At 60.6% G+C, this 54,640-nt stretch carries 58 protein-coding genes, 4 tRNA genes and 1 pseudogene (1 of these 63 cut by a window edge); 36 read left to right on the top strand and 27 right to left on the bottom strand.

What is annotated here, in order from left to right:
* Positions 1-246: the 3' portion of an ATP-dependent DNA helicase gene (locus IV091_RS06910; RefSeq protein WP_293466864.1), read on the top strand. Its footprint begins 2,055 nt before the window's first position; the window shows 246 of its 2,301 coding nt (coding positions 2,056-2,301); its start codon lies beyond the left edge, outside the window; it ends in the stop codon at positions 244-246.
* A 33-nt stretch (positions 247-279) separates the two neighbouring features.
* On the opposite strand, the gene IV091_RS06905 is transcribed toward IV091_RS06910, so the two are convergent.
* Positions 280-453: a hypothetical protein gene (locus tag IV091_RS06905; protein ID WP_293466861.1), complete on the bottom strand. Its 174-nt coding sequence runs from the start codon at positions 451-453 to the stop codon at positions 280-282.
* A gap of 236 nt (positions 454-689) precedes the next feature.
* On the opposite strand from IV091_RS06905, the gene IV091_RS06900 reads away from it, so the two are divergent.
* Positions 690-1,316, top strand: a complete 627-nt coding sequence (locus IV091_RS06900; protein ID WP_293466858.1) for a DUF502 domain-containing protein — start codon at positions 690-692, stop codon at positions 1,314-1,316.
* Between the two features lie 164 nt (positions 1,317-1,480).
* Here the strand turns inward: IV091_RS06900 and infA are convergent, their stop codons facing one another.
* Positions 1,481-1,738, bottom strand: a complete 258-nt coding sequence (infA, locus tag IV091_RS06895; protein WP_293466855.1) for a translation initiation factor IF-1 — start codon at positions 1,736-1,738, stop codon at positions 1,481-1,483.
* A 79-nt stretch (positions 1,739-1,817) separates the two neighbouring features.
* A complete protein-coding gene (locus IV091_RS06890; RefSeq protein ID WP_293466852.1) occupies positions 1,818-2,057 on the bottom strand; it encodes a hypothetical protein in 240 nt (79 codons plus the stop codon).
* 635 nt (positions 2,058-2,692) lie between these two features.
* On the opposite strand from IV091_RS06890, the gene IV091_RS06885 reads away from it, so the two are divergent.
* The 7 genes from IV091_RS06885 (at position 2,693) to IV091_RS06855 (ending at position 7,455) form a co-directional block, all read left to right on the top strand.
* Positions 2,693-2,995, top strand: coding sequence for an urease subunit gamma (locus tag IV091_RS06885; RefSeq protein WP_293466849.1), 303 nt, complete (start codon positions 2,693-2,695; stop codon positions 2,993-2,995).
* 223 nt (positions 2,996-3,218) lie between these two features.
* A complete protein-coding gene (locus IV091_RS06880; RefSeq protein WP_293466846.1) occupies positions 3,219-3,524 on the top strand; it encodes an urease subunit beta in 306 nt (101 codons plus the stop codon).
* Complete coding sequence (gene ureC / locus IV091_RS06875; RefSeq protein ID WP_293466843.1) at positions 3,524-5,287, top strand: urease subunit alpha; 1,764 nt, start codon at positions 3,524-3,526, stop codon at positions 5,285-5,287. Before IV091_RS06880 ends, ureC begins: the two co-directional genes overlap by 1 nt.
* Before the next feature lie 7 nt (positions 5,288-5,294).
* Positions 5,295-5,915, top strand: coding sequence for an urease accessory protein UreE (gene ureE, locus IV091_RS06870; RefSeq protein WP_293466840.1), 621 nt, complete (start codon positions 5,295-5,297; stop codon positions 5,913-5,915).
* Complete coding sequence (locus IV091_RS06865) at positions 5,912-6,610, top strand: urease accessory UreF family protein (RefSeq protein WP_293466837.1); 699 nt, start codon at positions 5,912-5,914, stop codon at positions 6,608-6,610. The genes ureE and IV091_RS06865 overlap by 4 nt, the downstream gene beginning before the upstream one ends.
* A 37-nt stretch (positions 6,611-6,647) precedes the next feature.
* Positions 6,648-7,304, top strand: a complete 657-nt coding sequence (gene ureG / locus IV091_RS06860) for an urease accessory protein UreG (RefSeq protein WP_293466834.1) — start codon at positions 6,648-6,650, stop codon at positions 7,302-7,304.
* 61 nt (positions 7,305-7,365) lie between these two features.
* A tRNA-Ser gene (locus IV091_RS06855) sits at positions 7,366-7,455 on the top strand.
* A gap of 141 nt (positions 7,456-7,596) precedes the next feature.
* On the opposite strand, the gene IV091_RS06850 is transcribed toward IV091_RS06855, so the two are convergent.
* Both IV091_RS06850 and IV091_RS06845 read right to left on the bottom strand, forming a co-directional pair.
* Entirely contained in the window at positions 7,597-8,937 is a 1,341-nt protein-coding gene (locus IV091_RS06850) for a sigma-54 dependent transcriptional regulator (protein WP_293466832.1), read from the bottom strand.
* Positions 8,938-8,946: 9 nt separating this feature from the next.
* Positions 8,947-10,248, bottom strand: coding sequence for an acetate kinase (locus IV091_RS06845; protein WP_293466829.1), 1,302 nt, complete (start codon positions 10,246-10,248; stop codon positions 8,947-8,949).
* 609 nt (positions 10,249-10,857) lie between these two features.
* On the opposite strand from IV091_RS06845, the gene IV091_RS06840 reads away from it, so the two are divergent.
* The 4 genes from IV091_RS06840 to IV091_RS06825 all read left to right on the top strand — a co-directional run bounded on the left by IV091_RS06840 (position 10,858) and on the right by IV091_RS06825 (position 13,722).
* Positions 10,858-12,009: a hypothetical protein gene (locus IV091_RS06840; RefSeq protein WP_293466826.1), complete on the top strand. Its 1,152-nt coding sequence runs from the start codon at positions 10,858-10,860 to the stop codon at positions 12,007-12,009.
* Positions 12,010-12,091: 82 nt separating this feature from the next.
* On the top strand, positions 12,092-12,469 hold the full coding sequence (locus IV091_RS06835; protein WP_293466823.1) for a hypothetical protein: 378 nt from the start codon (positions 12,092-12,094) through the stop codon (positions 12,467-12,469).
* Positions 12,470-12,541: 72 nt separating this feature from the next.
* On the top strand, positions 12,542-13,174 hold the full coding sequence (locus IV091_RS06830; RefSeq protein ID WP_293466884.1) for a C39 family peptidase: 633 nt from the start codon (positions 12,542-12,544) through the stop codon (positions 13,172-13,174).
* Positions 13,174-13,722, top strand: coding sequence for a hypothetical protein (locus tag IV091_RS06825; RefSeq protein WP_293466820.1), 549 nt, complete (start codon positions 13,174-13,176; stop codon positions 13,720-13,722). Before IV091_RS06830 ends, IV091_RS06825 begins: the two co-directional genes overlap by 1 nt.
* A 21-nt stretch (positions 13,723-13,743) precedes the next feature.
* Here the strand turns inward: IV091_RS06825 and IV091_RS06820 are convergent, their stop codons facing one another.
* The 6 genes and pseudogenes from IV091_RS06820 to IV091_RS06795 all read right to left on the bottom strand — a co-directional run bounded on the left by IV091_RS06820 (position 13,744) and on the right by IV091_RS06795 (position 17,898).
* Positions 13,744-13,968, bottom strand: coding sequence for a hypothetical protein (locus IV091_RS06820; protein ID WP_293466817.1), 225 nt, complete (start codon positions 13,966-13,968; stop codon positions 13,744-13,746).
* 16 nt (positions 13,969-13,984) lie between these two features.
* Positions 13,985-15,175: a radical SAM family heme chaperone HemW gene (hemW, locus tag IV091_RS06815; RefSeq protein ID WP_293466814.1), complete on the bottom strand. Its 1,191-nt coding sequence runs from the start codon at positions 15,173-15,175 to the stop codon at positions 13,985-13,987.
* 3 nt (positions 15,176-15,178) lie between these two features.
* A complete protein-coding gene (locus IV091_RS06810; protein ID WP_293466811.1) occupies positions 15,179-15,802 on the bottom strand; it encodes a non-canonical purine NTP pyrophosphatase in 624 nt (207 codons plus the stop codon).
* 42 nt (positions 15,803-15,844) lie between these two features.
* Positions 15,845-15,955: pseudogene (rph, locus tag IV091_RS06805) on the bottom strand (ribonuclease PH); the annotation flags it as partial.
* Between the two features lie 33 nt (positions 15,956-15,988).
* The gene (locus tag IV091_RS06800; RefSeq protein WP_293466808.1) at positions 15,989-16,891 is read right to left on the bottom strand and encodes a protein phosphatase 2C domain-containing protein; all 903 of its coding nucleotides are present in this window, start codon (positions 16,889-16,891) and stop codon (positions 15,989-15,991) included.
* Entirely contained in the window at positions 16,888-17,898 is a 1,011-nt protein-coding gene (locus IV091_RS06795; RefSeq protein ID WP_293466805.1) for a serine/threonine-protein kinase, read from the bottom strand. Before IV091_RS06795 ends, IV091_RS06800 begins: the two co-directional genes overlap by 4 nt.
* A gap of 68 nt (positions 17,899-17,966) precedes the next feature.
* Here IV091_RS06795 and IV091_RS06790 point away from each other — a divergent pair, with 68 nt between their 5' ends.
* The 4 genes from IV091_RS06790 (at position 17,967) to IV091_RS06775 (ending at position 22,140) form a co-directional block, all read left to right on the top strand.
* Positions 17,967-18,884, top strand: coding sequence for a YicC/YloC family endoribonuclease (locus IV091_RS06790; protein ID WP_293466802.1), 918 nt, complete (start codon positions 17,967-17,969; stop codon positions 18,882-18,884).
* 45 nt (positions 18,885-18,929) lie between these two features.
* Positions 18,930-19,550 (top strand): guanylate kinase, encoded by a 621-nt coding sequence (gene gmk, locus IV091_RS06785; protein ID WP_293466799.1) that lies wholly within the window; start codon positions 18,930-18,932, stop codon positions 19,548-19,550.
* Between the two features lie 28 nt (positions 19,551-19,578).
* Entirely contained in the window at positions 19,579-19,782 is a 204-nt protein-coding gene (gene rpoZ, locus IV091_RS06780) for a DNA-directed RNA polymerase subunit omega (RefSeq protein ID WP_091999183.1), read from the top strand.
* A gap of 111 nt (positions 19,783-19,893) precedes the next feature.
* Entirely contained in the window at positions 19,894-22,140 is a 2,247-nt protein-coding gene (locus tag IV091_RS06775; RefSeq protein WP_293466787.1) for a bifunctional (p)ppGpp synthetase/guanosine-3',5'-bis(diphosphate) 3'-pyrophosphohydrolase, read from the top strand.
* Positions 22,141-22,234: 94 nt separating this feature from the next.
* Here the strand turns inward: IV091_RS06775 and greB are convergent, their stop codons facing one another.
* Entirely contained in the window at positions 22,235-22,807 is a 573-nt protein-coding gene (gene greB, locus IV091_RS06770) for a transcription elongation factor GreB (protein ID WP_293466785.1), read from the bottom strand.
* Positions 22,808-22,909: 102 nt separating this feature from the next.
* Positions 22,910-22,986: transfer RNA gene (locus IV091_RS06765), tRNA-Arg, on the bottom strand.
* Between the two features lie 152 nt (positions 22,987-23,138).
* Here IV091_RS06765 and IV091_RS06760 point away from each other — a divergent pair.
* Positions 23,139-24,497: an MBL fold metallo-hydrolase gene (locus IV091_RS06760; RefSeq protein ID WP_293466783.1), complete on the top strand. Its 1,359-nt coding sequence runs from the start codon at positions 23,139-23,141 to the stop codon at positions 24,495-24,497.
* Here the strand turns inward: IV091_RS06760 and IV091_RS06755 are convergent.
* Complete coding sequence (locus IV091_RS06755; protein WP_293466781.1) at positions 24,470-24,967, bottom strand: universal stress protein; 498 nt, start codon at positions 24,965-24,967, stop codon at positions 24,470-24,472. The two genes, IV091_RS06760 and IV091_RS06755, sit on opposite strands and share 28 nt — an antisense overlap.
* Before the next feature lie 448 nt (positions 24,968-25,415).
* On the opposite strand from IV091_RS06755, the gene IV091_RS06750 reads away from it, so the two are divergent.
* Positions 25,416-25,910, top strand: a complete 495-nt coding sequence (locus IV091_RS06750; RefSeq protein ID WP_293466778.1) for a phasin family protein — start codon at positions 25,416-25,418, stop codon at positions 25,908-25,910.
* Positions 25,911-26,089: 179 nt separating this feature from the next.
* Here the strand turns inward: IV091_RS06750 and IV091_RS06745 are convergent, their stop codons facing one another.
* Complete coding sequence (locus tag IV091_RS06745; protein ID WP_293466775.1) at positions 26,090-27,844, bottom strand: alpha/beta fold hydrolase; 1,755 nt, start codon at positions 27,842-27,844, stop codon at positions 26,090-26,092.
* A gap of 136 nt (positions 27,845-27,980) precedes the next feature.
* On the opposite strand from IV091_RS06745, the gene IV091_RS06740 reads away from it, so the two are divergent.
* The 6 genes from IV091_RS06740 (at position 27,981) to IV091_RS06715 (ending at position 34,612) form a co-directional block, all read left to right on the top strand.
* On the top strand, positions 27,981-28,982 hold the full coding sequence (locus IV091_RS06740) for a zinc-dependent alcohol dehydrogenase family protein (protein WP_366806981.1): 1,002 nt from the start codon (positions 27,981-27,983) through the stop codon (positions 28,980-28,982).
* 172 nt (positions 28,983-29,154) lie between these two features.
* Positions 29,155-29,808: a BON domain-containing protein gene (locus tag IV091_RS06735; RefSeq protein ID WP_293466769.1), complete on the top strand. Its 654-nt coding sequence runs from the start codon at positions 29,155-29,157 to the stop codon at positions 29,806-29,808.
* Positions 29,809-29,861: 53 nt separating this feature from the next.
* The gene (locus IV091_RS06730; RefSeq protein ID WP_293466766.1) at positions 29,862-30,290 is read left to right on the top strand and encodes an Hsp20/alpha crystallin family protein; all 429 of its coding nucleotides are present in this window, start codon (positions 29,862-29,864) and stop codon (positions 30,288-30,290) included.
* A gap of 19 nt (positions 30,291-30,309) precedes the next feature.
* Positions 30,310-31,041 carry an ABC transporter ATP-binding protein gene (locus tag IV091_RS06725; protein WP_293466763.1) on the top strand — a complete coding sequence of 244 codons (732 nt, stop codon included), beginning with the start codon at positions 30,310-30,312 and terminating at the stop codon, positions 31,039-31,041.
* 4 nt (positions 31,042-31,045) lie between these two features.
* Entirely contained in the window at positions 31,046-33,412 is a 2,367-nt protein-coding gene (locus IV091_RS06720) for an ABC transporter permease (protein WP_293466761.1), read from the top strand.
* Positions 33,413-33,415: 3 nt separating this feature from the next.
* Positions 33,416-34,612: an HlyD family efflux transporter periplasmic adaptor subunit gene (locus IV091_RS06715; protein ID WP_293466758.1), complete on the top strand. Its 1,197-nt coding sequence runs from the start codon at positions 33,416-33,418 to the stop codon at positions 34,610-34,612.
* Between the two features lie 22 nt (positions 34,613-34,634).
* On the opposite strand, the gene IV091_RS06710 is transcribed toward IV091_RS06715, so the two are convergent.
* The 7 genes from IV091_RS06710 to IV091_RS06680 all read right to left on the bottom strand — a co-directional run bounded on the left by IV091_RS06710 (position 34,635) and on the right by IV091_RS06680 (position 40,016).
* A complete protein-coding gene (locus IV091_RS06710) occupies positions 34,635-34,997 on the bottom strand; it encodes a chaperone modulator CbpM (protein ID WP_293466755.1) in 363 nt (120 codons plus the stop codon).
* 81 nt (positions 34,998-35,078) lie between these two features.
* A complete protein-coding gene (locus IV091_RS06705) occupies positions 35,079-35,858 on the bottom strand; it encodes a helix-turn-helix domain-containing protein (protein WP_293466752.1) in 780 nt (259 codons plus the stop codon).
* 28 nt (positions 35,859-35,886) lie between these two features.
* Positions 35,887-36,276: a response regulator gene (locus tag IV091_RS06700; protein WP_293466750.1), complete on the bottom strand. Its 390-nt coding sequence runs from the start codon at positions 36,274-36,276 to the stop codon at positions 35,887-35,889.
* A 254-nt stretch (positions 36,277-36,530) separates the two neighbouring features.
* The gene (locus IV091_RS06695; protein ID WP_293466749.1) at positions 36,531-37,373 is read right to left on the bottom strand and encodes a universal stress protein; all 843 of its coding nucleotides are present in this window, start codon (positions 37,371-37,373) and stop codon (positions 36,531-36,533) included.
* Positions 37,374-37,476: 103 nt separating this feature from the next.
* Complete coding sequence (locus IV091_RS06690; RefSeq protein WP_293466747.1) at positions 37,477-38,121, bottom strand: response regulator transcription factor; 645 nt, start codon at positions 38,119-38,121, stop codon at positions 37,477-37,479.
* Positions 38,121-38,870 carry a sensor histidine kinase gene (locus IV091_RS06685; protein WP_293466745.1) on the bottom strand — a complete coding sequence of 250 codons (750 nt, stop codon included), beginning with the start codon at positions 38,868-38,870 and terminating at the stop codon, positions 38,121-38,123. The genes IV091_RS06690 and IV091_RS06685 overlap by 1 nt, the downstream gene beginning before the upstream one ends.
* A 633-nt stretch (positions 38,871-39,503) precedes the next feature.
* On the bottom strand, positions 39,504-40,016 hold the full coding sequence (locus tag IV091_RS06680; protein ID WP_293466743.1) for a hypothetical protein: 513 nt from the start codon (positions 40,014-40,016) through the stop codon (positions 39,504-39,506).
* 198 nt (positions 40,017-40,214) lie between these two features.
* Between IV091_RS06680 and IV091_RS06675 the strand changes: the two genes are divergently transcribed.
* From IV091_RS06675 to IV091_RS06665, 3 genes are all read left to right on the top strand, one after another.
* A complete protein-coding gene (locus IV091_RS06675; protein ID WP_293466741.1) occupies positions 40,215-40,685 on the top strand; it encodes a universal stress protein in 471 nt (156 codons plus the stop codon).
* Positions 40,686-40,926: 241 nt separating this feature from the next.
* Positions 40,927-41,280: a DUF883 family protein gene (locus IV091_RS06670; RefSeq protein ID WP_293466738.1), complete on the top strand. Its 354-nt coding sequence runs from the start codon at positions 40,927-40,929 to the stop codon at positions 41,278-41,280.
* Positions 41,281-41,337: 57 nt separating this feature from the next.
* Positions 41,338-41,781: a universal stress protein gene (locus IV091_RS06665; RefSeq protein WP_293466736.1), complete on the top strand. Its 444-nt coding sequence runs from the start codon at positions 41,338-41,340 to the stop codon at positions 41,779-41,781.
* Between the two features lie 15 nt (positions 41,782-41,796).
* Here IV091_RS06665 and IV091_RS06660 read toward each other — a convergent pair.
* Positions 41,797-41,873 (bottom strand) — tRNA-Ile (locus tag IV091_RS06660).
* Positions 41,874-41,898: 25 nt separating this feature from the next.
* Positions 41,899-42,918, bottom strand: a complete 1,020-nt coding sequence (gene hrcA / locus IV091_RS06655) for a heat-inducible transcriptional repressor HrcA (RefSeq protein WP_293466733.1) — start codon at positions 42,916-42,918, stop codon at positions 41,899-41,901.
* A gap of 49 nt (positions 42,919-42,967) precedes the next feature.
* Between hrcA and IV091_RS06650 the strand changes: the two genes are divergently transcribed.
* The 3 genes from IV091_RS06650 to rapZ are packed head-to-tail and all read left to right on the top strand — an operon-like array spanning position 42,968 to position 46,394.
* Positions 42,968-43,843 (top strand): NAD kinase, encoded by an 876-nt coding sequence (locus tag IV091_RS06650; RefSeq protein ID WP_293466730.1) that lies wholly within the window; start codon positions 42,968-42,970, stop codon positions 43,841-43,843.
* Between the two features lie 32 nt (positions 43,844-43,875).
* Entirely contained in the window at positions 43,876-45,519 is a 1,644-nt protein-coding gene (recN, locus tag IV091_RS06645; protein ID WP_293466727.1) for a DNA repair protein RecN, read from the top strand.
* The gene (rapZ, locus tag IV091_RS06640) at positions 45,519-46,394 is read left to right on the top strand and encodes an RNase adapter RapZ (RefSeq protein WP_293466725.1); all 876 of its coding nucleotides are present in this window, start codon (positions 45,519-45,521) and stop codon (positions 46,392-46,394) included. Before recN ends, rapZ begins: the two co-directional genes overlap by 1 nt.
* Before the next feature lie 42 nt (positions 46,395-46,436).
* Here rapZ and mutY read toward each other — a convergent pair whose 3' ends face one another.
* The 3 genes from mutY to mutM all read right to left on the bottom strand — a co-directional run bounded on the left by mutY (position 46,437) and on the right by mutM (position 50,475).
* Positions 46,437-47,519, bottom strand: a complete 1,083-nt coding sequence (gene mutY / locus IV091_RS06635) for an A/G-specific adenine glycosylase (protein ID WP_293466881.1) — start codon at positions 47,517-47,519, stop codon at positions 46,437-46,439.
* 80 nt (positions 47,520-47,599) lie between these two features.
* Complete coding sequence (locus IV091_RS06630) at positions 47,600-49,579, bottom strand: dynamin family protein (RefSeq protein ID WP_293466879.1); 1,980 nt, start codon at positions 49,577-49,579, stop codon at positions 47,600-47,602.
* Between the two features lie 80 nt (positions 49,580-49,659).
* Positions 49,660-50,475 (bottom strand): bifunctional DNA-formamidopyrimidine glycosylase/DNA-(apurinic or apyrimidinic site) lyase, encoded by an 816-nt coding sequence (mutM, locus tag IV091_RS06625; protein WP_293466723.1) that lies wholly within the window; start codon positions 50,473-50,475, stop codon positions 49,660-49,662.
* Positions 50,476-50,584: 109 nt separating this feature from the next.
* Here mutM and IV091_RS06620 point away from each other — a divergent pair, with 109 nt between their 5' ends.
* The 5 genes from IV091_RS06620 to prs form a co-directional block, all read left to right on the top strand.
* A complete protein-coding gene (locus IV091_RS06620) occupies positions 50,585-52,360 on the top strand; it encodes a tetratricopeptide repeat protein (protein WP_293466720.1) in 1,776 nt (591 codons plus the stop codon).
* Between the two features lie 141 nt (positions 52,361-52,501).
* The gene (locus IV091_RS06615) at positions 52,502-52,888 is read left to right on the top strand and encodes a lipoprotein insertase outer membrane protein LolB (protein WP_293466718.1); all 387 of its coding nucleotides are present in this window, start codon (positions 52,502-52,504) and stop codon (positions 52,886-52,888) included.
* A 48-nt stretch (positions 52,889-52,936) separates the two neighbouring features.
* Positions 52,937-53,791, top strand: a complete 855-nt coding sequence (gene ispE, locus IV091_RS06610; protein WP_293466877.1) for a 4-(cytidine 5'-diphospho)-2-C-methyl-D-erythritol kinase — start codon at positions 52,937-52,939, stop codon at positions 53,789-53,791.
* 122 nt (positions 53,792-53,913) lie between these two features.
* Positions 53,914-53,990: transfer RNA gene (locus IV091_RS06605), tRNA-Gln, on the top strand.
* Between the two features lie 187 nt (positions 53,991-54,177).
* The coding region (prs, locus tag IV091_RS06600; RefSeq protein WP_293466716.1) for a ribose-phosphate diphosphokinase at positions 54,178-54,640 on the top strand (463 nt) is incomplete at its 3' end.

Genomic DNA, 54,640 nt, shown 5'->3' with positions numbered 1-54,640 from the left:
CCGGTGAACGAGCAGATCAGGGCGCGCATGGGCACCCACTTTGGCGCCGCCCGCAGCTACGACTACACCTACCTCTACCCCGGCCTGCAAAAAGTGGTGCAGGCCGCCGGGCGGGTGATTCGCACCGGCTCAGACCGCGGCGTGGTGGTGCTGATCGATGACCGCTTCACCCGGCCCGGGGTGCGCAGCCTGCTGCCCGCCTGGTGGCGGGTGTCGCAGCTGCGGGTGCAGCATGCCAGTGCATAAAAATGCCTGGAGCCCCATACCGAACACCAAAGGCTATTCGTTGGGGTTGTTGCCCTTGAGGCCGTGGCGCTCCTTGATGGCCAGCTGAAGCCGCTCCAGCGCGTCAATGAGCTGATCGATCCTTGGGTAATCCTTGACCGCCTGCGCCTGCAAGGCTTGCAGTTGCGCACGCAACCGCTGGTAGTCGGATTCAAGATCAGTGTTCATACCGGCAGACTCCTTTTCATGTGGCAGTGCACGCATGGCAAGCTGCCATCCGCCTTGAGCGTCGCGCCAGCGGCGTCATCAGTGCACAAGGCCATTTCCAATTTGCATGTAGGACAAAGCCGGAAAACCCGATAGATCAGGGAAACTTTGCTAAATGAAATGGTTATATTGGGGCTTGTATCGGGCGACGGCATTGTGCGCCACCGCCTGAAAAACCAACCAAGACAACCCCCCACATGAAAAGCCTTTCCAAGTATTTTTTCCGCGGCCTCATCACCATCTTGCCGGTGGCCTTGACGCTGTACCTGCTTTTCATGTTTCTGGCCTGGACAGAAGCTGCCGCGCTGTGGGTGCTGGACCCCCTGATCGGCGGCATCTATGTGCCGGGCATGGGCCTGGTGTTTGGGGTACTGATCATTCTCGCGATTGGTTTTCTGCTGTCCAAGCCCGGCGTTAAAAAACTGCTGTCTTTTGCCGAGCTTCCGTTTACCTACCTGCCGGTGGTCAAGAGCATTTACTCGTCACTCAAGAGTTTTGCCGACTACTTCTCGCCCGCCGCCAACCAGGGCAAGCAAAGTGTGGTGATCTTGCGCATGCCAGGCCATGGCCTGGAAATCGTCGGGCTCATCACGCGCCGCAGCTTTGCCGATTTACCGCAGGGCTTTTTGCCGGGCGAGCGCGTGGCGGTGTATTTGCCCATGGGCTACATGATTGGCGGCTACACGGTGTTTGTGCCCGCCGACTGGGTGCAGGCGATTGACATGTCGGTGGAGGAAGCCATGCGCTCCTCGCTGATTGCCTGGATGGCGCGCCCGCCGGCCAGCGCGGCGGATGCCGACAATGCAGGCGCTGACAGGGGCTGAAACAGGGGGAAAAGCGAACTGACCGGGGCTGCGGCGGTGGCAGACCCCGAAAGAGCCCTTTTTACAAGGCAGGCATGCGCTGCTGCGTGCTGCACGTTGCGAGCCGCCATGCAGCAGCTCCCGGCGCTGGGTTCCGGCTTGAATTCAGCAAAAAAAGACTGGGCTTAGCGCGACTGGCGCGGTGCAGGGCCTGGGCCGCGGCCGGCAATGTGGCGAAACGTGATGCGGCCTTTGGTCAGGTCGTAGGGCGACAACTCCAGCGACACCTGGTCGCCAGCCAGAATGCGGATGTGGTTTTTGCGCATTTTTCCGGAGGTGTAGGCGATCAGTTTGTGGCCGTTGTCCAGCGTCACGCGAAAGCGTGAATCGGGCAGAACTTCGTCGACCAGTCCGTGCATTTCAATCAGTTCTTCTTTGGCCATGATGCAAACTCCGTGAGAATTAAAAAAGTTGAATTTTGTCTGTCCTGGCTGGCCTCAGCGAGGCCAGCCGACTGGTTTGTCAGGCGCAAGCGGGGCATGCGCGTTCGTGGATCCAGCCCAGTGCATGTTCCGTTGCGTAATGCACGGCGGCGGCTGCGCTGTCAAAAATTTCGCTGAAGCGTAACACGCGGTCATGCGTGCCGCTGCCGCGACCGGAGCGAATGGAAACGGAAGCCGCGTAGCGGCCTTCGCCCTGCTGCTTGGCAAGCGGCGAGACAAGGTACTTGCCGACCGCAATTTTGGAGTAATCAGTATTCATAAAAGCCTGCGCCAGGTATTTTTCCCGGCTTGATAGAGAGAAGTAAGCGGCTTGCGAGCAAGCCAACGGTATTCGGTTTCCGCCCGCCAGGCCCTTGAAGGGGATGTGCGGGTTGAGCCATGCGTGGGCACCGTTGGAGAAAGTGCTCGACAGGAAAAAATAGAACAGTGCTGAGAGGGTTCAGGGCGGTTTGGGCACTGAAAACACTGTCAAAGCTCCGTGAATTCGGGCTCTGGGAAGCGCTGCATTTGAGAAGGAAGCCAAAATTGGAAAGCTTCAAAATAAAAGGCTGATGCGCTACCGAACCCGCTATTATAGCCGCGCTGAAAAAATTGCGTCTACCTTGCCCGTTCTTTAGCACGCGAGCGCCGGATGCGGTGCCTCGCCATGCCTTCACCGCTGCACCAAAAAAGTGCCACCTAAATTCGCCGGCTACGCCCTTCTCACCGCCGTAGTGCACCACGCCCAAAAAACGCCCGTAACGCACGGCCAGACGCGGGCAAAGGGCACCACCGTGCATCACCAGCCGCGTGGCGCCCACGGTTTCAAGAATCCGGAACCGGGCCCGCCAAACGCTTATGGGAGCTTTTGGCACCGTTCTTGCAAACCTGACGACACGCCCCAGAAGGAGCCCCATGGAACTGACGCCCCGAGAAAAAGACAAACTGCTGATTTTTACCGCCTCGCTGCTGGCCGAGCGGCGCCGCGCGCGCGGCCTCAAGCTCAACTACCCCGAAGCTGTGGCGCTGATCAGCGCCGCCGTCATGGAGGGCGCGCGCGACGGCAAAACAGTGGCGCAACTCATGAGCGAAGGCCGCACCATCCTGGCCCGGGCCGATGTGATGGACGGCATCGCCGAGCTGATCCCCGACATCCAGGTCGAGGCCACCTTTCCCGACGGCACCAAGCTGGTCACGGTGCACCAGCCCATCGTCTGATGCCGCTGCCTGCCTCCCCTGTTGAAACCTGAAAGCCCCGGAGAAATCATGAAATCAATAGCTACAACCCTAATGGCTACGGCGGCTGGAGCCTCTTTTGCCCATGAAGGACACGGATTTTCAGGCACCCACTGGCATGCCTCTGACGTATGGGGCTTTGTGGTCTTGGGCGGCGCCTTGGCGGTGGTGATCTGGCTGTCACGCGGCGGCAAGTGAGGCGGCCATGATTCCCGGCGAACTGTTCACCGACGGCCCCGAGCATCTCCTCAACACAGGCCGGCGCACGCTGACACTCGTGGTGCAAAACACCGCAGACCGGCCGATCCAGGTCGGGTCGCACTACCACTTTGCAGAAACCAACGGCGCGCTGGGTTTTGACCGCGATGCGGCGCGCGGCATGCGGCTGAACATTGCCTCCGGCACGGCCGTGCGCTTCGAGCCCGGCCAGCAGCGCACGGTGGAGTTGGTGGACTTTGCGGGTGCGCGACAAATCTACGGCTTTCGCGGCCTCATTCAGGGAGCGCTTTAATGGCAACGATTGGCAGACGTGCCTACGCAGAAATGTTTGGCCCCACGGTGGGCGACCGGCTGCGGCTGGCCGACACTGACCTGATGATCGAGGTGGAGGCCGACTACACGCTGCGCGCCGGCAGCTACGGCGAAGAAGTCAAGTTCGGCGGCGGAAAAACCATTCGTGACGGCATGGCCCAGTCGCAAACAACCAATGCCGAAGGCGCGATGGACACGGTGATGACGAACGCGCTCATCCTCGACCACTGGGGCATCGTCAAGGCCGACATTGGCCTCAAGGGCGGGCGCGTCAAAGCCATCGGCAAGGCCGGCAACCCCGACGTGCAGCCGGGCGTGGACATCATCATCGGCCCCGGCACAGAGATCATCAGCTGCGAAGGCATGTTAGTTACCGCTGGCGGCATCGACTCGCACATCCACTTCATCTGCCCGCAGCAAATTGAGGAAGCATTGACCAGCGGCGTCACCACCATGCTGGGCGGCGGCACCGGCCCGGCCACCGGCACCTTTGCCACCACCTGCACGCCGGGGCCGTGGAACATAGAGCGCATGCTGCAGGCGGCCGATGCCTTCCCGATGAACCTGGGCTTTCTGGGCAAGGGCAATGCCAGCCTGCCCGACGCGCTGCACGAGCAGGTCAACGCCGGCGTGATTGGCCTGAAGCTGCATGAAGACTGGGGCACGACGCCGGCGGCCATCAGCAACTGCCTGGATGTGGCCGAAGATGCCGATGTGCAGGTGGCGATTCACAGCGACACGCTCAACGAGTCGGGCTTTGTCGAGAACACGATTGCCGCCACCAAGGGCCGCTCTCTCTGCGCCTTTCACACCGAAGGCGCGGGCGGCGGCCATGCGCCCGACATTTTGCGCGTCGTCGGGGAGGCGAACTTCCTGCCCTCGTCCACCAACCCGACCATGCCCTACACCGTCAACACGCTCGACGAGCATGTCGACATGCTGATGGTCTGCCACCACCTGGACGCGGGCATTGCCGAAGACCTGGCCTTTGCCGAAAGCCGCATCCGCAAGGAAACCATTGCCGCCGAAGACGTGCTGCACGACCTGGGCGCCATCAGCATGATGAGCAGCGACAGCCAGGCCATGGGCCGGGTCGGCGAAGTCATCATCCGCACCTGGCAGAACGCCCACAAGATGAAGCAGCAGCGCGGCCATCTCTTGCCCCCTCCCCCGCTGGGAGAGGGCTGGGGTGGGGGCTCTTCGGTCGAGCAAGATCCCCGCAACGACAATTTCCGCGTCAAGCGCTACATCAGTAAATACACCATCAACCCGGCGATTGCCCACGGCATTTCGCACGAGGTCGGCTCCATCGAAGTCGGCAAGTTCGCCGACCTGGTGGTCTGGAAGCCGGCGTTTTTCGGCATCAAGCCGTCCATCATCCTGAAAGGCGGGTTTATTGCCATGGCCGCCATGGGCGACCCGAACGCCTCGATTCCAACGCCGCAGCCGGTGCATTACCGGCCCATGTTCGGCGCTTTCGGCGGCGCAGTGGCCAAGGGCTCGCTGACCTTTGTCTCGCAGGCCGGGCTGGCCGCCGGCATCAAGGAGCGCTTCGGCCTGGCCAAGACGCTGAGCGCGGTGAAAAACATACGCGGCGTGCGCAAGCAGCACATGGTGCATAACCATTACCTGCCCAAAATGGAAATCGACGCCCAAAGCTACCTGGTCCGCGCCGACGGGCAACTGCTGACCTGCGAGCCGGCGACCAGCCTGCCGATGACGCAGCGCTACTTTTTGTTTTAATCAAGCGATGCTTCAAATTTCCAAACTCATTTCGCAGGGCGCTGGCCTGGCCCCGGTGCTGGTCAAACGCGCGTCCACCCTCGAACTCGACTGGGACGTGCGCCAGAAAAGCCGTTTTGACGCCACCGACTCGCTGGGCCGCCAACTCGGCGTTTTTTTGCCGCGCGGCACGCTGGTGCGCGGCGGCGACGTGCTGGTGGCCGAAGACGGCTCCATGGTCCGCGTGATTGCCGCACCGCAGGCGGTGCTGCGCATCACGGCCTGCACGTCGCACGGCACCGCGTTCGATTTGACCCGCGCCGCCTACCACCTGGGCAACCGCCATGTGCCGATTGAATTGAAACCCGACCACCTGAAGATAGAGCCCGACCATGTGCTGGCCGACATGCTGCGGGCCATGCACCTGACCGTGCAGGAAGCCCTGGAAGCGTTTGAACCCGAGGGCGGCGCGTACAGCGCGGGCGGCCATGGCCACAGCCATACCGACGCCCACGCCCATGCGCCTGCCGCAACGCCCGCGCCCCATGTACACGGACCCGACTGCAACCATGGCCACGACAACGGGAAGACGGACGCCATCAAGCCGGTCGCCATCCAGATCCACCCGCGCAAGCCGCACAGCCATTGACGCAAACGGCCGAAACCCTGCCAGCGGCCAGCCTGCTCCAGCTGATCTGGCTCGCGTCCCCGGCCTTGCCCGTGGGCGGATTTTCTTACTCGGAAGTGCTGGAAGCGGCCGTCGATCGGGCGGGAGTAGCTACGGAAGGCATCGCATCTGACTGGCTGACGGACCAACTCCACCTGACGCTGGCACGCGGCGACCTGGCCGTGATTGCCCAGGCCATTCCGGCCTGGCGCGAATCGGACCTGCCGCGCATCCAGCAACTTAACGACTGGGTGCTGCAGACCCGCGAAACCAGCGAACTCAGGCTGCAGGCCGAACAGATGGGCCGCTCGCTGCTCGACTGGCTGCGCAACCATGATGGCGCCAATGCAGGTCATATTGAAGCCTGTGCCCGCATGCAGCCAACCTATCCGGTGGCGTTTGCGCTGGCGGCGTCGCAGACGGCGGCCGGCGTGCGCGACTGCCTGCTGGCCTATGCCTTTGGCTGGGCCGAGAACATGATGCAGGCCGCGCTCAAGTCGGTTCCGCTAGGGCAGAGCGCCGGCCAGCGCATCCTGGCCCGCCTGAGCCGGTGCATTCCGGCCGCTGTCGAATCTGCCCTGCAACTGCCAGAGGGCGAACGCCAGGCCTTTTCACCGATGCTGGCGATTCTTTCGGCCCAGCATGAAACCCAGTATTCCCGGCTGTTTCGCTCCTGACGAGGCGCCCCGTTTCAACCATCCAAGGTATTTCCCCATGAGCTTGCACCACATCGCCAACCGCACAAAAAAACTGCCGCCCCTTCGCGTGGGCATTGGCGGGCCGGTCGGGTCGGGCAAAACCACCCTGCTGGAAATGCTCTGCAAGGCCATGAAAGACAAATACGACCTGGTGGCCATCACCAACGACATCTACACCAAGGAAGACCAGCGCCTGCTGACCGTGAGCGGCGCGCTGGACGCCGAACGCATCATGGGCGTGGAAACCGGCGGCTGCCCGCACACGGCGATACGCGAAGACGCCTCGATCAACCTGGAGGCCATCGACCGCATGCTGGCCGAGTTTCCGAATGCCGACGTGGTGTTCATCGAGTCGGGCGGCGACAACCTGGCCGCGACCTTCAGCCCCGAACTTAGCGACCTCACCATCTACGTGATCGACGTGGCCGCCGGCGAAAAAATCCCGCGCAAGGGCGGGCCAGGCATCACCAAAAGCGACCTGTTCGTCATCAACAAGACCGATCTGGCACCCTACGTGGGCGCCGACCTGGGCGTGATGGAGGCCGATACCATCCGCATGCGCACCACGGCCAAAGGCCTCAAGCCCTTCGTCATGACCAACCTCAAAACCAGCACCGGACTGGCCGAAGTGGTGGCCTTTATTGAAACAAAAGGCATGCTGCAGCCCGCCTGAGGCCTATTTTTTCAGAGCCAGCCCCAAGCCCGGCCCGCCCTGCGGTTAAACTAGCGGGCTTGGAAGCGTGGCAGAGCGGTTGAATGCAGCAGTCTTGAAAACTGCCGAGGATGTGAGTCCTCCGTGAGTTCGAATCTCACCGCTTCCGCCAATACCGGAAATTCTGATGATTTTCCAGCGTGTTGGACCAACAAGCCCCAATCGGCACGCATCAAAACCCAACGAAGTCGTTGGTTTTATTTCGCCTGAATATAGCGGCCGGTCATGTGCCGGGATCAAACCGGCGACGATGTCACCCAGCGCGCGGCGCGAGGCCGTGTTTGTCCATCAGCCGGTACAGGGTCATGCGCGAGATGCCCAGCTCGCGTGCCGCATGGGTGATGTTGCGGCCAACGCGGCCCAGGGTCAGCGCAATCACATCGCGCTCTGCCAGGGTTCGCGCTTTGTCCAGCTCAAGACCGGCAGGGTTTTCGACGGCCAGCCCCAGATCAGCCGGGGTGATCAGGCGATGGTCGGTCATGACTGCTGCGCGCTGCACGCGGTTGAACAACTCGCGCACGTTGCCCGGCCAGGGGTGGGACATCATGGCGGTCATGGCCTGCCGGCTGAAGCCCTCCACCCGCCGCGGCTGCTGGTCGGCCATGCTAGCGCGTAAAAAATGCTGCGCCAACTCGGGTACGTCGGAAATGCGTTCACGCAGGGACGGCACCACGAGGGGCAATACGTTCAGGCGATAAAACAGGTCTTCCCGAAACCGGCCAGCCGCCGCCGCCGCCGCCAGGTCCATGTGCGAGGCGGCCACCACACGAACATCCATCTGCAGGCTGCGGGTAGAGCCCACGCGATGAATGGTGTGCTCCTGCAGGAAACGCAGCAGATTGGTCTGCAGTTCAAGCGGCAGGTCGGCAATTTCGTCCAGAAAGAGAGTGCCGCCACTGGCTGCCTCAATCAGTCCGAGCTTGCCTGCCGTTGCGCCCGTGAACGAGCCGCGCTCATGGCCAAACAACTCCGACTGAATCAGCGCGGGCGCAATGGCACCGCAATTGACGGCAACAAAAGGGCCGGCGGCGCGCCTGGAGCACTGGTGAATGGCACGGGCGGCCAGCTCTTTGCCGCTGCCGCTCTCCCCGCCAATAAGGACTGGCGCGTCGGTGGCCGCCACCTTGCGTATCTGCTGCTGCAAGCGCACAACCGCTGCACTGTGCCCGACCATGCCCATGCTGCCCTCGGCCTTCAGGTGGCCGTCGCCCTGGCCGCGCAGCAAGGCACGGCGAAAGGCGTGACCGAGCGTGAGGTTGAGTACGCGCCAGTCCACGGGCAGCGTGTGATAGTCAAAAAAGCAGCTCAGGACCAGCTCGCGCAGAACGGGTGACGCGAGCGCCTCGGCAGGAAACACGCCTACCCACTCCATCCGGCTTGACAACCTCAGCCACTCCTCGACCTCGCTGAGTTGTCCGGGCGAAGAATCCGCGAGCAGCAGCACGCCGACCTGCACGTCTTGTTGCGCCTGTATGCGCCGTGCGATGCTCACATCGGTTGCTGACAGTGCCATCCAGCCACTCGCAAAAATATGGTCGGACAACTCTTCAGAACCGGATCCGACGCAGACGGACAGGATTTTTCGCAACGCCATGAAAGCTCTTCAAAAAGAGATCGGAATCCGCAGACCGATCGTCAGGTCGGGCGTGTCCCGCGTGAGGCCCGCGCCCACGGTCACGTTGAAGTTGGTCTTGTCGCTGTAGCGATAGGAATAGCCCAGCAGCAGGCTGGCCAGTTGGGTGCGAACGGAACTCTCCAGCGGCGTGCCGTTGCGGCGCGTGCGGCCGACGGAGTTCAGGTCAACGCCCATGCTGAACGTTGATTTGTCGTTCAGCGCAAGTCCCATGCCGAAATTGATGCCAAAGATGCCGCCGGGCTCGATGGTGCCAATCAATTCCCGCTCACCGCCGCGCACCAGGCGGCTGACGTCGCTGCGCTTGAAGTTGTAGGTGTAGCTGACGCCGCCAAAAAATACGGCGGGGTCTGACGGAAACAGCCAGGTCAGGCCGGGCTGCAACGAGTAAAAGCCGGAACCTGTGGGCAAATCGAGCGGCAGGCCCGTGGTCTCGCTGCCTTCGCAGCGCGTGATGCAGTCTGTCACGACTTCGAACGGATCCTTGCCGGTGCGTGACTTGAAGCGCATGGAACCGATCAGATAGGGCTTGTTCGCGCCGCCGTCATTGAGCTGATAGCGTGCTGCCAGTTCAACGTCGCCCATCGCGCGGCCGCTGCTGTTGAACACACGGTCCGTTGCCGACCCGCCGCCGAGTTCGCGGCTGATCGTCGCGTCGGAGCGGTACACATAGGGCAGCTTGGCTTCCAGTTCCAATCGGTTGCTCAGCCCATAGCGCGTCGTCAAGGCGCCGGTGAAGGTGCTTCGCTTGACCTCGCGCACATCCACCAAGCCGATCAGCAATGCCGGAATAATCGTGTACCCCACCAGCGCCACGCGGTTGCTCGACGAGTAGCTGTATTGCACCGAGGGCTCCAGCGAATACTTGCCTTTGGGCGTGAGGATTCCGGGCTGGTCAAACAAAGGCGCCACCGCCGGCGGCTGGGTGTCCTGGCGGGGTGCAGTGCCGACCCGCACGGGGCGCTGGGATGTATCGGACGCACTGTCCGCGTCCGGCGTCCTGGCGCCTTCAGCCCGACCGGCCACAGCGCGGGGCTCCTGGCCGAGCGCCCGCTGCAGTTCACGGTGGCGCGCCTCCTGGTCTGCCACGGCTTGCCTGAGCGTTTCAATCTGCCGGTTTTGCTCGGTCAACTGCTGCTGCAGCCGCTCGATGCGCACACCGGGATCATCACTTGCCGCCGCTGCGCCCTGCGCATGAGCAGCCGTGGCCGCCATCGCCAGTGAGGTACAAGCCAACAGGCCCAAAGACCGGCTACCGTGATTTTTCTTCATGTAACTCCCCCCATTTTTTTCGCTTGTTGAAAATTCAAACGCTCATTCTGCGAAACGATCAGGGTGGCGCAATTGACAGGCATCAAGTGCCGCCCCTATTTTTCCGATTGAAGCCGGGGCCGCTCAATGACCATGTCACACAACGGATACAGCCCGTGTGCATGAGCTAACCATGCTAAAAATCCCAAGCTATTCGGGGCTCCGCAGGCGATTTCCGGCGGCATGCATCAGACACCCCGACCTGTTCTTGCAGCCAGCACCGTCACATGCGTGAGACGGTCGGCTGGCGACTGGCGTTGCCTGCATCCCAATGGTTGCGCCACACCCTTGCGCGGGCAATTTTCACCGTGCTGCGGCAGGTGGCGCCCCGCATCGCACGGCAGGGCGACCGTCAACCATCTGTGACATTCCGGGCGCCGTCCGTCATCAAAAAATCGCCATCAGTGACTTGCAGCGCCACGCCAATTGCCGTTTTATCCAATGACATCAATGACTTAGCTACTCAAAAAAACAAATTGGCATCGAAGTTGCTGAATTGCCGCCGGGTTGCAGTGACGCAATTCAACGAGGACTGTTTTTCAACCAACTTAAATTCTCTTAGGAGGTTCCATGAAAAAGACACTTCTGGCTTCGGCTGTGGCAGTGGCATTTGGCTTGAGCGGTGTGGCGTTTGCAAATACGACCGACCAGCAAAGCACCATAGGCAACAACGAAAGCACCAGCACGTCGACCGAAAGCAACTCGGACAGCAGCCTGAACAAGCGATCGGGCAACGCCGCTGCCAGCGCCGCACGTTCGGCTGCGCTGAACAACGGGTCTTCCGGCACGTTCAGCAACGCCTTCAACGTGACCACGGCCACGGCCAGCAGCAGCCTGAGTGGAACCGTGAGCAACAACATGGTGCATGGCCTTGGCAATAGCGCCTACAACACCGGCTCTGCCGCGGGCGGTACGGGCAACGGTGGCTATGGCGGCACCGGCAAAGGTGGCGCGAGCATTGGTTCGGGCACCGGTGGCACGGGTGCTGGCGGTGCTGCCGCCGTGGGTGCGGCGGGCGGTAACGCCTCGAACGGCAATGCCACCAACGGCAGTGCCGCCAACGGCAGCGCCACTGCAGGCAGGGGCGCCTATGGTGCTGGCGGCAACGCCAGCGGCGCCAACAGCGGCGGCACGGCGACAGCCGATGGCGGCGCTGGTGGACGTAGCGGCAACGCCAACGCCGGCCCGGCCAGTGGCAGTGCCAACGGCGGCAGTGGCGGCACCCTGGCGGGCACTGGCGGTGAAGGCGGCACAGGCGGCGGTGCCACCAGCGCTGGCGGCGGCACCGGCACGGCCGGTGCGGGCGGTGCAGGCGGTGATGCAGCCAGCAATGGCGGCGCCAGCACCCGCACGGCGGGCTTGGGTGCCGGCGGCGCCGGCGGATCAGCCACCAACGGCAGCGCCAGCAATGGTGGCGCTGCCAACGGCAGCAACACGGCCGGCAACGGCGGTGCAGGCGGCGGTGGCACGGGCGGCACAGGCGGTGCGGGCAACGGCGGCACCAACACGGCTGCGGGCGGCACCGGCGGCGTCGGCCAGGGCGGCAGCGGTGGCGATGGCGGCACCAACCGCGTCAACGCCGGAACCTTCAGCATGGCCAACACCATGACCAGCGTCGGGCAATCTGCGGCCGGCATCATGCTCGCAAGCCAGAACAGCGGCATTTCTTCGCTGGTTCAGCAAAGCGTGAACGTGCAGGCCAACCTGGGAATCGGCCAATAAACCCACCAGCCGGCATCGATCAAGGCCCACAGGCCACGCTCGATGCCGGCTTGCCCGCACCGTAAAAACAAAGGGGGAAAAAATGAAATTTCTCGGTTTCTTCGGGCCTGCCTGCACAGCGTTGTCAATCACGCTGTCCACGCAGGTTGTTGCTCAAAATTCTGCCATTGAGCCTCTCATCCCAACTACCGCCCTGCACAGCGCGGGCCACGCCGGGTTCGACAAACCCGTTTCAGCGGCCATGCTGGGCGACTACCGCGGTGGCAGTGGCCTGGTCTACAACGACATGAAACTTGCGGGCACCACAGCCGGCAATACCGCCATTGATGTGGCAACAGGCACCAACACCATCAGCGCCGGTGCCTTCTCCAACATGAGCGGCCTGCCCCTGGTGGTCCAGAACTCGGGTGCCAACGTGCTGATTCAGAACGCCGTGATTCTGAATCTGCAGATGAATTGACCGGAGGGCATGATGCGCTGTTCCAAGCTGCCCCTGGCGTTCACGTTTGCCGTCGCCAGCACCGTTGTTTCCATGGCAGACGCACAGCAGGCCTACCTGCCTTCGGTTGCCGGCGGAGTGCAGATGCCGGTCGCCAGCATTCGCGCGCAACGTCTGGCCGGAACGATGTTGCAACAATACGATTTCAGCTGCGGGTCTGCTGCCGTGGCGACCTTGCTCACCCATCATTACGGCTATCCCGTGACGGAGAGCATGGTGTTTGAACACATGTACAGATACGGCGACCAGGCAAAAATCCAGCGAGAGGGATTTTCACTGCTCGACATGAAACGGTTTCTGAAGGCGCATGGCTTTGAGGCCGATGGCTTTGAGCAACCCCCGGAAAAACTCGCTGAGGCCGGTGTGCCCGCCATCGTGCTGATCAATGAAAGCGGCTACCTGCATTTTGTCGTGGTCAAGGGACTGCGCGGCGAGCGGGTGCTGATTGGCGACCCGGCCACCGGGACACGCGCCGTGTCGCGCCAGGCATTTCAGGCCAAGTGGCAAAGCGGGCTGCTGTTTGTCGTGCACAACCGCATGGACTCTGCGCGCTTTAACCTGTCGGCTGACTGGCGCGCTGCCCCCCAGGCGCCGCTGACGGCCGGGGTCAATCGGCACGGCCTTTCAGACGTGACGATGCCCAAGCACGGACCAGGAGATTTCTGATGAACAAGCTACCCCCCCCGCGCGCCGCCGTCAGGCGCAAATGGCCCGTCATGGGCCTGTGTGCCTTGCTGGTGGCTGGCGCAAGCCAGGCACAGAGCGGCGCGCAGCCGCCGCAAAAAGAAACGGTATGGCTTGCTGCCAGCAACCACACGCTCAACCAGTTGCGCGGCGGCTTCGACCTGGGTTCAGGGCTTGTCGTGTCTTTTGGCATGAGCCGCATGGTCTACATCAACGACCGGCTGGTCACCACCACCTCGTTCCAGCTAAACGACATTGCCAAGCTCACGCCCGCACAAGCGGTGGTACTGAGCCAGCAACTCGGCGCGCAATCGGCATCGCAGGTGGTGCAAAACGGCCCCGGCAACACGGTCGATCCGGTTGCCATCAACGCGCCACTGGCGACCTACATTCAGAACACCTTGAACAACCAGGCGATCCGAACCCAAACGGTGATTCAGGCAAGCACCAACGGCTTGGGTGCGCTGAGAAACCTGAACCTTCAGGCGAGCATCAACGATGCCATTGCCCGCGCCATCGGAAACCGCTGATGCGCTTTTGCAGCACGCGAATCAGGACTGGCGGCTTTTGCTTTCTTTCGCCAGTTGCTGAAGCTGGCGTTTTCGTTTGCTCTTGTTGCTGGACTCCACCTCAAGGGGTCGATTGCGCAAGGCTTGCGCCTGGCGTTCCTGCGCCTGCTTTTCGCGCTTTTTCCTGCGGAAATGCATGACCGTTCGGCCCACCCCAAAGCTGACGGTGCAGCTGATCACCAAAAGAAGAATGTTCGAAGTTTCCATGGAATGTTGCCGCTGCTCAGTCGGGTAAAAAAAGTGACTGCAAGTCGTTCAGGAAATCAAAGCCACGCTCGGTCGGCTTTATTCGGACCAGGTCGCGCTCTATCAGCCCCTTGTGCTCGGCGTCTTGCAGCCCCTGTGCAATAGCCGTCAAAGGCAGGCCGGTCTTGTCGGCAAAATCCTGCAACTTGAACCCATCCCGCAGCCGAAAGGCATTGAGCATGAATTCAAATGGCAAATCGGCACGGCTGACTTCGGTCTCCTGCGCCACCGCGTCGCCTGCCAAGGCCTTTTCCATATAGAGCCTGGGCTCGCGCAGGCGTACCTGGCGCACCACCCGGTGCGCAAAACTGAGCTTGCTGTGGGCGCCCGCGCCAATGCCCAGGTAGTCCCCAAACTGCCAGTAGTTGAGGTTATGAAAACAGCGGTGCCCTGGCTTGGCATAGGCCGAGACTTCGTAGCGCGCCAGCCCCGCACGCTCCGTCATCTCGGTGATCTGGTCAAGCATGGCGTAGGCGGTGTCTTCCTCGGGAACCACAGGCGGGAACTTGGCGAAGTAGGTGTTGGGCTCAATCGTCAGGTGGTAAATCGAAATATGCGGCGGCTGCAAAGCCAGCGCTTGCCGCATGTCCTGCGCCTGGTTTTCCAGGGTCTGGCCGGGCAGCGCGTACATGATGTCGAGGTTGAAGGTGTCAAACGCTTCGGCCGCTTCTTCAACCGCCGCAATCGCCTGGGCGCGGTCATGCACGCGGCCCAGAGCCTTCAGATGACGGTCGTCAAAACTCTGCACGCCAATGGACAGGCGATTGACGCCAGCGCTGCGAAACGCCTTGAAGCGGTCTTTTTCAAACGTACCCGGGTTGGCTTCGAGCGTGATCTCGCAGTCGGCCTCCAGCCGCAGCCGCGCGCGGATGTCGCTCAGCAAACGGTCAATCGCTTGCGGCGAAAACAGGCTGGGCGTGCCGCCGCCAATGAAAATGCTGTGCACCGGGCGGCCCCAGACCAGCGGCAGCGACGCTTCGAGGTCGGCCACCAGCGCATCAATGTAGCGCTGCTCGGGCATCTCGCCCGAAACCTCGTGCGAGTTGAAATCGCAGTAGGGGCACTTTTTAAGGCACCACGGCAAGTGCACGTAAAGCGACAGTGGCGGCAGCGCCGCAAGCTGTAGCGTGCCGCCCCGCATGTAGTGCTGAATATCTTTTTGGGCCATGGCTTAGTCGCTCCGGGCCGGCAGCCAGCGCGCACGCATCAGCGCCATCATCTCGCGGGTAGCCTTGCCGCGGTGGCTATGCGCGTTTTTCACCGCCACAGGCAACTGGGCAAAGGTTTGGCCAAACTCGGGAATGAACATCACCGGGTCAAAACCAAACCCGTTGCTGCCCACGGGCGCCATCGCAATTTCGCCCGCCACCCGCCCGCAGGCGATCAGGGGCTCCGGATCATCGGCAGCGCGAACCGCCACCAGCGTGCTGACCAGCGCGGCACGGCGCTGGGCGGGTTTGGTCAGGTCCGCCATTTGTTCCAGCAGCGCTTTGACGTTGTTGTCGTCACCCTTGGCGTAGCCAAACAGGGTGGCGTAAAACGCGGTGTCGACGCCGGGCAGTCCACCAAACGCGTCGACGCACAGGCCCGCGTCGTCGGCCAACGCCGGCAAGCCGCTGAATTTGGATGCGTGCCGGGCTTTGGCCAGCGCATTCTCTACAAAGGTGCGAAAAGGCTCATCGGCCTCAGGAATGCCCAGCGCGGCCTGGCTGAGCAGTTCCAGCCCCAACGGGGCCAGCATGGCCTGCAGCTCTGCGAGCTTGCCAGGGTTGTTCGATGCAAGTACGATTTTCATAGTAAAAAGTGCCTATAGCCCATATTATTCGGGCATATATAGCTATTGATTTAGTAGTAACTGCTTCTGCAGGGACACCAGCTCGGCAATGCCTTTTTCAGCCAGCAAGAGCAGGGCGTCCATTTCCTGACGCGAAAAAGCGGCGCCATCACTTGGCCAGACACGCCAGAGCCAGGCACTTCGATGTCAGGCTCTTTTGGCGGCCGAGCGGCGGATGGCCTCATTGATTTCAGCGATGGACCGTTCGATCGTCGCGTCATCGAGTTCATCGATCTCGGTGTCAAGCAGGCCAGCCTGGATGGTGGAGGCGAACACCCCGTCCATGATGCTATCAGTAGACACGGCGTAGGTGGACTCAAACGCATCCGGGGTTTCCCACTCAATCGCCATGGCCGTCACGTTGTCGCTCTGCGCCCCCCCGGCACGCAAAGCACTTTCAACCAGGTCGGGGACCGCTTCAGCCACGCCCTTGCTGGATATCTCGCTGACAATTTCGGTATCGCTCAGGTTGTCCCACAGTCCGTCGGAACATAACAGCAGCTTGTCGCCCTGTTGCAGAACGACCGGACCAGCGATGTCAAAAACCGGTTGAGTAGGCGAACCCAGGCAGGTAAAAAGGATGTTACGGTTGAGCGGCACAGGACTGCGCCCGCCAGCGCCTTGCTGCTCCAGATAAGAATGGTCCCGGGTACGGCTCAACAGTTCGCCATCGCGCACCACATACAGCCGCGAGTCTCCGCAATGCGCCCATGCGGCGCCGGAATCCTGCAAGATGACCGCGACAAGCGTTGTGCGGGGCGTGTCGAGCATGCCTTTCGCAGTGGCGTAGCGCGTGATTTCAAGATGCGCGGCATTCAGGGCGCTCGATAAAAAGTCCGCCATGTTGTCAATCACAGGGCGCGCTTGTTTTTGGTATAGCGCTGAGATGGTCTGCAATGCAAGCTGCGCCGCTACTTCACCCTCAGGATGGCCACCCATACCGTCGGCCAGCAAAAACAAGCCCGATTCGCGGGTGTAGCAGTAACCCATGCGGTCTTCGTTTGTTTCCCGCCCTCCTTGGCGGCTGACCTGAAAGACCGAAAATTTCATTTGAATCTCGTCGCTGCATCCGTAGCTTTACGCACAGGTTTTTTTGTATCAGAAGAAACTATGCTGTCAAGCTGCAGGCGGACCTTCTCACCCACCGAGAGTTTGGTGTACCGACGCTCACCCTCCCGGCTCAACTCCTTTTGCAAGGCAAACACCGATTGAGGGCGCGACAACGGGTCCAGGGACATGCACCATTCGACGACTTCAATCAGATTGTCCGAATAAACCCCGCGCAGGCGCGATTGGGACTGAGACAGGCGGTCTTTCTCAAGGCGCTGTGGCGCATCGTTGGGAGGATAACCGTGCATGCAGGCGTAGATACAGGCGCCAATCGCATAGATGTCGGTCCAGGGACCCATTGAAGCGTCGCGCCGGTACATTTCAGGCGCCGCAAAACCCGGGGTATACATGGGCCGGATGAAGTTTCCCTCTTTGCTCAACACCTCGCGCGCAGCGCCAAAGTCAATCATCACGGCGCGGTTGTCGTCGGTGATAAAAATGTTGGCTGGCTTGATGTCCAGGTGCAGCATTTTGTGCTGGTGCACGATACGCAGCCCCCGCAGGATCTCATCAAAAAGGGAGCGAATGGTCGACTCGCGAAAAACTTTGTCTTTTTTCAACTCACGCGCAGTGATGATGAAGTCCTGCAAAGTCCCGCCTTCCAGGTAGTTCATCACCATGTAGACCGTTTCGTTCTCCCGGAAAAAATTCAGCACGCTCACAACAGAACTGTGCGAAATCTGGGCAAGCGAACGACCTTCTTCAAAAAAACTCTTGAGACCCAGACGGTAGAGCGAAAGCTTTTCAGGCTGCACTTGCGGCAGCAACTCGCCAGCTGAACGACTGGCCAGCGAAGATGGCAGGTACTCTTTAATGGCGACTTGTTGGCCTTGGCCGTCGACGGCCAAGTAAACTACACCAAACCCGCCGGCCGAAAGCTTTCGTACAACGCGATAGTCACCAATGACTGTATCGGGCGGCAGTGGCGCGGGTTTGACCTTTGACATAATTTGGAATTAGCCTCGGTGAACAAGTCACCTGGTCTCATTCTCTTTCTAGTAAAGCGTATTAATAAATGCCAGTTTACAGCATGACGGGTTATGCAACCGCGCAATCCAGCACGGCGCAGTCTGCCCCAGAAACTGAAGCGCGCCAAGATGCCAATTCCCGGCTCGGCGTCGAAATACGCTCCGTAAACAGTCGTTTTCTTGACCTTGCTTTTCGCCTGCCCGATGAATTGCGGCAAACTGAGCCCGCCCTGCGTGAACTCCTGACAGGCAAGCTCAAGCGAGGCAAGGTCGAAGTACGCGTATCGCTGGAAAGCCTGTCGGCCAGCAGCCTGCGCGCGCCATCGCCTGCGACGCTGCAACGCCTGGGATCGCTGGAAGACAGCATCAAATCATGGTTGCCGCAGGCCGCAGCGCTCAGCGTGGCCGACATCCTCAGGCTCGCGACCAACGAGGACAAAAAGCCGCACGATCACAGCGAAGAACTGGTCAAGCTGGCCACAACGGCGCTCAAGGAATTGATGTCGGCCCGCGCGCGTGAGGGTGCCCGGCTGGCAACCATGCTACTGGACCGTACCGCGCAGTTGCGCGCGCTGGCAGCGCTTGCCGTGCCCATGGTGCCCAAGCTGGTTGAACTGCAAAAAACCCGCTTTCTGGAGCGCTGGAAAGACGCGATGGCGCTGGGAGGCGGCACAGCGCTGCCTGAAATGGCCCAGGATCGGGCACTGACCGAGGCTACCGCCTTTGCCATCCGGATTGATGTAGCGGAGGAGGTAACCCGCCTGTCGTCGCATCTGGACGAGATTGACCGCCTGCTCGCCAGCGGCGGTGAACTGGGCAAGCGTCTTGATTTTTTGATCCAGGAGTTGCACCGCGAAGCCAATACACTGGGCTCCAAATCTGCATCCCTTGAGCTGACGCATATTTCTGTGGACATGAAGGTTCTGATTGAGCAGATTCGCGAGCAGGTTCAGAACATCGAGTGACGCTTGGCCCGCCATTTAATTTATTGCAAAAAACTACCCGCACGCATGGACTACCCTGGAAATTTATTTGTTGTAGCCGCTCCGAGTGGAGCCGGAAAATCCAGCCTGGTGAAAGCCTTGATGGAACTCGATTCATGTATTCAACCCGCCGTTTCACACACCACCCGTCCACCACGCGGACAGGAAAAGCATGGCAGGGAGTACTTTTTTCTGTCGCCCGAAGAATTCGATGGCATGGTGCAGCGCGATGCTTTTCTCGAATGGGCGCATGTGCATGGCCACCGATACGGCACGTCGCGCCACACCATTGAAGAGCGGGTTGCGCATGGCGCCGATGTGATTCTTGAAATTGATTTTCAGGGCGCCATCAACATCAAAAAGATTTTTTCCAACGCCGTGCTGATTTTCATTCTCCCCCCCAGTTGGGAAGAACTACGGGCGCGACTGCAACGGCGCGGCGAGGACACGGCGGAAGTCATTGAACTGCGGCTAAAAAACGCAGCCGTTGAGATGGCACAAGCCCGAAAATTTGACTTCGTTATAATTAATGAGTTGTTTGAGCGGGCAGTTTTCGACCTGAAAACCATCATTCATGCCCAGCGGCTCAAGTTTTCAGCGCAGCGACGAGCCCGAGCCGATACGTTCAAGGCGCTTCACATCCCTTAATGCTCCCGATCACCCCGAAAGAATCACCATGGCCCGCATCACCGTCGAAGATTGCCTCGAAAAAATCCCTAACCGTTTTCAGCTGGTTCTGGCCGCAACTTACCGCGCCCGAATGCTCAGCCAGGGGCATGCCGCCAAGATTGAAAGCAAGAACAAACCCGGCGTCACCGCACTGCGTGAAATTGCAGAGGGTAAAGTTGGCCTGGAAATGCTGAAGAAGGTTCCCGGCTGACACCAGCGACTCCTTGCAAAAAGGCATCTCGGCGCGGTGCCTTTTTTTGCGTTTTGATGCTTTGAGATCCATTTATTGAACTTTTTATCCATGCCACGATACATTTGAGGCATGAGCGCACGTCTTTCATCTGTCGTTTCGAATCAAGCAACGCCCGCTGCTGCTAACGCTGCGGCGGCGAGCTTTGCTGCGCTCATGGCCAAACTGGACTATTTGAGTCCTGCAGACATCGAGAATGTCCGCCTGGCCTATCGCTTCGCCGATGAGGCCCACCTGGGTCAGTTGCGCAACAGCGGCGAGCCCTACATCACCCATCCCATCGCCGTCGCCCAACAGTGCGCGGAATGGAAACTTGACGCGCAAGCACTGATGGCGGCTCTGCTGCATGATGCCATTGAAGACTGCGGCGTCACCAAATCAGAACTGATTGAGCGTTTCAGTGCGCCTGTGGCCGAACTCGTGGACGGTCTGACCAAACTGGAAAAGCTGGAATTCAATACGCGGGAGGAAAATCAGGCAGAGTCCTTCCGGAAAATGTTGCTGGCGATGGCGCGGGACGTACGCGTCATTCTCGTAAAACTTGCCGATCGCACCCACAACATGCGCACGCTAAGCGACGCGCCGCGCACCAAGTGGACACGGATCTCGCGCGAAACACTGGATATTTACGCCCCCATTGCGCACCGCCTTGGCCTGAATACGACTTACCGGGAACTGCAGGACTTGTCGTTCAGGTATTTGCATCCCTGGCGTTACGCCGCCTTGAGCAAAGCCTTGCTGCGCGCACGTGGCCGCAGGCGCGATGTGGTCAAGCGGGTCCAGTCCGAGGTCGAAACCACGTTTGTGAACGCCCATATCCCGGTCCATATTTTTGGCCGCGAAAAGACGCTTTACTCGATCTACCGCAAGATGAGTGAAAAGCACTTGTCTTTTGCCCAGGTTACCGACCTCTATGGTTTTCGGATCATCGTACAGGACCTGACCACCTGCTACACCGCCATGGGCATCTTGCACCAGTTGTACAAGCCCTTGCCAGGAAAATTCAAAGACTATATTGCGCTTCCCAAGGTCAACGGCTACCAGTCGCTGCATACCACGCTGGTAGGCCCCTTTGGCACCAATATCGAGTTTCAGATGCGTACCGACGCCATGCATGTGGTGGCCGAATCAGGTGTAGCCGCTCACTGGCTCTACAAGGCCATGGACCCGGACAGTGACGCCTCGCAGCGGCTGGGCACGCAATGGCTGCAGTCGCTGCTTGAAATCCAGCAGGAAACACGCGACGCGGCTGAATTCTGGGACCACGTCAAAATCGACCTGTTTCCCGAAGCTGTTTATGTACTCACCCCTAAAAGTCAGATTATGGCGATGCCGCGAGGCGCCACCATTGTTGACTTTGCCTACGCCATTCACAGCGATGTGGGAAACCGGACCGTCGCGGCCAAGGTCAATGGCGAACAGGTTCCGCTTCGCTCAGAACTGCATAACGGGGACGTGATCGAAATCATCACAGCATCCGTGTCAAGCCCGAACCCGGGCTGGCTCGGATTTGTACGCACGGGCAAGGCGCGCTCGAAAATACGTCAGTACCTCAAAACCATGGCGCTCACAGAATCTCAGGCACTGGGTGAAAAAATGCTGGCCCAGGCACTCAGGGCTGAAGGCATCAACCGGGATCACCTTTCGGAAGACGACGAAGTCCATCACGACAAGTGGGAAAAAATCCTGCGCTTTACCGGCAATCGATCGCGCGCAGATCTGCTCACCGATATTGGGCTGGGCAAGCGCATTGCCAGCATGGTCGCCAAGCGCATTGTGAGCATACTGGCGGAAACTGGCGAAAAACCCGATGCGCTGACCATGAGCCGCGAACGCTACAGCGCGCATGAATCGGTATCGCAGGGTGCCCTTTTGCTGGATGGGAGCGAGGGCGCCACAGTGCAGTTTGCGCCCTGCTGCCGGCCGATTCCAGGCGATGGCATCGTGGGCTATCTGGGCCGGGGAGAAGGCCTGGCGGTGCACACCGACGACTGTGCCGTCGCCACCCGCCTGAAGCACCGCGACAGCGAGCGTTTTATTGCCGTTGACTGGTCTGATGAGCCCGTGCGCACTTTCGAGACCAATCTGCTGGTGACGGTTTCCAATGGCAAAGGGGTACTGGCGCGCGTAGCGGCAGCGCTGGCCAGCGCTGAAGCCGACATCACACATGTGGAGATGGGGCCTGAGCCTGCTCAAAACGCCACAGATCTGCGTTTCAGCATCGCCGTGCGGGATCGCGTTCACCTGGCACAGGCAATGCGCAACGTCAAGCGCACCCCTTCCGTGCTCCGGGTGCATCGCGCCAAGTCCGCCGGCTAACAACCCGCAACGATTTTTTTCGTTTTACACACCACCCCAGCGCAGACAGCACTTTCCGGGGGATGCAAAACCTGTGTCCGCACCCGCAAGACGTTCAGGACCTGTGCGGGTCGGCTGAATCCGGCAAGGGGTAGTCCACCGCCAACACCTCAAGCACCTTCACGCCGTGGGGTGTCAGCAAGTTGACCTCATCGCCCACCCGTGACCTGAGCAGTGCTCTGGCCACAGGAGATACCCAGCTGATTTGCCCCAAGGCGCTATTGGCCTCGTCAATGCCCAAAATGGTGACGCTCTGGCGTTCCCCGCTGTCATCGGCGTAGGCCACCGTGGCCCCAAAAAAAACCTGATCTTGCCCATGATGGACGGCCGGATTGCTGACTTCGGCTATTTCCAGCCTTTTCGTCAAAAACCGGATGCGCCTGTCAATCTCGCGCAACCTCTTTTTGCCGTAAATGTAATCGCCGTTTTCAGATCGATCGCCATTGCTTGCGGCCCAGTAAACGGCGTCTACTATCTTGGGACGCTCGTTATCAATCAAATCCAGCAACTCAAAGCGCAGACGTGCGTAGCCTTGGGGCGTGATGTAGTTTTTCCCGCCTGCCACCAGGGGCTCAAGCGCCGGCTCATCATCGTCCTGGTCGGTTTCTTTGGTAAAAGCTTTGTTCATGTGGCGCTCAGAATAGCATCCGGGGGGCGCACCCGTCACCCCCAAAAAACGGACGCACAAACGAAAAAGCCCTAGAACATCACTGTTCTAGGGCTTGTCGTCTGGTGCGGCTGGCAGGAATTGAACCCACGACCCCTTGGTTCGTAGCCAAGTACTCTATCCAACTGAGCTACAGCCGCCAAGCTTCAAATTATAGCGCATTAATTCAGGTGCATCCCAAATACAAAGCATGGAATCACTAATTTTCTTAAGGCAAGCTCTCAAGGCAACAGTTGTTCACGGGATTGACGCAAATCAACTCAATCGGCCGCCATTCTTGCTAGACTGAACCATGAAGCTTCAGTTCCTCGGCGCAACGGACACCGTTACTGGTTCAAAGTACCTGCTGCGGCAGGGTAAATCCAGCGTGCTTATAGATTGCGGACTATTCCAGGGCTACAAGCAGTTGCGCCTGCGGAACTGGTCACCGCTGCCTATTGATCCGGTTCACATCAATGCGGTCATCCTGACCCACGCGCACATTGACCACAGCGGTTACCTGCCCCTGCTGGCCAGACAAGGGTTCAAGGGCAAGGTTTACTGCAGCCCCGCAACTTTTGACCTGTGCCGCATCCTGCTTCCCGATTGCGGCTACTTGCTTGAGGAAGAAGCCGAATACCTGAACCGGCACAAGATGTCCAAACACTCGCCGGCCTTGCCTCTCTATACCCGGGACGATGCGCAGCGATGCCTGGCGCAGTTTGAGCCGGTGAACTACCGCAAGGAATGGCAGCCGGCTGAAGGGCTGAGCGCCACACTAACGCCTTCCGGCCACATACCGGGCTCGGCTTTTGTCCAATTGAACAATGGGCGGCGGTCAATCCTGTTCTCGGGAGACATCGGCCGCCCCAACGACCTGGTGCTTGCACCCCCCTCGCCGATGGACGGCGCGGACTACTTGGTGGTTGAATCCACCTATGGCGACCGGCTGCACAAAAAAACGGATGTGCTGCTGGAACTGGCCGACGTCATTAACAGAACGGCGGCGCGCGGTGGCGCTGTCATCATTCCGGCCTTTGCCGTTGGCCGGGCGCAAAGTCTTCTGTATCACATTCACCTGCTCAAGACCCAAGGCGTCATTCAGGACCTGCCGGTCTACCTCAACAGCCCCATGGCAGCCAATGCCACGCATGTTTATGAGCGAAACCGTTCGGAATTAAGGCTGACGGCCACGCAGTGCCGGGCCCTGGCCCACGCCGCGCAAATTGTGCATACCCCGGAGGAGTCGCGCCTGCTCAATGCGCGGCGCGGGCCCATGGTCATCATCTCGGCCAGCGGCATGGCCACCGGTGGGCGTGTCGTCCACCATATCAAGGCCTTCGCGCCGGACAAGCGCAACACGATTTTGTTCGCCGGTTATCAGGCTGGCGGCACGCGCGGGGCCACCATCGTTGGAGGGGCGTCGTCAGTACGAATTTTTGGGGAAGATGTCCCAATCCGCGCGGAAGTGGCAATGCTTGACAGCCTGTCGGCGCACGCGGATGCCGCGGAAATCACCCGCTGGCTGCGCGGCTTCAAGGCCCCGCCGCGCCAGACCTTCATCACGCACGGCGAACCGGCTGCGGCCGATGCGATGCGGCTGCGCATCGAGCGTGAACTGCGCTGGCCCTGCCACATGCCTTACTACCTCGAATCGGTCTCCCTGGACTGAGCCGCCTTGTGAGCCGCCTTGGGCGCGCGCACCACCAGCACAGGCACGGGCGCATGCCGCACGATCTGCTCCGCATCGCTACCCAGCAGCACGCGCCCCACACCGCGACGACCATGGGAGCCCACCACAATCAGGTCCGCTTTTGAGCGCCTGGCCTGCTCCGCAACATGGTCACAAATGCGGCCTGGCGCCTCGTCAATCAACACGCAGTCTGCGGCTACCCCTTTGTCCAGCGCTTTTTGGCGGTCGTGCGCCAGCAGCTTTTCACCCGCCACACGCATCAGCGGAATGATGTCATTGACGTAGTTCATGGCGGGCTCAAAGCCGGTGGCATAGCCCATTGGGTCCACCACATGAAGCAACTGCAGCCGGGCGCCGCCCAACTGCGCCAGCCGAATGGCTTCGTCCAGCGCAATTTCCGATGTTGGGCTTCCATCGACCGGAACAAGAATTTGATGATATTTGGACATAAGCAAAGCGACTCCTGAATGAAATGAATACCACCCTGCCGTCCTGGAAAAACCCGGATGATCGATCAGGTTAGCGAGTCGCTTGGCGCCCGCACTTGCGCTAGATCAAACACAGCGAACCATTCAACTCACAAAATTTTAGGTTGAAAAAAAGAGGTTTTCATGAATGCCTGCGCTGTTCCCCTGATGGCAACTTGCCATGCTGAAGCGGTCATGAAGCAAGGTGCTGAAAAGCTCCATCTCCGCCTCAAAGACAACGGTTTGGCCCGATTTCAGTGATTCGGCAAGGTCGTCAACATTATTGGGCGGCCTGCCAGGCCATTTGCGAGCGCGGGCATGTACTGGCAACGCGCCATTCAACCTTTGAACCGATGAAAGGACAAACCCTATGAGCAAAAGCATCCCTCTCCCCGCCACCTCCCCCACCACAGCCCATAAGGAAATGCAAATGACTTCAAAAACTTCCCGTCCGACCTCAAGCCATGAGGTCCAGGGCAATAGCCTCACCCCCTGGAGCTTCCTGGCGGACCTGAGCCGCCAGCAAATGAGTTTTGCCACCGAAAGCGCCTGTGCGCTATTTCGCAGCAGCGAGGCCATCCGCCAGGTTCAACAGCAAGCGGCACACCACGCATCAGAGCAATATGCGGTAGCCGCTCAAAAACTACGCGGCGCTACCCAGCCCGCCGAACTGCTGGCCGTTCAGGCCGAGTTGCTGCGTTTTGACTTGGAGGAAGCCAACCGTTACTGGCAAAAGCTGATGACTGCGGGGCTTCAGGCGCAGACTGAAATGATGGGTACCGCAAGCCATATGCTCGACAACGAAGCAGGCAGCGGCGTGAAGTCGGCACTGCAAGCCATGCAGTCGGCCATTCCGCCAATGGCCAGTAGTTTCTTTGCCACCCGGCCGGACGGCCCTGCCGGAAGATCCCAAGCCGCCGCGTGAGGATGCCATTGCGCCCTGCCTGAAGGAGCACTGCAATCGAACGGTGCCAGGGCATGTGGTGCGTTGTGCGCTGTTCCACGGCTTGGCTTCGGGTCGTGGAGCACGCCATTTTTTGGCGGGATCAATGCAGGTGCTTGTCCACGCGTTTTGAATGAGCGCTCCGTCGCCACCAGCCATTTCTAGGCCTCATGCACATAGCTGCCCGGTGCGTTGACAGGCGGCCCTGCCAGCGCAGGGGCAACCACCGGCACAGCCTTGACCTGCACCGTTGAGTGCGCCAGAAGCCATTCTTGCCAACACGTCCACCACGACCCTTGCACAGGCTGTGCCGCTTCCAGCCACACCAGCGGATCCGCAGGGGCCTTGCTGGACAGGTAAGACGCAAAGCGGTAACTCGCCTGCGGGTGGGCGAGCGAGCCGCTGGGCGGGTTGACGATTCCCACGTTGTGACCGCCTGAACTCAAGACAAAGGTCACGGGTGCGTGGGCCAGGCGGTGAATCTTGTACACCGACTTCCAGGGCGAGACATGGTCACGCTCAGTCGCCACGACAAACAGCGGCACCGTTAAATCCTCCAGGATGACGGTGTGCTCGCCAAGCCGGAAACGACCCTCCGACAAGTCGTTGCGCAAATAGAGTTGGCGAAGGTATTCGCTGTGCATGCGCGCCGGCATGCGCGTGGCGTCGGCGTTCCAGGCGCGCAAGGCCGTCATGGGCGTGTGGGCGCCCATCAGGTACTCGTGAACCAGCTTGGACCACACCAGATCCTTCGAGTTAATCAGCGCGAAAGCGCCGGCCATCTGCCGCCCGTCCAGGTAGCCGCGCGCAGACATCAGATCTTCAAGGAAGGCAATCTGGCTTTCATCGATGAACAATCCCAGTTCGCCAGGCTCATGGAAATCGGTCTGCGCAGCAAGCAGCGACACGGTTTTCAGGGGGCTGCCCGGCTTGGCCCCCAGCGCGGCGGCCGCAATGGCCAGCAGCGTTCCGCCCAGGCAGTAACCCATCGCGTGTATTCCCACGTCAGCTTGCAAGATATGCACCGCCTTTAACGCGGCCATGACGCCCAGCTCAACGTAGTCCGTCAGACCCAGGTCACGGTCCTCGCTGCCCGGATTTTTCCAGGACACCATGTAAACGGTATGGCCCTGATCCACCAGGTACTTGACCAGCGAGTCGTCCGGCGTCAGGTCAAGAATGTAGTACTTCATGATCCAGGACGGCACGATCAACACCGGCTCGACATGCACCATGGGGGTGGCAGGCTCATACTGAATCAGTTCAATCAAACGGTTGCGAAAAACCACCTTGCCCGGCGTCACCGCGACGGTTTTTCCAGGCTGAAAATTCTCGACGCCATGGGGCCTTCCGTCACTGAGCACGGTCATCGCATCGCGTGACCAGTTGGCAAACCCGTTGGTCAGGTTGGCCCCGCCCGTCTTCAGCGTTTCCATGATGACCTGCGGATTACTCAGGACAAAATTCGAGGGCGACCACATGTCCACCCACTGGCGCATGGTGAAGGCAACAACGTCTTCATGGTGCCGGGATACGCCGCGAACGCCCGTCATGGCCTCGGTCCACCATTCGTCCTGCAACAGAAAGGACTGGGCAATATTGCTATAGGGCGGCGAATGCCATTCGTGTGGTGAAAAGCGCTTGTCCTGCGGCCTTGGCTCCACGCAATACGCGCACTCGCCCTGCATGGCATAGGGCGCCGCGTATTGCAGGCCCAGCAGACTCTTGCGCACCGCGCTGGCAGCCATGTCAGCCTGCTTGGAGGGCGAGACCATTAAATGGGTGAGCCAGTCAGCGTAGGCCAGCGCCACCGATACGGGTGAGATGCCATGCGCCAGCCGGGCCAGCCAGAGCTTGAGCGGTAAATCCATAGGCGCCGGTGCGTGCCCGCGCGCACTGAAATCAGATAGTGCCATTGAAACCCTCGTTCGGCGGCAAACTGCCCCGCACCGTCATCCTGCCATTTGCAACGCACTTAGCATTTGAGAAAAGTCAACCGCAAGTTTTCATTCTTGCGCCGCTGGCAAGGCAATTGCGTACCATGACAGCATGTTGCCAGCCTCCATGTTTGCGATGACTGTGGACCCGTCGGGACGAACGCTGCGATGGGCGGCCAGACCTGTGCCACGGGCTGCTGAACACGATGTGGTGGTCCGCGTGCTGGCCTGCGGCGTCTGCCGGACCGATCTGCACATCATGGACGGCGACTTGCCGCCGCACAAAACCAGCGTGGTGCCCGGGCACGAGGTAGTGGGGCAAGTGGTGGCGCGCGGGACGCGGGCAACGCGCTTTTCCATCGGCCAGCGCATCGGCATTCCCTGGCTGGGCCAGACGTGCGGCAGCTGCCCGTTCTGCGCCCTGAAGCGGGAAAATTTGTGCGACCGCCCGGTGTTCACGGGCTACGACCGCGACGGTGGTTTCGCCGAGTATGCTGCCGCCGATGAACGCTTTTGTTTTGCCCTTCCCGATCGCTACGACGACTGCCACGCAGCGCCCCTGCTGTGTGCCGGGCTGATAGGTTTTCGCGCCTGGCGGCTTGCGGCAGAGGCCATGCCGCGCCGGCTGGGCCTGTACGGCTTCGGCGCAGCGGCCCACATCATTTGCCAGATCGCTGTCGCGCAGGGCCAGGAGGTGTATGCCTTCACACGTGCAGGTGATGGCGCGGGCCAGCGCTTCGCGCTAAGCCTGGGTGCGGCCTGGGCGGGAAGTTCGGATGCATTCCCACCTGTTGCGCTGGATGCGGCGCTGATCTTTGCACCCGTCGGTGCGCTGGTTCCCGCCGCGCTGGCGGCAACGCGCAAGGGCGGCACGGTCGTTTGCGCGGGTATCCACATGAGCACCATCCCCGCTTTTGACTACCGGCTGCTCTGGGGAGAGCGCGTGCTCAGGTCGGTCGCCAACCTCACGCGCCAGGACGGTGACGCGTTTTTCAGTCTGGTGAACGATTTGCCTCTGCAAATTCACGTGCAGGCCTTTGCGCTGCAAGACGCCAACCGGGCCGTGCAAGCCCTGCGCAGCGGCCAGGTGAACGGCGCTGCGGTGCTTGTTCCTTGAGCTGACGGGCCGCGCTTACGTGCGGGCCTTGCGCCAGGTCAAGCGCCCGGCGCCCGCTGGCCATGGGAGGTAGCGACTTGCGAAATATCAAGGCATCCCGGCGCAGGCTGAATATATTGAAGCCCACGCACCTCACCGCAGGGCCGTCGACTTTTTCAAAGGAACACCACGCATGAAAACCGATATGCAACTCAAGGCCGATGTCACCGACGAGTTGGCATGGGATCCAGCCATCAACGCAGCGAGCATCGGCGTCATGGTCAAGGACGGCGTCGTGACCCTGAGCGGACATCTGGACACCTTTGGCGAAAAGCACGCGGTGGAGCGCGCCGTGCGCCGTGTCGAGGGCGTACGCGGCATTGCGCTGGAGCTGGACGTCAAGCTCGCGGCCGAGCACAAACGCAGCGACTCGGAGATCGCGCAGGCTGCAGCCAGTGCCTTGCGCCTGAATTCCATGGTGCCGGAAGGCAAGGTGCAGATTGAGGTTGAAAACGGCTGGGTCACGCTGACCGGCGAGGTGGACTGGCGCTACCAACTGGTCCGCGCCGAGCAGTGCATCCGGCCACTGGCAGGTGTGCGCGGTTTGTATAACCGCATCACCATCAAGCCCCGCGCCAGCAGCAAGGACGTTGGGGCGCAAATCACGGCCGCACTGACACGGCAAGCCCTGCGGGAAGCCAGGCACATCACCATCGAGGTGGAAGGTGGCGTGGTGACCTTATGGGGCAAAGTGCATTCGCTGGCGGAGCGCGATGCGGCCGTCGGCGCAGCGTTCTCGGCGCACGGTGTCTCGCGCGTCGTGGACAAACTGGAGGTCGGCAGCTGATATGCGCCGACGCTCCCTCACCACTCTCGTCAACCACCTTAAGGAAACGCATCATGAGCAATCTTCGTGTACTCGATCCCGGCATTAGCGACACTTTCGACACGGCCCTGCGCCGCTTCTTTGCCCCGGTCGCCTTTGAGCCCGATACACCCGCGCTGAAAATGCGGGTCGATGTCTCTGAAAAAGACAACGCCTACGAGGTCAAGGCCGATATCCCTGGCGTCAAAAAGGAAGACATCAACGTGCGCATCGACGGCAACGTGGTGCAGATCGACGCCGAAGTCAATCGGGAAAAAGAGACCAAGGGAAACGGCGGCAAGGTATTGCGCAGCGAGCGCTACTGGGGCAATATTTCGCGCACCTTCAGTCTGGCCCAGGATGTGGATGACAGCAAGGTGGTTGCCAAATACACCGATGGCGTGCTGACGCTGGAGTTGCCCAAGAAGGCCTCGACCGCATCCAAGAAAATCGCGGTCCAATAGAGCGATAGAGCCATTTCCCATGACAACGGCGGATGCGCGGCAGCCGGACGCCACGGTGCTGCGCATCCGGTCGTTGTGCAAAACCTATGGCAGCGGCGAATCCGCAGTGCATGCGCTGCGGGACATTGACCTTGACGTGCGCAGCGGAGAATTTGTCGTGCTGCTCGGTGCGTCGGGCAGCGGCAAGTCCACCCTGCTCAATATTCTGGGTGGACTGGACGTGCCGACCAGCGGTGAGGTCGAATTTTTCGATCACCGCCTGACGCATGCAACAGACGACGACCTCACCCGCTACCGCAGGGAACACGTGGGCTTTGTTTTCCAGTTCTACAACCTCATTCCCAGCCTCACCGTGCGGGAAAATGTGGCCCTGGTCACCGACATCGCAACAGACGCCATGCCCGTAGACGAGGCGCTGGCGCTGGTGGCACTGACGCACCGGCGCGACCATTTCCCGTCCCAGTTGTCGGGCGGCGAGCAGCAACGTGTCGCCATCGCCCGGGCGATCGTCAAACGCCCGCAATTGCTGCTGTGCGACGAGCCGACCGGCGCGCTGGACTATGCCACCGGCAAGCTGGTGCTGGAGGTCATTGCAAAAATCAACACCGAACTGGGGACCACGGCGGTGGTCATTACCCACAATGCAGCCATCGCAGGCATGGCGGACAGGGTGATCCGGCTGGTGGACGGGCGTATTGCCAGCATTGAGGTGCCCGAGCGGCGCCTGACGCCAGCCGAACTGTCGTGGTGACACCATGAAGGCCCTGGACCGAAAAGTGCTCAGGGACCTGCGCCTTCTATGGAGCCAGGCCCTGACCATTGCCCTGGTGGTGGCCAGCGGCATTGGCGGCTTTGTGGCCACCTTGTCGGCGGTGGATTCACTGGCGCTGGCACGCGACCGTTTCTACGAGGCCGGGCGCTTCGCCGATGTGTTCACCACATTGAAGCGCGCGCCTGACAGCCTGTCGGAGCGGCTGCGCGCGCTACCCGGCGTGACCGAGGTCGAGACGACGGTCGAAACCGTTGCGCGCGTCACGCTGACGGGAAGCCCTGACCCGGTGGTGGGGCAGTTGATCGGCCTGAGCAGCAGCCAGCCGCAACGGCTGAACCTGGTCACGCTGCGTGCGGGCAGGCTGCCCGGCTCAGGTGCCGACACAGGCGGCGAGCTGGAGGCGCTGGTATCCGAAGGCTTTGCCGCCGCGCATGGGCTCAGGCCGGGCGGGCAGGTCACCGCGCTCATCAACGGCAAGCGCCGGGTGCTTCGCATCACGGGCGTGGCCTTGTCACCCGAGTACATCTTTGCCGGCCTGTGGGGCATGCCAGATCTTCGCGCTTTTGGCGTTTTTTGGCTGGACAAGGAAGCGCTGGCCGCCGCCATGAACATGACGGGTGCGTTCAACCATGTGGCACTCAAGCTGGCACCAGGGGCCTCCCGGCCCGCCGTGGTGGATGCGCTGGACCGGCTGCTGGCCCCCGCAGGCGCGCTGCCGGCGCATGGCCGCACAGAGCAGGTGTCGCACGCCATGCTGGACAACGAAATCCGCGAGCAGCGCGTGCTGGGCACACTGCTGCCGTCCATCTTTCTGGCGGTGGCGGCCTTTCTGGTGCATGTGGTCGCAGCACGCCTGGTGTCTACGCAACGCGAACAAATCGCCGCGCTGAAGGCGCTGGGCTACGGCAACCGCAGCATCGCAGCGCACTACCTCAAGCTGGTCACGCCCATGGTGGGGGGCGGCTACCTGCTGGGCTTGTGGCTGGGTGACTGGCTGGGTGGGCTGCTCACGGGCCTGTACGCTGAATTTTTCCACTTCCCGAGCTTTATCCACCGCGTCGCGCCGCCCTTGGTGCTGAGCAGCCTGGCGATTGTGGCCGTGACAGCCCTGCTGGGAACGCTGACGGCCATCGCCGCCACGGTGCGGCTGGCGCCCGCCGAAGCCATGCGTCCGCTGGCGCCCGGACGTTACCGCAGGTCGCTGCTGGAGCGCCTGCCCCGCCTGCGCACCACCCCGGGCCTGCGCATGATCCTGCGCAACATCGAACGCCGCCCCCTGCGTTCGGCGCTGACAACTGGCGGCATTGCAGCCGCGGTAGCGATTGTCGTGATGGGCAACTTCTTTCGTGACGCGATTGAGGTCATTGTGGACGCGAGCTTTACCCTGGCCATGCGCGGCGACATCGCGGTGTGGACCACCGACCCGGTGGACGCTTCAGCCGCACGGGCGCTGGCGCGCATCCCTGGCGTGCTGCAAGTCGAGCCCGGCCGCAGCGTGGCGGTGCGCTTTGTGCATGGTTCGCGCAGCGAGAGCGGCGTGATTCAGGGCTATGCGGCGCCACCCTACCTTCGCCGGATCATTGACGTGGACCGCAAGCAAACCAGCCCCAGCGCGCAGGGTCTCTTGATGACGGACCGGCTGGCCGACAAGCTCGGCCTGCGCGCAGGAGACACCGTGACGGTTGAAGTACGCGAGGGGCGGCGCCCGGTGCGGCAGGTGGTCGTGGAGCGCACCGTGCGCGACATGATGGGCCTGAACGCCTACATGGACCTGCAGGCGCTGAACCGTTTGCTGGGCGACGGCGATGTGGCATCCTTGTTCAGCGTCGCCGTAGAACGGGGAACAGCGCCGCAGGTGCTGCAAGCCACGCAGGCCATGCCGCGCGTGGCCGGGGCATTCAGCAAGGGCACCATGCTGCGCAACATGCAGGAAGTCTCGGCCCGCAACATCCTGATCATGAGCACCATACTCACCGCGTTTGCGGGCGTGATTGCGGTGGGCGTGGTCTACAACAACGCCCGCATCGCGCTGGCCGAGCGCAGCTGGGAACTGGCCAGCCTGCGGGTGCTGGGCTTTACCCGCGCCGAGGTGTCCACCTTGCTGCTGGGCGAGTTGGCGCTGGGCATTGCGGTTGCGCTGCCCCTGGGCATGTTCCTGGGCTGGGCGCTGACACACACGCTGGTGGAGCTGATGCGGTCGGACCAGTTTTTGTTTCCGGTCGTGATACGCCCCCGCACCTACGCCTGGGCCGCGCTGTGCGTGGTTGGCGCTGGCGCGGCCAGCGCTTTGGTGGTGCGCCGCCGCATTGACCGGCTGGACATGGTGGCGTCACTGAAGACAAGGGAGTAGCCAGTGCCAAGCAAGACAACCTGGGCCTTGATTGCAGCCGCCGCCGCTGCAATCGCCGTGCTGGCGTGGGCCTTTTCCCCGCGTGCCATTGACGTCGAGGTAGCAACGGTCACGACGGCCCGCTTTGAGCAGTTTATTGAAGAGGACGGCCGCACCCGCCTCAAAGAGCGCTACACCATTTCAGCACCCGTCGCGGCGCGGCTGTCGCGCATGACGCTGCGTGAGGGCGACCGCGTGGCCGCTGGCGACACCGTGGCGGTTTTAACGCCGGTGATGTCGCCCATGGTCGATGAACGCAGCCGGCGCGAAGCCCAGGCGCGGCTGAAAGCGGCCTCTGCAGGCGTTGAACGCGCCAGCGCCCGAATACAGCGCGCCGAGGTGTCGCTGCAAGAGGCCTGGCTTGAATTGCAGCGCACCGGAAAATTGGCCGGTGAAGGCTTCGTGTCGCCAGCGCGCCTGGACACCACCCGCCTGGCCGTGACAGCTGCCCGGCGCGAACTCGACATTGCCAACGCCGAACGCGAGATTGCCAGGCAAGAGCAGGCCCAGGCCAGCGCAGCGCTGATGCCTGCCGCGGCCACGGCCATCGCCCAGGGCGCACGTCCCTTCGCCCTGCCCTCGCCGGTCAGCGGCGTGGTGCTGCGCGTGGTGTTGCCGAGCGAAGCGACCATTGCCGCTGGCGCGGCCCTGATGGACGTAGGCGACCCGGCGCACATGGAGGTGGTGAGCGAGTTGCTGACCGCCGACGCGGTGCAGGCCCAGCCCGGCTACCGGGTGGTGATTGAGCGCTGGGGCGGGCCACCGATTGAAGGCAGGGTTCGCCGCGTGGAGCCCGCCGCCTTCACCAAGGTCTCCGCCCTGGGCATTGAGGAGCAACGGGTCAATGTGCTGATCGATATTGCTGAGCCGACAAAAGCCTGGCAGGCCCTGGGCGACGGGTTCCGCGTCGGGGTGAAAATCGTCACAGCCCGCGTTGAACAGGCGGTGCAGGTGCCCGTCGGGGCCTTGTTTCCCCATGCAGGCGGCATGGCCGTGTACCGGCTGGACGGACGGCGTGCGCGACTGCAGGCGGTGGACGTGGCTGCACGCAACACCACCATGGCGTGGGTGCGCCAAGGCCTGGTACCGGGCCAGTCCGTAGTGCTTTATCCGCCCGCCGCTCTTGCCGACGGCCGCAATGTCCGGGTACGTGCGCCCTGAGCGCCTAAAACACCTAAAACACTTAGATATTTTTGGTAGCACCAGATGACCGGCTCACGCCGCAGGACATTGCGCCAGACAAGGACCGCACTTGCTGCTCAAGTGACTCGATACGGCGCAGGTACACCATCAGCACCGCCACCATGAACAGGTCCAGCACAAAATCGTGGCGCAACTGGCTGGCTGTGCGCAGCGGCATGACGCACTCGGTACTGAAAATGCGCTCTGGCTGCGCGCCATTCAAAGGCACCAGCGCTACCAGGGCGCCGTAGTCCACCAGTTCGTCCAATTCAGCCCTGCTCATGGCGCAGATCCGTGCCAGCTCGGACTGGGTCACGACCTGACGCTCGTTCAGCCAGGCCATGTCAAGCAAGGGGGGTTTCATGATGGTTCTACGCCGGCGTGACCAGCGATGCGCCAGCAGTTCATGGTCGGCTCCCAAGGCGTCAGGGTGCGGCCCACGCCGTCAGTGCAGGCGTATCTCGAAAGCCCGCTTCAACCCATCCAGGTCAATCACGCGGATGTGGCGCTTGTCGACTTCGAGCAGGCGATGCTGCTGGAAGGTGGAGAAGGTGCGACTGACGGTCTCCAGCGTCATGCCCAGGTAGCTGCCGATCTCTGCGCGCGACATCCGCAAATGAAATTCGGTGGCCGAGTAGCCACGCGCATTGAGCCGCTGCGACAGATTCAGCAAGAACGCGGCCAGCCGCTCCTCGGCGTTCATGCTGCCCAGCAGCACCATGAGGCTGTGCTCCCGCACGATCTCCCGGCTCATCAGCCGGCCGAGCATGTGCTGCATCCCGGGGTTTCCAGCGGCCAGTTCGGTGAGGTGTGCATATGGAATGGCGCACACTTCCGTGTCTTCCAGGGCGGTCGCGCTGCTGGCGTGCTCCCCATTGGCCACGCCATCCAGGCCCAGCAACTCGCCGGCCATGTAAAACCCGCTGATCTGCTCGCGCCCGTCGGCCAGCATCAGGCTCGACTTGAAGGTGCCGCTACGCACCGCGTAAATAAACTGGAAGCGGTCGCCCTCACGGTAAAGCGTCTGCCCGACCTTGATCCTGCGTCGGCCGAAATTCAAACCATCTATGCGCAGCAGGTCACAGCCCGCAACGCCGCAGGGAAGGCACACGGAATTGAGATGGCAACTGGAGCACATCGTCTTGAGCGGCACGGGACTGACGCTTTCCTGGCGGAAAACCGCAGGGTGAGAAGGGGCAACGAAAGCTTCGAGGGTAGCGGACATGGCGTGTTCCTTTTTTAACTCTGGGAGATCAGTGCGTGGTCTGCTGCGCGGCGTTCAAAACTGCGCGCGCCAGCCGGTCGAATTCGGTGCTTTTGTCGAGAAAATCATTTGCACCTTCACCCGCATAGCGCTTGCGATAGGCGGGACAGGCGTTGTTGCTGAACACCACGAAGGCAATGTCGGGGGCAGCCAGGCGTATGGCGCGCAGCACCTCAAGACCAACGCCCCCCTCCAGTTGGACATCCAGCACCACCACATCCGGGTGCGCGGCCAAAATGCCGTTAATCGAGCCCTGCGGCGTGTGGGACTGGCCAACGACGTCTATCGTGTCGCCGGCCAACATAGAGGCGACGCGATTCCGGATCAGAACCGAGTCATCCACCAGGAAAACTTTGACGGGGGTATTGCGGTAGAACATGCCTCTACTGTCGCCGGGATCGCGGCAAAACAGTCTCGGTGGCGGCTGAAAGCAGGCCTAAGACAAGTCCTGATCGAAGCCGCTGAAGCGTGAAGAAGCCCTAAGAAAAATCCGAGTGTGGGGGACAAGCATGTTGGCTGCGCGACCGATCACGCGGCGGTATGCCGGGGCCATGCGGCGCGGATGCTTGCCGCAGGTTATGAAAGATTGTGAACTGTGACAGGAACGTGACGAGGAAGTCCGCCCCCCCGCCATCAATGCGCCATCAACACCGGCACTGTCATGGAGCGCAGCACCGTGCGGGAGGTGCCGCCCAAAACCCACTCGCGCGCGCGGCTGTGGCCATAGCAGCCCATCACCAGCAGGTCGGCCTCCAGATCGCAGACGCGCGATAGCAGCAACTCACCCAATGCCTGGGGCTCGGCCCCGTGGCGATGCCACACCGCATCCACCCCATGCAGCTTGAGGTAGCCGTCCAGGTTCAGCAGGTGACCGTCTTCGCAAGCGTCCTCACCGCCCCAAACCAGCACATGAACCCGCCGCGCGCGCTGCAGCAGAGGCATGGCTGCGCTGATGGCCAGCGCCGCTTCGCGGGTAGGTTTCCAGGCAATGACGGCCGTTTCGCCAATGACCGCTGGCAGCATGCCTGCATAGGGAAGGATCAAGGCCGGCTTGCCGCTGGCGACCATCACACTTTCGGCAAAATCAGCCGGGACGCCGCTCGATGTCGTGCTGGAAGGATCGTGCTGACCCAGCACCAGCAAGTCCGCATAAAACGCCTGCTGCGCAAACAAGGCCGTCACCGGATCATCGCGAACCTCGGCCCATTCAATCGGGACACCGGCTTCCTTTTGCGACTGCTCGTACGTGGCACGCACGCCTGCACGCAACTCGTCGTCGATCTCGCGCAGGTTGGCCGCAACGCCTGGCCCGATCTCAGGCGCAAACGGGAGTTCGACAAAGTTCGGCGTCACCGCGTACAGCGCAGTCACCGCAGCGCCATGGGCCTGGGCGATCTGGCGGGCCGCTTTCAGGCGTTGCGCCACCTTTGGCGAAGGGTCAAGGTGCACCAGCAACTGCGTGAGGGAAGCATTCATGGCCGACTCCATCAACAGGTTTTCAATCTGGCAAGCTTAAGTCTGGCCAGCCCTTAACCACTTGACAAACGTCAATCAAGCCATGGATCCGCTACAACCGCCATCAGAGATCCAGGGGATCGGTTACACCGTTTTTAATAGCGTACCGAATCAGCTCGCTCTGGTTTTGCAGGCCCATCTTGTGCATCAGGTTGGTCTTGTGGGTGCTGATGGTCTTGACCGACAGATTCAGGCGCGCCGCAATGCTGGTCACCGAGTGGCCGGCCACAATCAGACCGAACACCTCGAACTCCCGGTCCGATAGTGTTTCGTGCGCTGCGGCGACCCCGCCCGGCATGGCGCCCAAGGCCAATTGTTCGGCCACCTCGGCGCTGATATAGGCACCGCCAGCCGCAATACGGCGCAGGGCCTGAACCAGTTGTTCCGGTGCGCTTTCCTTGGTAAGGTAGCCGTTGGCGCCGGCCTTGATGGCGCGCACGGCGTACTGCAACTCCTGATGCATGCTGAGTACAAGAATGCGCAGCTTGGGTCTTTCGGCATGGACCATCTTGATCAGTTCCATTCCGCATCGCCCAGGCATGGACAGATCCAGCACCATGACTTCGAAAACGGAGTCTCGCACGCGCTGCATCACTTCCGTTCCGTCGGCAGCCTCGCAGACCACCTCCATGTCGTCAGCCAAAGCAACAATGCGCTTGAGCCCCTCCCTCACGATGGCATGGTCGTCGGCAATCAGGATCCTGATCATCAGGCCGTACCCGCTGGCGCCAGCGGAATAGACACCCGGATGCAGGTCCCTTGCCCCGGTGCGCTCTCGATGACGATCTTGCCCTTTAGCAAATGTGCCCGTTCGCGCAAGCCCAGAAGGCCCAGCGACTGGGGCTTGCGCGGCGTCGCTGGCGAAAATCCGCAGCCGTTGTCCCGAACGGCCAGCGTGACCGCGCCCCGCGATTTTTCAATACGCACAGCGACCTCTGATGCGCCAGCGTGCTTGGCAACGTTCGCCAGGGACTCCTGAACGATCCGGAACATCGCCGTCGCATAGGGTTCCGACAACTCCAGCGCTTCGTCCACCGAAAGCGTGCAAACCACCCCCGAGCGCTGGGTGAATTTGCTCACCAACCATTCGACGGCGGGCACCAGGCCTAAATCGTCCAGCAGCAGTGGCCTTAAGTCTGACGCGATGCGGCGGGTAGCTGCAACCGCACGGTCCAGCATCTCCAGCATCTCGTTCAACCTGGCCGCTGCAAGCTCGGGCGCAAGCGCCAGGTTATCGCGCACCCATACCGCGTCCATCTTCAACGCGGTCAGGGGCTGTGCAAGCTCGTCGTGCAACTCGCGCGCCACGCGGGTTTTTTCTACTTCAAGAATAGTATTGCTCGCAGACGCGAAGGCGCCGCGTTCGTCATGGATCCACGCAAGATCGGTCAGGTTTTGCAGCGTTCCACCAGCACGCTCTTTGTCGACTGTCTTAAGCTGAAAAATCGACGCACCCATCGGCGACTCTTTCCCGCTTGTGCGTGGCCCAAAAAAGTACTGCCCCGCCGGACGGGCACCAAAATTGATTGGCGAACTGGCAACGACGTTAGACCGGATGCGACTTTCCATAATTCCTCCTGAAACTCTTAGTCCCCATCCAGGCCAAGTGTTCTCAGCCATTTCTTGGTGGGGATATCGCTTCTATCGGTTTTTGCTGACTGATACAGAAAACTTTGACCTATTACCCTATACGCATCAACCTTAGAATAAATTCAGAAGCATTGCTACGGAAATATCTCCAGAAATGAACCAAATATACAATTAGCATTGATAGTTACATACAGCAACTACCGGATTGCAAACCTGTTTTTTCCCAAAGTACCACGTACCAACCCGCTTTCCAGGAAGCGGGCATTGTCCAGGCAGCCGTTCTCAGGCCCGTCTGGACAAACTTTTTGTTTCGAAGCCAAGCCATTGATTGAAGTTTTCGCCGAAATTTCCATTTCGACCATTTTTTGCTGTTTGCCATTCAGGCCATGACGCACGCCTGGCGCGCGTCATGCACTGGGGTTGCAACGCAGCGGTAGCGGAACCACATGGAACAAGGTCGATTCTTGCCATGGGAAAGAGGCAGGCGACAACGAGGGCTGGCTAGCGCTTCAAGAGTGCCCCGGCAGCCTCTCCAGCGGGCTGAAGTGGTCCAAGCGGATTGCTCTGTCTTTCGAAACGGTCGATCTGCGGCTGCCCTGCAAAGTTTCGAAACAACACGGTACCGTTGCTGACGATGACCAATGCGTCAAACGACCACCCCGTGACTTCCGTGACGCGGCGAATGTTCAGGAAATCCAGCCAGAAGCTCCCGGTTCGGCGCCGACCCTGCCGCTCGAAGTGGAACAGGTAACCCCGGCATGCAGCCTGGTCCTCCACGCACTTTCTGACACCCGGGTCCAATTGCTGCAGCGTCAGGGCCGGATATGGCGCCAGCCGCGCCACGACGTCGGGATAAGGAATCAAGGTGACGTTGGAACCGGCATCGGGATCGAACCCCAGTTCTTTGAGCTCCGAAAACCGGGTTTCAAGCGGAACGATCCGCTGCACGGCATCCCTGGCCGACTCAAAATTGGCAAAATTTCCTGGTGTGCGGCTGCTGCTGCGTGGCAGCAAGGATGTACACGCAGAAAGGGCGACGGATGCCGCAACGATAGTCAACAGGAATAGGCGAAACATCATTGGCATACTATTACCCGTGTGCAATATTCATGTCTTGCGCCGCGTCAACAAACATCATTGACAAACCTCAACATGCTCGGTCCTGCGATCCACCACACTGAATCTGTCAAATAACTACAAAAGGGATTGACCATGTACAAGCGAATCCTCGTTCCTGTCGACGGAAGCGAAACTTCCAACAAGGCCCTGGTGGCGGCACTGCAGCTGGCCAAGGACTCAAGCGGGCGCGTACGACTCGTTCACGTCATTGAGGAGTTGGCCTACCTGAGCGGCTACGAGCAATTCGGCGGGTATTCGGGTGAACTCATCACGGTGATGCGAGAAGCCGGCACCAAGGTGCTCAATGACGGCATGGACATGGCCAAAGCGGCAGGTGTTGAGGCTGACAACATGCTGTTTGACAACTTTGGTGGCCGACTGGCCGAAGTGGTCGCAGATGCCGCCAAGCAATGGAATGCCGATCTTGTCGTGGTGGGAACCCACGGACGCCGCGGTGTGGGGCGCATGCTGATGGGTAGCGGCGCCGAGCAAATCATCCGGCTCGCATCCGTACCGGTCCTGGTGGTTCGCTCGGAAGAAGGCCGCGCCGCCAAGGCAGGCTGAAACCTGTTCATCGCTGGCTTGTCCTGGCTGACGTCACGGGGGTACTCGCTGACACCTCGAAAACGCGGAGGACGCATCTCACAGATGAAGGCGTCTGACGCGGCAGAGCGCCCTGCGCCTGGCCAGTTCCTCACGCTCGGTCGCATAGTCACCCCAGCGCCACATCACGATTGACAATTGTCAACCCTCTCCTGAGCGGGCTGCAATAGATTGAAGCATCGGCTTTCACAAAGGAGATGGTATGAACGATGCAAGGACAACGCTCAGTCACAATCAGGCGCAACTTGCGCAGGATTTCAAGACCCTGCTTAACGACGCAGAAGAGTTGCTTCGCCACGCATCGCAAGGAGGGGATGAAGGCTTCAACAATGCGCGAGAGCGGCTCGAAAAAAGTCTGAGAACGGCTCGTCGCGAGTTTGATAGCAGAGAGCATGCACTTCTGGATCGTGCGCGCCATGCGGGCCGCGCCGCCGACCTGTATATGCACCGCCATCCCTGGGAATCCATCAGCGTCGCAGCGGTCCTGGGCCTGATGGCGGGCATCGTTCTGGCAGGCAGGTTGGCAGGGGGTTGGATCAAATCCGGTGGAGAGTAGCCGCGCGAAACTGGACTAAACTGTAAATCCCGTTACACCAAACCCGGAGAAACCAACATGTACAAACGCATTCTTGTGGCAACCGACGGCTCAACCCTTTCAAAAAAGGCGGTGCGCAATGCGATCGATCTCGCAGGAGCAGTCGGAGCGGATCTGGTGGCGTTGTACGTCGTGCCGCGCTACCCCGTCAGCTACTTTGAAGGCGGCGTGACGATCTCAATGCAGGATGTGGAGCGAACCGAGAAACAGTGGAGCGAAAAAGGACAGGCCGTCGTCGATGCCGTGCAACAGGCTGCCCAGGCGGAAGGCATCAAAGCCAAGGCCGTCGTCGTCAGGTCTGACTTGGTGGCGGAATCCATCATGGCCGCTGCAAAAAAGCACAAATGTGACCTGGTGGTGATGGCTTCTCATGGCCGCAAGGGTATCAAGCGGGTGCTGCTTGGCAGCGAAACACAGCATGTGCTCACGCACAGCACTGTGCCGGTGCTGGTGCTGCGCTGATCCTCTTTTGTTGAATGGTAGGGCGTCACGGACTTGAACCGTGGACCAAAGGATTATGAGTCCTCTGCTCTAACCAACTGAGCTAACGCCCCCCAACAACAACCAGATTGTAAGGGCCTACTTGCTATGGCTAAGGGCCGTGCTGACCAGTTTGGACGTGATATCGACAATCTGGATCATTTTCTCGTAGGGCATGCGCATGGGGCCGATCACGCCCAGCGTGCCAACGACCTGACCATCCACCTCGTAAGGTGCGGTCACCACGGACAGTTCCTGGTAGGGAATGACCTCGCTTTCGCCGCCAATATAGATGCGCACACCTTCCGCGCGGCTGGAAACGTCAAGCAAGCGAATCAACTGCGCTTTTTGCTCAAACAAGTCAAAAAGCTTGCGCAGATTACCCATATCGCTTGAAAACTCGCTCACGGCCAGCAGGTTGCGCTCCCCCGAGACAAGAACTTCGTCACGCGACTCGATCGCTTCGGAGCTGGCCTGAACGGCCGCATGCATCAAACCGGAAATTTCACCCCTCAGCGCGTCCACCTCGTTTTTCAGCCGTTCGCGCACCTCTTCAATGGCCATGCCCCCATAGTGCGAATTAAGAAAATTGGCAGCTTGAACGAGCTGGGACTGGGTGTAGTCGGATTCGGTAAAGATCACGCGATTTTGCACATCACCGTCGGGCGAGACGATGATCACAAGAAAACGCCTTTCAGAAAGCCGCAAAAACTCGATATGACTGAATACAGACGTGCGGCGGGGCGCCATGACCACCCCCACAAACTGCGACAGGCTGGACAGCATATGGGCAGCGTTGCTAAATACCTTCTGCGGCTGATCGGGCGCAAGCCTGGGTGTGGTGAAGCGGCCTGCCGCTGACAGCGGGTCGCGCTGCGTGGTCAGCATGGTGTCGACAAAAAGGCGGTAGCCCCGGGCTGTGGGAATGCGTCCGGCAGAGGTGTGCGGGCTGACGATCAGGCCAAGATCCTCCAGATCGCTCATGACATTGCGGATCGTGGCGGGCGACAAATCAAGGCCGGAGGCTTTGGAGAGCGTGCGTGAGCCCACCGGCTGGCCATCAGCAATGTAGCGCTCAACGAGCGCTTTCAACAACAACCGGGCACGGGCATCAAGCATGGACACATTCTACGAAGCTTCGGCCACCAGGTTGTGATGTAATTTGGCGATGAAGTTGCAATTCCGCCATGTCGCACTGATCGGCAAGTACCAAGCCCAAGGATCCCGCTCCGCGCTGGAGGGCATTGCGCACTTTCTAGGCACACAGGGCTGCGAGGTTGTGCTTGAACAAGACACCGCAACCAACACCGGCCTTCACCAGTTTCCCACGCTTGACGTGGCCGGGATCGGAGCACACTGCGATCTGGCGCTGGTGGTGGGCGGCGACGGGACCATGCTGGGTATCGGGCGGCAGCTGGCCCAGTCGGGCATTCCACTGGTCGGCATCAACCAGGGCAGGCTCGGGTTTATCACCGACATCGCATTCGAGGAATACCGGGAGACGCTCGAACCCATGCTGCACGGGGAATTCGAGGAAGATCGGCGCTGGATGATGCAAGCCAGGGTGGTGCGCGACGGCCAGTGCGTGTTCAGCGCCACGGCCATGAATGACGTGGTGGTCAACCGGGGCGCGACCGGGGGAATGGTCGAGCTTCGCGTGGAAGTCGATGGCCGTTTTGTGGCCAACCAGCGCGCAGATGGCCTGATCATCGCGTCGCCCACCGGATCTACCGCCTATGCGCTTTCTGCAGGCGGCCCTTTGATGCACCCGTCCATTGAGGGCTGGATACTGGTTCCGATTGCGCCACACACGCTTTCGAACAGGCCCATCGTGCTTTCAGACTCCGGGGAAGTCGCTATTGAAATAGTGTCGGGCCGGGATGCCAGCGCCAATTTTGACATGCAGTCGCTGGCCAGCTTGCAGCACGGCGACCGGATTACTGTCAGGCGCTCAGAGTATCAGGTGCGCTTTTTACACCCCAAGGGGTGGAGCTACTTTGATACCTTGCGCAAGAAACTCCACTGGAACGAAGGCGTGGCCTGAGCTTGTCTCTGAACCTGACCAGGACTTAAGTTATGAGCCTCAAAAGCATTTCTTTGCGAGATTTCGTGATCGTTCACGAAATGGACCTGAATTTGTCGGGTGGATTTACGGTTCTCACGGGTGAGACTGGAGCGGGAAAATCAATATTGATTGATGCGCTGCAACTGGTACTGGGCGCACGCGCCGATGCCGGTGTAGTGCGCGAAGGTGCTCCGCGCTGCGAAATCAGTGCGGAATTTGACCACCCTGCAGGCCTGGAACAGCGGCTCGAACAGGGCGGCTTCGAGGCGGGCGAGAGCTTGCTGCTCAGGCGCACGATCGACGCGCAAGGCAAGAGCCGGGCCTGGATCAATGGCAGCGCGGCAACTGCAGCGCAACTCAGGGACATCGCAGGCCAGTTAGTGGATATTCACGGCCAGCATGCATGGCAGAGCCTGACCCGCCCTGATGCCGTGCGAGGCCTGCTGGACTCCTATGCGGCGGTCTCCACCGAGCAGCTGTCGCGGCGCTGGCAAGCCTGGCGCGAGACCCAAAAAACGCTGATGCAAGCCCGCAACGCACAAGACAGCCTCCAGCGGGAGCGTGAACGCCTGGCCTGGCAAATCGGCGAACTGGACAAGCTGGCGCCCGGTGCGGATGAATGGGAAGAACTCAACGCCCAGCACGGTCGCCTGTCGAACGCGCAAGCCCTGCGTGAGGCCGTACAAAACGCCGTGGACTTTTTGCAGGAGTCCGATAGCAACGCAGCCGCCCTGCTTGGCCGCGCCATTTCCGCACTGCAAAATCAGGAGCGGATAGAACCCGAATTCAAAGGGCTTGTTGAGGTTTTGGACAGTGCACTTGCACAGATAGAAGATGCCGTGCATTCACTCCACAGCTACGCCCGGCATGCCGAGCTGGAGCCGCAGCGGCTGGCGGAACTTGACGAGCGGCTGGCACTCTGGGTCAGTCTGGCACGGCGCTACAAGCGCAGCCCTGCCGAGTTGCCCCACTTGCTGGCTTTATGGCAGAGTGAGCTCCAAAAGCTCGACGAGGCAGCAGACCTGGTTCAACTTGAAAAAAACGAGGGCCAGGCCCAAGCCGCTTATCTGCAGGAAGCTGGTCGCATCTCCCAATCCCGCCGCCAGGCGGCGCCCCTGCTGGCCAAATCCATCACCCAGGCCATGCAAGGCCTGGGCATGCAGGGCGGCAAGTTTGAGGTGGCCCTTGCCCCCCTGGAGCAGCCCGCCCAGCATGGGCTTGAACAGCCCGAATTTCTGGTGGCGGGCCATAGCGGCAGCACACCAAGGCCTGTGGGCAAAGTGGCATCGGGCGGCGAGTTGTCCCGTATCGCCCTGGCCATCGCAGTGACCACCAGCCAGCTTGGCCAGGCACAGACACTGATCTTTGATGAAGTTGATTCGGGTGTGGGCGGCGCTGTGGCTGAAACCGTTGGCCGCCTGATGAAGCAATTGGGTAAAGACCGGCAGGTGATGGCCGTCACTCATTTGCCCCAGGTTGCCGCCTGCGCTGACCAGCATCTGGTGGTGGCCAAGCACACTGAAAAAGGCAGAACCCTCAGCACCGTGGAACATGTCCATGGCGAACAGCGCGTCGCCGAAATCGCCCGTATGCTGGGGGGAGAACGACTTTCTGGAACCACACTCGCACACGCTAAAGAAATGCTGGGACACTGATGACGGATTTGAAAATGGTGCTGATTACCGGCATGTCGGGCTCCGGAAAATCCGTGGCCCTGCATGCGCTGGAAGATGCCGGCTATTACTGTGTGGACAATCTGCCACCCGAGTTGCTGATGCCTTTTATTGCGCTGGAACAAAAAGATGGCGCCCGCAAGGTGGCGATTGCGATCGACGTTCGGAGCGCCACTTCGCTGCCGCTTGTACCCCAGCAACTGCGGCAGCTTCGACTACTGGAGGAGCAAGGCGTCACCGTGCACTCGCTCTTTCTGGATGCCAACACCGAGACGCTGGTGCGACGATTCTCGGAAACCCGTCGGCTTCATCCTCTGTCGCGTCCCAACGCCACCGACCAGCACAGGGCACTGGTTGACGCCATCGAACTGGAGCGCGAACTGCTTGGCGACATGCGCGAGCAGGCCCACGTACTCGACACGAGCATGATCCGTCCTTCCCAGTTGCAGGGCTATGTCAAGTCATTGATCGAGGCACCGCCCACCCAGCTGACGCTGGTGTTCGAGTCATTCGCGTTCAAGCGCGGGGTGCCACTGGATGCAGACTATGTGTTTGACGTACGGATGCTTCCCAACCCGCATTACGAGCCCGACCTGCGCGACAAGACCGGACGGGATCAAGCGGTTGTGGACTATCTGGAGGCTCAGTCAGAAGTGGGTGACATGTTTACCCACGTTGAACAGTTCCTGAGCCATTGGTTGAAAGCGCTGGTACGCGACCACCGCAGCTATGTTACCGTGGCCATTGGCTGCACGGGGGGCCAGCACCGCTCGGTCTATCTTGCAGAAAAGCTGGCTACTGCATTCAGCCCGCATTGGCACACGCTGAAACGGCACCGCGAACTCGATGCCCGCTGATCGACTAACCGACTAACCGCGACTATTTAGTCGCCGCCAGCATCAAATACAGGTGTCCTGCGCCAGCAGCTTGCGAATGGGTGCTGGCAAGCCCAAGCCCGGCCAGGCAAGCGGGCCAAACCACGCACCCGCTGCGCCATCCGGGGAGGTGGCCTTCGGCATGGCCTGACCGGGCGTAAAGCCTGCCACCCACGGCGACAGGTGCAAATCCTTGTGCGTCAGCACATGAACAAAATGAGGCAGCGCTTCTAGTCGGGCATGCAGAGGTGGGGGAAGATGCGCTTTGAGGAGATCATCGCTCTCGAACACCGGCAGGCAGTAGAGTCCGCCCCAGATTCCGGACGCGGGACGCTTTTCAAGCCACACCGCGCCGTCTGGCTTTCGCGCCCACAGCAGGCTCAGCGCCTGCGCGCTGCGCTTGAGTTTTCGTGTCTTGACAGGATAGTTGCCGGGCTCTCCTGTTGCGAAGCCGCGGCACAGTTTTTGTACCGGGCACAACAGACACTGCGGCTGCCGGAGCAGACAGATGGTCGCCCCCAGGTCCATCAGGCCCTGCGTATAACGCGGCATGGTTTGCAGCAAATCCTGGTGCTGGTCTGGCAACAGGCCTGTCGCCAGGTCCCAGAGCGCACGCTCATTGGCGCCATGCGCCAGGTCATCAGAAAAGCCAATCACCCGCGCAAGAACGCGCTTGGCGTTGCCGTCCAGAATGGCAACGCGTTCTCCAAAACAAAAGGATGCAATGGCCGCGGCCGTTGAGCGCCCGATACCTGGCAAAGATTGAAGCTGTTGCGCCGTAGGGGGAAACTGCCCTGCGTGCAGCGCCATCACGTCTTGTGCGCAGCGATGCAGGTTGCGTGCACGGCTGTAATAACCCAGACCACTCCACAAGGCCATCACCTCGTCTTGTCCTGCCGCTGCAAGGTCGCTCACGGTGGGAAATCGCTGCAAAAACCGGGCGTAGTAATCAAGGACAGCGGCAACCTGGGTCTGTTGAAGCATGATTTCAGACAACCAGACACGGTAGGGGTCGCGCGTGTTTTGCCAAGGCAGCGTGTGACGCCCGTGCGTCTTTTGCCAGCTTGCTACTTCGCTTGAAAAAGCGGAGAGATCACTTGGCTGTATCGCGGGCTGCCGACCTCCCCGCAATGCGGGCTGGTCGTTCTGTGCAAGGTCGACTGGTGCGGGGCTGGAAAATGCCAAAATCACGCAGCCTCTGGTATGGCCGCTCGGACCGGGGCTGGGGCAGTCGCACTGTGCGCTGCAAAGGGGAGTGGCGCGCTTGTCAGGAGCGACGTCAACGCCGCCAATTTGGCATCCAGTTCATTTAGAACTTGCTCTTGGTCATCAATTTCGTAAATCCGGTCATCAAGGCCGGAGGCCGCCTGCCCAATACGCTCAATGGCGTCAAGACGGCGTCCGAAATTGCGTCGCCGCTCCCTTAATTGCACGTCCAGTTGAGAAGCTGCCGACTTGTTCCAGAGTTCCACCTCGCCCAGCGCGGACTCGTACACCACTCGCAGGCGGGTAGCCAGGGCACGCATCAGCCGTTCGCAGAAGTCCGCTCGGGAAAGTTTCATTAAATTGCCAACCCCGAGATACCGCAGGTGGCTTTGCTCTATCAATTCCAGGTCACGCGCATAGCGTGCCAGATCCGGCTGCACCGGCGCCTGCAGCGAAAAGCCAAACTCCGCATTGAGTTCGCGAAAGGACGAGGCCAGCATCGCGTGGATCTCACCACAAAGGGCTTGAGACTTCTGCAGCCCTTCACGCAGGTACACAAAAGTCTGGCCGTAGGCTTTCTTCACGCCCAGTTTGATTCCTGGCTGTTTGAGTGCGCGGGTCAGTTCCGCCAGTTCGGCCTTGAGCGTGGGCGTACTGAGCAGATCGATGACTTCTCGCAACAGCTTGAAGTGGATCGAGCGCACTGCAAATATTCTGGTGCCACTGGCGTCGAATTCGGCCTTCTCCTGCTCAATGCGGCTGCGCATATGCCTGATGACCGAAATATTTTTCCCCCTCAGGCTGCGCAACTCCAGCAACTGCTCGGCAAGATCCCGCCTGCGCATGTTGATGGCTCTCCCAGCTTCGATTTTTAGCGCATGGATACTGGCCGCCACGGCCGAACGCAAAATATCCTGGCGCTGTCCCATCAGACCCTTGCCCAGCGCCAGTTCAAGCGCTGGTAGCTGGCTGGCCTGCAACAGGGCCTGATCCCCGGTGACTTTAGCGACCAGCCCTTTTTGCGCTGAAACTGCAATCACCTGCTCGCAAGGCAAGCCCAGAGTCTCGGCCGACGTGGCAATCTGCTTGTCAATTTGCGCCTGCACCTGTTCGGGCGTGCTCAGCGCGTCCCACAGCGTATCGATCTTGTTCAGTACCACCAGACGTGTCTCAGTCCCCCCCCCTTCGGTGACCAGATGTTCACGCCAAATGGAAAGGTCTGACTTGGTCACTCCGGTATCGGCCGCCAGTATGAATACCACCGCATGCGCCTGGGGAATCAGACTGACCGTCAGTTCAGGCTCGGCACCAATGGCGTTCAGGCCTGGCGTGTCAAGAATGACCAGCCCCTGCTTGAGCAGGGGATGTGCAATGTTGATCAGCGCATGACGCCATTTAGGCACTTCAACCAGGCCATTGGCCCTGACCGGCGGGTTGTCTTGCGGACTGTCATCGTGCCAGAGCCCTAAGGCCCGGGCATCGTCCTGGCTGACATGGATGACTTCAGCCACTTTCTCCAGTGCCTGGGCCAACTGGGCCGGGTCGTTCACGTCCAGGTCAACGCGCGTCCACTTTTCGGGCACGTTACGCCACTCCATGAGCGCCTGTGTCTGCAAACGCGTTTCCAGGGGCAAAAGGCGCAGACAAGGCGGCACATCGGCGTCGTAACCCAGTTCAGTCGGGCACATCGTGGTTCGGCCAGCGCTCGCGGGCATGATGCGGCGGCCGTACCCTGCAAAAAAGAGGGCATTGATCAACTCGGACTTGCCGCGCGAAAACTCCGCCACAAAAGCCACCATGATCTTGTCGGAACGCACCTGCAACTCCAGTCGCAGCAAACGCTCCTCGACCGCCGCGTCAAGCAGGCTATGGTCTTTCATCCATTGGGAGAGCCGTTTTAGCTGAAGCGCGAATTCCCGCCGCCATTCGCCATAATGATCGAACTGTTCGTTAAAAGACATCGGTCTGTCCATAAAAATTTCCTTGTCCAATATAGCATTGCCTCCGCCCAGAGCAAGGGCTGCCAGGGCGAGAGGCGCACTCACGGCTTTTGGCAATGACTGCAGTAAAAGGTGGATCGCTGGCCCTGACGCATGCTCTTGATCGGCGTCATGCATACCCGGCAGGGCTGGCCAGCACGGTCATAGACCATGGCATCAAGCTGGAAATGACCCGCCTCGCCCTGGGCGTTCGAAAAGTCCTTCAGCGTGCTGCCTCCTTTTTTCACGGCCTCTGTCAATACGTTCTGGATCGCACGATGAAGCAGCGCAGCACGCGGCTTGCTGATACGAGCCGCCCTGGTGGTGGGACGGATACGGGCCAAAAACAATACCTCGGACGCGTAGATATTGCCTACGCCCACTACCGCCTCCCCACCCAGCAGAACCTGCTTGATGGCCGTCTGCCTGCGCTGCAGGGCCTGGTGGAATTCAATGGCATTGAAAGCCTCGCTGAGCGGCTCCACACCCAGCCGGCCCAGCAGCTTGTGCGCTATGGGGTCACCTTCACCGCTGGCGTACACCACCGCGCCAAAGCGACGCGGGTCGTTCAGGCGCAAGGTGCCCAGGCTGGTCACCATTTCAAAGTGGTCATGCTTGCCCGGAGCGGGCAGGCCCGCGCCAAAGCTGACGCTGCCGGACATGCCCAGGTGCATCAACAACAAGCCGCCACTCAGATCAATCAGCAAATATTTGCCGCGGCGACGCACGCCCAGCACGCATTGGCCTTCGAGCTGCTGAACCTGGCAGCCCAGCGGCCAGCGCAAGGGTTTGCCCAGGGACACCGCCTCGATGCGGGCGCCAGCAATGCGGCCTGCAAAGCTCAGGCGGGTGACTTCTACTTCGGGCAGTTCAGGCATAGGATCATGATTTGGGTCAACAAACATCGGCACAGGACCGCAGCGCAAGGTAAGTCTTGAAAGACCATGGTGAAAAGCACGCCGCCGGAGCTTCAATTATCATGGCCCGATGAAGAAAAAACTTGGCCTTGCATTTGGCTACCTGTGGCTTGTCGCCCCCTTGGTTTTGGCACAGACTGCTGCACCAGAGCCGGCTGCGCCATCCGGGCTCGCCGAGGCAGAGGCCGCGCTGGCGGCAGCCCCGTCCTCGGGACTCGACAGCGCACTTTTCTACCAATTGCTGCTGGGCGAGATCACCCTGCAAGAAGAGGAGCCCGCCGCGAGCTTTGCCCTGATGCTGGATGCGGCCCGAAAAACCGGCGACCCCCAGCTTTACAAACGGGCGACCGACATAGCGCTGCAGTCGCGCTCTGGCGAGGCATCGCTGCAGGCCGCAATGGCCTGGAAGCAGGCGCAGCCTGCTTCACGCGAAGCCAACCGTTACGTGCTGCAAATCCTGATTGCCCTGAACCGCATCACTGACACCATTGAGCCGCTAAAGCAGGAAATTGGACTGGCACCGGATGTCGAGCGACCGCTGGCTCTGGCGGCGGTGCCGCGGGCCTATGCACGCGTCAGTGACAAAAAGCTGGCCAGCACCGTGGTCGAGCAAGCGTTGGCCGACTACCTGAAGAGCCCATCAACCGCCAGCGCGGCATGGACCGCCGTGGGACGCATGCGCGGGCTGGCGGGCGACCTGGAGGGCGCGCTCGCTGCAGCAAAACGCGGTCAGGCGGCTGATCCACAAGCAGAAGGCCCCGTGCTGGTCGCGCTGGAAACCATGGACCCGAAGCTGCCCGAAGCGGAAAGCCTGGTGCGCAAGCACCTGGAAAGCACCCCTGGGGCCCGGCCTGAATTGCGCATGGCTTACGCGCGCGCCCTGCTGGACCAGCAGCGCTACGCCGAAGCGGCCGCCCAGTTGCAGATCGTGACACGTGAAAAACCCGATTTCCCGGAAAGCTGGCTGGTTCTGGGCTCCCTGCAGTTGCAGGACAACCAGCCCGCGCTGGCACAGACTTCGCTGGAGCGCTACATCGCCCTGGTCAACCAACAGGCACCACAGGAGGAAGAAAACAAGCGCGGCCTGGCTCAGGCCTACCTCACGCTGTCACAGATTGCCGAAACGCGCAAGGACTACGCCGCCGCCGAAAACTGGCTGAACAAGATCGAGAATTCGTCAGCCCTTGCGCAAGCACAAACACGGCGGGCATCCATTTTGGCGCGTCAAGGCAAGCTGGAACAAGGCCGCCAGCTGATTCGCCAACTGCCGGAACGCAGCCCCGAAGATGCGCGGCTCAAACTGAACGCCGAAATTGGCCTGCTCAGGGAATTCAAGCAGTACCAGCTGGCCTACGACCTGCTCGCGAAGGCCCTCGCGGCCACGCCCAATGACACAGACCTGCTCTACGACCAGTCCATGATGGCAGAAAAACTGGGGCGCCTGGATGACATGGAGCGGCTGCTGCGCGAGGTCATCAAGTACAAGCCCGACCACCACCACGCGCACAATGCCCTTGGCTATTCGCTGGCAGATCGCAACATCCGTTTGCCAGAGGCCAAGGCGCTGATACAAAAATCGCTGGAATACGCACCCTCTGATCCCTTCATCAAGGACAGCCTGGGCTGGGTCGAATTCCGCATGGGCAATAGCGCCGAGGCCATCCGGATTTTTGAAGCCGCTTACAAGGCCAAGCCCGACGCAGAAATTGCTGCTCATTTTGGTGAAGTGCTCTGGACCGTGGGCCAGCGAGACCGTGCAATGGCCCTCTGGAGAGAAGGCATGCTCATCAATCCTGACAACGAGACCTTGCTTGAGACACTCAAACGGCTTCGCGTGAAACTGTAACCCGGTAACTGCCCCTTGATTTCTTCAACCCGCCTGCGTGCGCTGTTTTTTTTCACCCTTCTTTTTGCTACTATTTTAATAGCTGGTTGTGCCCGCCCTCCTTTGACTACAGGCGCAAACGATCCAAAAAATAATTTCTGGATGGGCCGCATCAGCCTGCAAGTTCAGAGCGAGCCCGCGCAGTCTTTTTCGGCCAGCTTTGAACTCAAAGGCAAGCCGGAGCGGGGCGAGTTGACGCTGATCAGCCCCCTGGGCAATGTGCTGGGCATCTTGCGCTGGACCCCGCTTGAAGCCACGCTTGACTCGGGTAGCCAGCAGACCCAGCGCTTTTCATCGGTCGATGCACTGATGGCGCAAGCCACCGGCGCAGCTATTCCGCTGGGTGCGCTTTTCGCCTGGCTACAGGGCGATAACGCCAACGTGAGCGGCTGGTCGGCCGACCTGTCCAGGCACAGCGAAGGCCGAATCCTGGCCAGACGCGCACAACCTGCGCCGCAGGCCGAGCTTCGCGTCATACTGGATCAGTAAATTTAGAGCATGCGCAGCCCCGCCCTTTCATCACCTGTTCTCCGGCCCCTGAAAGCCCTGTACGACGTACCGGCGCCCGCCAAGCTCAACCTGTTTTTGCACATTACAGGGCGCCGGCCCGATGGCTACCATTTGATCCAGTCGGTCTTCATGCTGATCGACTGGTGCGATACGCTGCACTTTGAACTGCGCCATGACGGGCGCATCAGCCGGGCCGACCTCGGCGACACCGCGGCGCAAGCGCTGCCCGGGGAAGACCTCAGCGTGCGGGCGGCCAAGGCCTTGCAAGCAGCCACCGGCACCCCCTTGGGCGTACATATCGGTCTTGAAAAGCGCATCCCGTCGCAGGCGGGCATGGGCGGCGGGTCATCCGACGCAGCGAGTTGCCTGCTGGCACTGCAACGCCTCTGGGGCGTACGCCTGCCACCCGACGAGTTGCGCGCCATCGCCCTGTCGCTGGGCGCAGACGTACCGTTTTTCCTGTCGGGAGGACACGCCTGGGTAGAAGGAATTGGCGAGAAAATTACCCCCCTCACGCTGCCGCCAGCCCGCTTTTTGGTGGTTAAAACACCCGCCGGGCTGTCGACACCAGAGATTTTTGGGGCACCAGGGCTAAAACGCGATACAGAAACTGCTAGAATTCAAGGCTACGCTGCAAATGCAAACGGTCAGATTTTTAAATTCGGCCACAACGACTTGCAGCCGGTCGCCCAACAGATGTGTCCGCAGATTGACCAATCACTTGATTGGCTGAGAGCACAACAGCTTGATGGGCGAATGACCGGCTCAGGAAGTGCTGTATTTGCGCCATTGCTGCATGAGCTTGATTTTTTGGACGCCCCGAGCGACTGGATTATTCGCAAATGCAGCAATTTGGAGTCGCATCCTCTGGCCGGTTGGTAGAATCACCGCTCTTGAAATTGCGCTTCCAAGTTTGGATTTAGAGAAAAGTTTATAGGTTGGTTGTTGGCAAGCGGTGTTGGCTGGTTTCAGTCGGCGCTACACAAGCAACAGCTGTCCTGTGTAGGGGTGTCGCCAAGTTGGTTAAGGCACCGGATTTTGATTCCGGCATTCGCAGGTTCGACTCCTTCCACCCCTGCCAAATTTTCAGGCTCGCATAACGCGAGTTTGCATGAACTTCAGACCCGCGTAGTGCGGGTCTGATTGTTTATGGAAACACCCGCAAGCGGCACTCACTGCCAAGTCCGCGTTGCAGTATGTTTCTTGTGCGTATGTTGATTCCGCAAAAATTTCAGCCACCTTCAAGCGCGACAGCAGCTGGGCCCCACATGCAAACGCACCATCCCGACTTCATGGTTTTCACCGGCAATGCCAATCCGAGCATGGCCCAAGAGATCGCCCAGCACCTGGGTATTTCACTGGGCGCCGCCCATGTGGGCCGTTTTTCAGATGGTGAAGTCACCGTTGAAATTCAGCAAAACGTCCGGGCGCGTGACGTGTTCGTGGTGCAGTCCACCTGCGCGCCGACCAACGACAACCTGATGGAACTGCTGATCATGGTGGACGCGCTCAAGCGCTCATCGGCCGACCAGATTGCCGCCGTGATCCCCTATTTTGGCTATGCCCGGCAAGACCGCCGGCCGCGTTCGGCGCGCGTCCCCATCACCGCCAAGGTGGTGGCCAACATGCTGCAGGCCGTTGGCGTCACGCGCATCCTGACCATGGATCTGCATGCTGACCAGATTCAGGGATTTTTTGACATCCCGGTGGACAACATTTACGCGTCGCCCG

This window comes from Polaromonas sp. (assembly GCF_018780625.1).
Lineage (GTDB): Bacteria > Pseudomonadota > Gammaproteobacteria > Burkholderiales > Burkholderiaceae_C > Polaromonas.
This window is presented reverse-complemented; position numbering and strand designations above follow the sequence as displayed.

Excerpts from the sequence above, each read along its gene's own strand:
- IV091_RS06835 (WP_293466823.1), top strand. The coding sequence starts at position 12,092 with ATGAAATTTCTCGGTTTCTTCGGGCCTGCCTGCACAGCGTTGTCAATC.
- ureE (WP_293466840.1), top strand. The coding sequence starts at position 5,295 with ATGCTTCAAATTTCCAAACTCATTTCGCAGGGCGCTGGCCTGGCCCCG.
- IV091_RS06775 (WP_293466787.1), top strand. The coding sequence starts at position 19,894 with ATGAGCGCACGTCTTTCATCTGTCGTTTCGAATCAAGCAACGCCCGCT.
- IV091_RS06850 (WP_293466832.1), bottom strand. The coding sequence starts at position 8,937 with ATGGCGTTGCGAAAAATCCTGTCCGTCTGCGTCGGATCCGGTTCTGAA.
- IV091_RS06810 (WP_293466811.1), bottom strand. The coding sequence starts at position 15,802 with ATGAAAATCGTACTTGCATCGAACAACCCTGGCAAGCTCGCAGAGCTG.
- IV091_RS06830 (WP_293466884.1), top strand. The coding sequence starts at position 12,542 with ATGGCAGACGCACAGCAGGCCTACCTGCCTTCGGTTGCCGGCGGAGTG.
- IV091_RS06905 (WP_293466861.1), bottom strand. The coding sequence starts at position 453 with ATGAACACTGATCTTGAATCCGACTACCAGCGGTTGCGTGCGCAACTG.
- IV091_RS06800 (WP_293466808.1), bottom strand. The coding sequence starts at position 16,891 with ATGAAATTTTCGGTCTTTCAGGTCAGCCGCCAAGGAGGGCGGGAAACA.
- greB (WP_293466785.1), bottom strand. The coding sequence starts at position 22,807 with ATGAACAAAGCTTTTACCAAAGAAACCGACCAGGACGATGATGAGCCG.
- IV091_RS06690 (WP_293466747.1), bottom strand. The coding sequence starts at position 38,121 with ATGATCAGGATCCTGATTGCCGACGACCATGCCATCGTGAGGGAGGGG.
- IV091_RS06710 (WP_293466755.1), bottom strand. The coding sequence starts at position 34,997 with ATGAAACCCCCCTTGCTTGACATGGCCTGGCTGAACGAGCGTCAGGTC.
- IV091_RS06745 (WP_293466775.1), bottom strand. The coding sequence starts at position 27,844 with ATGGCACTATCTGATTTCAGTGCGCGCGGGCACGCACCGGCGCCTATG.
- IV091_RS06900 (WP_293466858.1), top strand. The coding sequence starts at position 690 with ATGAAAAGCCTTTCCAAGTATTTTTTCCGCGGCCTCATCACCATCTTG.
- IV091_RS06670 (WP_293466738.1), top strand. The coding sequence starts at position 40,927 with ATGAACGATGCAAGGACAACGCTCAGTCACAATCAGGCGCAACTTGCG.
- IV091_RS06615 (WP_293466718.1), top strand. The coding sequence starts at position 52,502 with ATGGGCCGCATCAGCCTGCAAGTTCAGAGCGAGCCCGCGCAGTCTTTT.
- IV091_RS06735 (WP_293466769.1), top strand. The coding sequence starts at position 29,155 with ATGAAAACCGATATGCAACTCAAGGCCGATGTCACCGACGAGTTGGCA.
- hrcA (WP_293466733.1), bottom strand. The coding sequence starts at position 42,918 with ATGCTTGATGCCCGTGCCCGGTTGTTGTTGAAAGCGCTCGTTGAGCGC.
- IV091_RS06730 (WP_293466766.1), top strand. The coding sequence starts at position 29,862 with ATGAGCAATCTTCGTGTACTCGATCCCGGCATTAGCGACACTTTCGAC.
- IV091_RS06760 (WP_293466783.1), top strand. The coding sequence starts at position 23,139 with ATGAAGCTTCAGTTCCTCGGCGCAACGGACACCGTTACTGGTTCAAAG.
- IV091_RS06650 (WP_293466730.1), top strand. The coding sequence starts at position 42,968 with ATGAAGTTGCAATTCCGCCATGTCGCACTGATCGGCAAGTACCAAGCC.
- IV091_RS06885 (WP_293466849.1), top strand. The coding sequence starts at position 2,693 with ATGGAACTGACGCCCCGAGAAAAAGACAAACTGCTGATTTTTACCGCC.
- IV091_RS06790 (WP_293466802.1), top strand. The coding sequence starts at position 17,967 with ATGCCAGTTTACAGCATGACGGGTTATGCAACCGCGCAATCCAGCACG.
- mutM (WP_293466723.1), bottom strand. The coding sequence starts at position 50,475 with ATGCCTGAACTGCCCGAAGTAGAAGTCACCCGCCTGAGCTTTGCAGGC.
- IV091_RS06705 (WP_293466752.1), bottom strand. The coding sequence starts at position 35,858 with ATGTCCGCTACCCTCGAAGCTTTCGTTGCCCCTTCTCACCCTGCGGTT.
- recN (WP_293466727.1), top strand. The coding sequence starts at position 43,876 with ATGAGCCTCAAAAGCATTTCTTTGCGAGATTTCGTGATCGTTCACGAA.
- IV091_RS06725 (WP_293466763.1), top strand. The coding sequence starts at position 30,310 with ATGACAACGGCGGATGCGCGGCAGCCGGACGCCACGGTGCTGCGCATC.
- IV091_RS06720 (WP_293466761.1), top strand. The coding sequence starts at position 31,046 with ATGAAGGCCCTGGACCGAAAAGTGCTCAGGGACCTGCGCCTTCTATGG.
- hemW (WP_293466814.1), bottom strand. The coding sequence starts at position 15,175 with ATGGCCCAAAAAGATATTCAGCACTACATGCGGGGCGGCACGCTACAG.
- IV091_RS06890 (WP_293466852.1), bottom strand. The coding sequence starts at position 2,057 with ATGAATACTGATTACTCCAAAATTGCGGTCGGCAAGTACCTTGTCTCG.
- IV091_RS06700 (WP_293466750.1), bottom strand. The coding sequence starts at position 36,276 with ATGTTCTACCGCAATACCCCCGTCAAAGTTTTCCTGGTGGATGACTCG.
- IV091_RS06665 (WP_293466736.1), top strand. The coding sequence starts at position 41,338 with ATGTACAAACGCATTCTTGTGGCAACCGACGGCTCAACCCTTTCAAAA.
- IV091_RS06630 (WP_293466879.1), bottom strand. The coding sequence starts at position 49,579 with ATGTCTTTTAACGAACAGTTCGATCATTATGGCGAATGGCGGCGGGAA.
- ureC (WP_293466843.1), top strand. The coding sequence starts at position 3,524 with ATGGCAACGATTGGCAGACGTGCCTACGCAGAAATGTTTGGCCCCACG.
- IV091_RS06795 (WP_293466805.1), bottom strand. The coding sequence starts at position 17,898 with ATGTCAAAGGTCAAACCCGCGCCACTGCCGCCCGATACAGTCATTGGT.
- IV091_RS06755 (WP_293466781.1), bottom strand. The coding sequence starts at position 24,967 with ATGTCCAAATATCATCAAATTCTTGTTCCGGTCGATGGAAGCCCAACA.
- infA (WP_293466855.1), bottom strand. The coding sequence starts at position 1,738 with ATGGCCAAAGAAGAACTGATTGAAATGCACGGACTGGTCGACGAAGTT.
- IV091_RS06695 (WP_293466749.1), bottom strand. The coding sequence starts at position 37,373 with ATGAATGCTTCCCTCACGCAGTTGCTGGTGCACCTTGACCCTTCGCCA.
- IV091_RS06845 (WP_293466829.1), bottom strand. The coding sequence starts at position 10,248 with ATGAAGAAAAATCACGGTAGCCGGTCTTTGGGCCTGTTGGCTTGTACC.
- IV091_RS06750 (WP_293466778.1), top strand. The coding sequence starts at position 25,416 with ATGACTTCAAAAACTTCCCGTCCGACCTCAAGCCATGAGGTCCAGGGC.
- IV091_RS06620 (WP_293466720.1), top strand. The coding sequence starts at position 50,585 with ATGAAGAAAAAACTTGGCCTTGCATTTGGCTACCTGTGGCTTGTCGCC.
- IV091_RS06820 (WP_293466817.1), bottom strand. The coding sequence starts at position 13,968 with ATGGAAACTTCGAACATTCTTCTTTTGGTGATCAGCTGCACCGTCAGC.
- IV091_RS06675 (WP_293466741.1), top strand. The coding sequence starts at position 40,215 with ATGTACAAGCGAATCCTCGTTCCTGTCGACGGAAGCGAAACTTCCAAC.
- IV091_RS06880 (WP_293466846.1), top strand. The coding sequence starts at position 3,219 with ATGATTCCCGGCGAACTGTTCACCGACGGCCCCGAGCATCTCCTCAAC.
- IV091_RS06685 (WP_293466745.1), bottom strand. The coding sequence starts at position 38,870 with ATGGGTGCGTCGATTTTTCAGCTTAAGACAGTCGACAAAGAGCGTGCT.
- IV091_RS06825 (WP_293466820.1), top strand. The coding sequence starts at position 13,174 with ATGAACAAGCTACCCCCCCCGCGCGCCGCCGTCAGGCGCAAATGGCCC.
- ureG (WP_293466834.1), top strand. The coding sequence starts at position 6,648 with ATGAGCTTGCACCACATCGCCAACCGCACAAAAAAACTGCCGCCCCTT.
- rapZ (WP_293466725.1), top strand. The coding sequence starts at position 45,519 with ATGACGGATTTGAAAATGGTGCTGATTACCGGCATGTCGGGCTCCGGA.
- IV091_RS06840 (WP_293466826.1), top strand. The coding sequence starts at position 10,858 with ATGAAAAAGACACTTCTGGCTTCGGCTGTGGCAGTGGCATTTGGCTTG.
- rpoZ (WP_091999183.1), top strand. The coding sequence starts at position 19,579 with ATGGCCCGCATCACCGTCGAAGATTGCCTCGAAAAAATCCCTAACCGT.
- gmk (WP_293466799.1), top strand. The coding sequence starts at position 18,930 with ATGGACTACCCTGGAAATTTATTTGTTGTAGCCGCTCCGAGTGGAGCC.